Origin of the sequence: Mariniflexile ostreae, assembly GCF_042427585.1 — a bacterium.
In the GTDB taxonomy this organism is placed as follows: Bacteria; Bacteroidota; Bacteroidia; order Flavobacteriales; family Flavobacteriaceae; genus Pseudalgibacter; species Pseudalgibacter ostreae.
Genome location: NZ_JBHMFC010000023.1, coordinates 1 through 40,585 on the forward strand (window position 1 = coordinate 1; position 40,585 = coordinate 40,585).

Below are 40,585 nucleotides of genomic sequence, written 5' to 3' on the forward strand. Positions count from 1 at the left end.
ATTTCTAACTTCTGTTCTAATGTCCATTTCCTGTATTTCATATCTCAAATATATGGGTTTTCAAATTTAAAATATCACTCCGAACTATTAAGGGGCTAAACTATAGCTTATGTTAAAGATCTACGTTCACCCTGAATATGATAAGTACTTGGATTCCTACCGGTTTATGTAGGATAATATGATAAAAAAGAATAAGTTTGATGTGAATAAAATGAATATTAGATGCAACTCTTTGCGTTTATAAAATGGTATGTAAAATTAAACAGCCTGCCTATGCATGGAAAACAAGATGAATAAATCTATTCTTATGGATATCTCGTAATGAATTTTCAGAATGTTTTCAGCACTTCATTCTAAAAATCAAAAAAAACTTCAATATTTAAAATTTCAAATATGAAAAGAACATATTTAATAATTACAACAATTATCACATTGTTCTTTCTTGGTTGTGAAACAGACAATCTCAAAGACGAAATGGCAACTGATAAGGAAAACCAATTTGTATTAAATGAAACCGAAATGCTAAAAGTTGCTGGTGAAGTTCAATTTGGAAGTAAAACTAATCTAAAATCTGCTGCACACAATTCTAATACCAAATCTACAACAGTTTCGCAAAAACTATACGATTATAAAATTATTAATGAAAGTGGCAGGCCTTGTTATTATATTATTAATTATGAGGGAGGAGGTTTTATTATTTTAGCTGCCGATAAAAGAAGTGAGCCTTTGCTCGCATATTCTTATGAATCCTCTTTTCCTTTGAACGAAAAAGAAATACCTGATGGATTACTGGAATGGAAAGAAAACACTATAAAGGAAATTAAAGAATTAAGAAACCAAAAAAGGGTTAATGATTATGTCATGGAACGATGGAATAAAGCCATGAAAGATGGATGGCCAAGTATAATACCAACACCTGGAGACCCACCAAATGAACTGGAGAAGAAGTGCTAGAAAACCCTAATGATCCTGCATGTAATATCCAGACTTATAGTGTTGCTCCATTAATGACTACATTTTGGCATCAAGGTTTTGGGTTTAATAATAATGCACCCTACAAAAGTTGTTCAAATTTAAGCAACGGTAGGGCGTATGCAGGGTGTGTTGCAATTGCAGGTGCACAAGTAATTAATTATTTAGAATATCCTACAACCTATGATTATAACCTAATGTATAATACAACGGGGTCTTCTGAAGCATCTCGTTTAATTAGAGATATTGGAGATGCTGTTGATATGGATTACGGGTGTAGTAGTTCTGGAGCAAATACCGAAGTTTTGGTAGACGCTTTTAAAAACAACTTTTCTTATTCCTCAGCTAATTATGGTAGTTTTAACCCTACTACTCTTAAAAATGAGCTGAATTGGGGCTACCCGGTAATATTACGAGGGGAATCTTCTAATGCTGGACATGCATGGGTTTGTGACGGGTATGATTACTATGTTAACCCATGTGGAGCTAATTTGCTTTGGCTACATATGAATTGGGGCTGGGGTACAGGTTCTTATAATGGTAGTTATCAAGTAGGCAACTACCGAGGGTATGATAATAATAATGAAATGATTTACGGAATCCGAAAACAATAGAGCTATGAGAATTATAATATATTTATTAATTGCATTTTTATTTATGAACTGTGACGAAGAAAAAATTAGTGGTTTCCCAGGTCCTAAAGGTGTCCACTTAGTATTAATTAATAAGAATGGTGAAAACTTACTAAACTCTGGAACAGAAAATAAAATTAATTTTGAGAAAGTTAAAAACTTATATTTAATTGATGGAGAATATGTTGAGCAATATGAAGGGCATCTTGATTCGCCTAAAAAATGTAAAATTTATGACTCTCAGCAAGATATTGGAAATCTTTTTGGTATTGGATTAAGTGAATATTTTAATGCTGAAGGTTTATCTACAACAATAATAGATTGGGGTAATGGGGATAAAGATACAATTCAGGCAGATATAAACCCTGACACCAAACTTCCATATACTGAATTTTGGTATAACGGGGTTTCCATGAAAAACCTTACTATAAAAATTTTAAGTGACGGAGATGATTATCATTATGAAATTCAGAAAGATTATTAGTATAGGTAAATAACTGTACACAATAACTAAGTATTCAACTCGCCGATAGGCTAGCGCTGAATATGGTGCTGACGCATCCGGTTGATTTGCCACGCTATGGGTAAAACGATGGATGGGGAGAAGGATAATTGGGGGTCGTACTATTTTTTACTTATTGATTAAGTGTCTTATTTGCTCCATTTCAAACCACTATTTATCGTAACATGAAACATTACTAATAAAACAGCATGTGTGTTAATATCGCCGGGGCGATACTACAGATATACATTCGTTATACCCGATTAAAAAATCCGTTTAAATCCATAATTTGGGTTAAATGATTGTATCTTTGATAATATCATATGATAGTATCACGCATGGAGCCGCCTTACGAAATAACAACTGCAATTTTAAAATTAATAAGTTCAATCTCGGAAAAAATAGGAGAAGTAAATGCAAATTTACTAAACAAACCTTCACCTAAGTTGAGAAAACAGAATAGAATTAAAACGATTCATTCTTCTTTAAAAATAGAAGGAAACACACTTACCGAAGAGCAAATTACAGCTCTTTTAGAAAACAAAAGAGTTATTGGACCCAAAAAAGATGTTGTTGAAGTTTTAAATGCAATTAAAGTTTATGAAAATTTAGATGAATACAAGCCTTCTAAGGAAAAGTCCTTTTTAAAAGCCCATAAACACCTAATGGAGGGACTAATAGAAACTTCTGGAAAATATAGAAATCAAAGTGTCGGAATTGTAAAAGGTTCAAAAGTCGAGCATTTAGCACCACCTTTTAAAAATGTTCCGTATTTGATGAAAGCCCTTTTTCAATACTTGCAAAAGTCAGACGAAATTGAATTAATTAAGAGTTGCGTTTTCCATTACGAAATGGAATTTATACATCCATTTTTGGATGGAAATGGTAGAATGGGAAGATTATGGCAAACTCTAATTTTAATGGAAAAATATCCAATATTTGAGTTTTTACCTTTTGAAACTTTAATTAGTAAAGGACAAGAAGACTATTACAAGGCTCTGGCAGAAAGTGATAAATCTGGAAAGTCTACAAAATTTATTGAATATATGTTAAGCGTCATTGATGTTTCTATGCGTGAGTTGTTGAATTACAATAATCGAACATTAAATGAAAAAGACAGGTTAGAATATTTTGTTTCTTTAAATGTTACTGAATTTACGAGAAAAGATTATATGAATATTTTTAAAGATATTTCTTCAGCAACAGCAAGTAGGGATTTGAAAAAAGGTGCTGAATTAAGATTGTTTCAGAAAATAGGAGAAAAAAATAAAACAATTTATCGTTTAAAATAACTGGAAACAATAACTAAGGGTTCAACTCGCCAATATCCCAGAACTGAATAGTGTGCTGACTTGTTGAAATGTGGCATTTAAAGAAACGAAACGAATGTCTCATCCTTTGTCTATATTAATTTAACACAAGTAAAACTTGGTTTTAGCAGGTTGTTGGAAACAGCATTACAGCACCATTAAATTACAACCTCGAATATCGGAATTATCAAAACGACCAATAATTTCGAAGCTGTGATCGGCATACACACGTCCTAAATCTTGCGTGGCAATAAACGAACAGGAATTAACGTTAGCTAAATCGATTACATTAATACCACCAGCTTTGCCTGTGCTTTGTAAGCTTAGGGCATCTTCTGTATCTCGGGTTAAAACCCGCATCCAATTGGGGCATTTAAAAATGCCGTTGCCGTTAGAGTAAGCTTGGCTTAATAGTTCGGTCATGCCATATTCGCTATGGATAGCATTTAGGCCAAAGCCTTTTTTTAAGATGTGGTGAAGCTCCTCTCGAATCAATTCTTTTCTTCTGCCTTTCATACCGCCTGTTTCCATAATTATGGTATGTTTTAATTGAAACTGATGGCTTTCAATTAAGTCAAGTAAAGCAAAAGACACGCCAATAAGCAGTATTTTTTTGCCTTGAGCATCCAAACGGATCAAAGTATCTTTCAGTTCAGATAAATTATCAAGATAAAAACCACTTTTGGGATGGTGAGACATAGCAATCATATCATTCACCATATATATTAAAGAAGAGCCGTCACGATCTAAGTAAGAGGGTAATAACGCTAAAACCACGTAATCTTTTAAATTACCATAAAAACCTTGGAAGCCTTTTGTAAAACTCTCTTTGTAAATGTTTAAATCGGTTACGGCATGTTTGCTAACGGCGCTGCCCGTAGTGCCCGAACTTGTAAAAACGGTTTCGATAGGCGCAGGGCTGCTAAGAACCTCATGGGTTTTAAAAAACTGAATGGGTAAAAACGGAATATCGTTTACGGTCTTTACATCACTAGGGTGCTTGTATAGCAAGTCGCAAAACGAACGGTACACTTTATTGTTTTTAAATTGAAATTTAAAAAGGTTTAAAGCCGTTTTTTCAAAAGCTTGATCTGTTTTAATATTAAAAATGTCGCTAGTTTGTATCATAAGATTTAAAGCTGTAAAAGTAAAGAAATCATTTGAAATTTCTTTAAGGGATACCTAGTAGAATTTAGTACAGATTTTTATCAAAATAGTACATTATTAAGAATGAATACAATCGATTGTATTGTTCTTTTTTATATATTTGTAAATCATGCATGGGTGTGGCGTAGCTTGAGTAAACATAATAACGGTTTGTTCTAGGGTTTTGTTCGAAAATGCTTAGATTTAGCAGATTAAATTTGAATTTATACCGCATTTTAATCGCATCATGGTTTTGAGGGATGTTTAACGTTGAAAAATTAATTTAATATATAATGAAGTATAACCTTATTTTCTTAAGCCTTCTCTTACTGGCATGTCTCTCGTGCAAAGAAGAAGGAGGGACCAAAGTGCTGTATTTGGCACACACCTTACCGCAAACACACCCTGTACATAAAGGGATTTTAGAATTTCAAACTGCTCTGGAAAAAAAATCTGGAAGCAAATTGGTTGTCAAAATCTTTCCTGATGGTATGTTGGGCTCAGAGCGGGAGGTTTTAGAGTTGTTACAAATTGGAAGTGTTGCCATAACTAAAGTAAGTGCCGCCACATTATCCAACTTTGTCCCTGAATACCATGCCTTGGGAATTCCTTATTTATTTAGAAGTAAAGAACATCAATTTGATGTATTGGAAGGGCCTATTGGTAAATCTATATTAGAAAAGGGTGAGAAATTTTGGTTACGAGGCCTATGCTATTACGATGCTGGTAGCCGAAGCTTTTATACTTCAAAAAAAGCCATTAGAACTCCAGACGATTTAAAAGGCCTTAAAATACGGGTTATGAACAACCAGATGTCCATTAATATGGTAAATGCTATGGGGGGCTCTGCTACGCCTATGGCTTATGGTGAGCTTTATACAGCCATTCAGCAAGGTGTGGTAGATGGAGCAGAGAACAATCCGCCATCTTTTGTGTCTTCAAACCATCATGAAGTTGCTAAATATTATACCATGGATCAGCACTCCTCTATCCCCGATGTTTTGATTATAGGAACTAAATTTTGGGAAGGTTTATCTCAAGAAGAACGTGTATGGGTACAGGAGGCCGCAGATGAATCCTCTCAAGCGGAAAAGGTTTTCTGGAATGAATCTGTAGAAGAATCTATGAAAATTGCTGAAGATTTTGGTGTAGAAATCATTATTCCCGAAAAATCATTATTTGCAGAAAAAACGCAATCCGTTTTAGAAGGGTTTTTAAAAGAATACCCTGAAATGACCGAATTAGTAAACAAAATTAAAGCCGAGTAATTATGAAAACAGCAGATATTATTTTTAATAAAGTAAACCGCTTCTTAGAGGTTTTCTTAGTGCTTATTTTCGGGCTTTTGGTGCTTGATGTTTTATGGCAGGTTTTTTCAAGATATATTTTAAACACATCTTTTTCTTGGACCGAAGAATTGGCACGTTTTTCTTTAATTTGGCTTTCTATCTTAGGAGCCGCTTATTTAAATGGAAGAAGAGAACATCTTTCCATGGATTTCTTATATGGTAAGTTTTCTGACGCTAACAAAAAAAGAGTTTCTATTCTTATAGAGGTTTTGGTCTTTTTATTTGCATTGATTGTGATGTTTATTGGTGGGGCTAATTTGGTTTACACGACACTTCATTTAGAGCAACTTTCCGGAACTTTAAGAATACCGTTGGGCTATGTTTATGCTATCATGCCTTTTAGCGGATTTCTCATTATGTGCTTTTCAGTATATCACATATCAAAAATTTCAAAAAACCAAATAAACGTTTTATCATGAGCATTGAAGTTATTAGTATTATAGTATTGTTTGTTAGTTTTTTTGTCCTGCTCTTGATAAAGGTGCCCGTGGCATATTCCATTGGGATCTCCACAACACTTAGTTTGTTATTAAATATTGACAATCTTCCAGGACTTACCACTATCGCACAGCGTATGACCACGGGAATAGACAGTTTTGCGCTCTTGGCCATTCCGTTTTTTGTTTTGGCCGGTGAAATCATGAAGCGTGGTGGAATTGCAAACCGACTAATAAATTTCGCGAAATCTTTAGTAGCTAGTTTGCCTGGGGGGCTAGCGTATGTAAACGTATTGGCATCTATGCTTTTTGGAGCTATTTCGGGCTCGGCTATTGCTGCGGCATCTGCCATTGGAAGCATCATGACCGATAGAATGGAGGAGGAGGGTTACCCTAGAGAGTTTAGTGCTTCGGTAAATATCACCTCTTCTACTACGGGCTTATTGATTCCCCCGAGTAATATTTTAATTGTTTATGCCTTAGCGAGTGGTGGATCTGCTTCTGTTGCAGCCTTATTTATTGCAGGCTATTTGCCAGGGATTTTACTGGGCGTCGCTATTATGGGGTATATCGCTTATGTAGCCATTAAAAGGAAGTTTGCTAAAGGCACACGTGCACCAGTATCGGAGATATTATCTCATTTTGGAAATTCATTTTTTAGCTTATTGTTGCTTTTTGTTGTGGTAGGCGGTATTGTTGCAGGTATCTTTACAGCTACTGAAGCATCGGCCATTGCTGTGTTATATGCCGCGGTATTGGCTTTAATTTATGGTGATATAAAAGTGAAGGATTTTCCAGATATTTTACTGTCAAGTGCTAGAACCACGGGAGTAGTTATGTTTTTAATATGTACCTCTATGGCCATGTCTTGGTTGTTTTCTTTTGAAGGTATACCAGAACTTATCACAGGATTCTTATTGGAACAGTTTAGTAATAAATTTGTTATTTTTCTGGTTATTAATATTATTTTGTTGATTGTAGGAACCTTTATGGATATTACGCCAGCTGTTTTAATATTTACACCTATATTCTTGCCTGTAGTGGTAGCCTTGGGTATGGACCCTGTTCATTTTGGAATTATATTAGTATTAAACTTATGTGTTGGTCTCTGTACGCCGCCGGTTGGAACGATTCTCTTCGTAGGAAGTGGTGTGGCCAATGTCTCCGTAACGAAAGTTATAAAGCCCTTGTTGCCCTTTTTGTTAATTATGATTATCGTTTTGATGATTATTAGTTATGTTCCACAAATCACTATGTTCTTACCAGAATTATTTGGTTTATAAAAATTGAGGCCTCTATAACAGAGCATTAGATAAAAAAATGATATTGCATTAAAATTTGCAATATCATTTTTTTTATTATATTTGTTAAGCAGAACAGTACAGAATAGAATGCTAAATAATGAAAACACCGCTTCATTTTGATATAAACCACGAAAGTGATATTCCAAAGTATCAACAATTAGTTAATGGTATAAATGATGCCATTGCCAATAATGAGCTTTCCATAGGCGATCCGTTACCTTCTGTAAACCATATTCGAAAAACATCTAAGCTTTCCAGAGATACCGTTTTTAAAGCGTACTCTATATTAAAAGACCACGAGGTTGTGGATTCGGTTCCTAATAAAGGCTATTACGTTGCTAGTAAGATTAGTCGGGTACTTTTGGTTCTAGATACTTTTAAGGCCTATAAAGAGGTGCTGTACCATGCCTTTATCGATAATTTGCCTAAAAATATCATCACAGATGTGCAATTTCATCATTATAATATAGAGAACTTTAAAACCATCTTAAATAACAGTAAGGGAAAATATTTTAAATATGTGGTCATGAATTTTGATCACCAAGATGTTCCGTCCGTGATTTCTGAAATTGATGATGATAAGCTGTTATTAATTGATTGGAACGTTCATTCGGGAAATAAAAACAACTTTGTTTGTCAAGATTTTGGCGAGTCTGTTTATCAGGTCTTGTCGGATGCTAAGGCCCTGTTTAAAAAATATAAAGCATTTTATTTTTTATATCCCACATTTACCAATCACCCTAAGGAAACGCTTCATGCTTTTAAGAAGTTTTGTAAAAAGTACCATTTAGAATTTAAAATCATTACCGATATGAGCGATTTTAAAGTCGAAAAAAACATAGCCTATTTTAGTGTAAGCGATAGGGTTTTAGGTCAGTTTTTAGAACAATGTAGAGCTTTAGATTTTGAACCGGGTGTAGATGTTGGTTTTCTGTCTTACAACGAAACACCTATGAAACAGTTTATTTATAAAGGTATATCTGTTATTTCAACAGATTTTAAAGCTTTAGGCACTAAAGCTGCGGCGTTCATTACTAACGATAAGCCTGTGCAGAGCTATATTCCAACGGAGTTAATATTAAGAAATTCATTATAAGTATGTATTATTTAGGATTAGATATTGGCAGTTCTTCCATTAAAGCAGCATTGGTGGAAATTGCTACAGGTAAAAGTTTAGGGGTTGTTCAAGAACCTAAGGAAGAAATGGGCATGTTTGCAGAGAAAAACGGCTGGGCAGAACAAAAGCTCGAAGACTGGTGGCAGCATATCTGTAATGCGATTGCAAGTTTAAAAAAACAATATCGTGTAAGCAGAACCGATATAAAAGGAATTGGAATATCTTACCAAATGCACGGTTTGGTCTTGGTAGATAAGGCTGGAAAACCACTGCGAAAAAGCATTATATGGTGCGATAGTAGAGCTGTAGATATTGGTCACCAAGCATTTAACGAATTGGGAGAGGAGGTTTGCAGTTCGCAATTGCTAAATTCACCAGCAAATTTTACAGCTTCAAAATTAAAATGGGTAAAAGAGAATGAGCCTGATATCTATAAAAATATCCACAAGTTTATGCTTCCTGGCGATTATGTGGCTTATAGGTTTTCAAATACAATAAATACGACTATTTCTGGGTTGTCTGAAGGCATTTTTTGGAACTTTAAATCCGACCAAGTGGCCGATGTGCTTTTGGAATATTATGGTATCGATAAAGCTTTGGTACCCGACATTGTGGATACGTTTGGAATACAGTCTATAGTAGATGCAAAAGGAGAGCAAGAAAGTGGTATTGCCGCAGGAACCCCTATTTATTATCGCGCTGGCGACCAACCGAACAACGCGCTTTCGCTTAACGTGTTTAACCCTGGGGAAGTTGCTGCTACAGGAGGAACATCTGGTGTGGTATATGCCGTAACCGATAACCTTTCGGGAAAGGAGAGTACACGCGTAAATAATTTTGCGCACGTTAATTACACAAAGTCAAACCCTAGAATAGGTAAACTGTTAAACATTAATGGTGCAGGTATACAATATCGCTGGTTATTAAACAATCTGGCGGTAAGCTCGTACGAGGACATGAATAACCTGGCCTCGGAAATACCGGTAGGCTCAGATGGTGTTTGTATGCTGCCTTTTGGAAACGGAGCAGAACGCATGCTTAATAATAAGGATATAGGAACCCGGTTGGTTAATGTTAATTTGAACAATCATGGCAAAGGCCATTTGTGCAGAGCAGCTTTAGAAGGGATTGCTTTTTCATTTTTATATGGCATGGAAATATTGAAATCTGATGGCATAAAGCCAAAGGTGATCCGTGCTGGTAACGATAACTTGTTTCGTTCGGAAATTTTCGCAAATACTGTGGCGACCCTAATCGAACAGGAAATAGAAATTTATAATACTACGGGCGCCATAGGAGCGGCGCGTGCGGCGCATTTACATAAAGGTGATTTTAAAGGTTTTGGAAAAAGCATCATGAATAATGATCACGTGATGACCTTTATGCCCTTTAAAGATAAAGAACCGTATTTGAAGGCTTATAACAATTGGAAAAAAGAATTAGAACTCGTATTACATAAAAATAACAATAAAAAATAAAAATCATGGCAATTTTAGGAGACAAAGAGTATTTTAAAGGTATCGGAGATATCAAATTTGAGGGAAAGGAATCTGATAACCCTTTGGCGTTTAAATATTACAATCCAGATCAAGTGGTGGCCGGAAAAACCATGAGAGATCATTTCAAGTTCTCGATAGCGTACTGGCATACCTTCTGTGGTCAAGGAGGTGATCCTTTTGGTCCTGGTACCCAGAACTTTGCTTGGGATACGGCCACAGATGCGATTCAGGCTGCAAAAGATAAGGCAGATGCCGCATTTGAGTTTATTACCAAGATGGGCTTTGGGTATTACTGTTTTCACGATGTGGATTTAGTAAGGGAAGGGGCTTCTTTTGGCGAGCTGGAAAGCAGATTGGCAACGATTACCGAGTACTTAAAAGAGAAGCAAGCGGCCTCGAACGTAAAATTATTATGGGGTACAGCGAATTGTTTTTCAAATCCAAGATATATGAACGGTGCTGCTACCAATCCAGATTTTAATGTGGTAGCAAGAGCAGGTGGGCAGATTAAACTGGCCTTAGATGCCACCATAGCTTTAAATGGAGAAAACTATGTGTTTTGGGGCGGCCGTGAAGGATATATGAGCCTACTAAATACCGATATGGGTAGAGAATTGGACCATATGGGGCAGTTTTTAAGAATGGCTAGAGACTATGCCCGTGCACAAGGCTTTAAAGGGAATTTCTTTATTGAACCGAAACCGATGGAGCCTATGAAACATCAATATGATTTTGATACAGCAACGGCTATCGGGTTTTTACGTGAGCAAGGATTGGACCAGGATTTTAAAATAAATATAGAAGTTAACCATGCTACCTTGGCACAACATACCTTTCAACATGAAATTGAAACAGCCGCTAAGGCAAACATGTTAGGGAGTTTAGATGCGAACAGGGGCGATTATCAAAATGGATGGGATACCGATCAGTTCCCGAACAATATCCAAGAAACCACCGAAGCCATGTTAGTATTCTTAAAAGCTGGTGGGCTGCAAGGCGGCGGTGTAAATTTTGATGCAAAAATCAGAAGAAACTCAACAGATATGGAGGATGTGTTCCATGCGCATATTGGAGGTGCCGATACGTTTGCAAGAGCTTTATTAACAGCAGATAAAATCATAACATCTTCATCTTATGATAAATTAAGAAAAGAACGTTATAGTTCATTTGATTCTGGTAAGGGAAAAGAATTTGAGAACGGCAAATTAAACTTGACCGATTTGTACAAAATAGCCCAAGAAAATGGGGAGCTTAAATTGCAAAGCGGTAAGCAAGAGCTGTTCGAGAACATTATTAACCAGTACATATAATGGATAATCACAATAAAGCACTAATATATGTCGTCACACTTGTGGCGACATTAGGAGGCCTGTTATTTGGATATGATACCGCTGTAATATCGGGTGCAGAAAAATCTATCCAGGCGTATTTAATAGACAGTCAAGGCTTAAGCTCCTTTTTACATGGTATTACAGTATCGTCTGCATTGGTGGGGTGTATAATAGGAGGTGCTTTGTCTGGTGTAATCTCTTCGGCGTATGGCCGTAGGATAGCGTTAATAATTGCAGGTGTTTTATTCTTGCTTTCTGCGTTAGGCTCTGGAAATCCTGAGTTTTTATTTTTTGAAAGAGGCACACCTTCTATGGGGTTATTGTGGACGTTTAATTTTTACCGCGTTGTAGGGGGTATTGGTGTGGGTCTTGCATCGGCAGTATGCCCCATGTATATTGGTGAAATTGCACCGGCAAATATTCGCGGCAGGCTTGTTTCTTTAAATCAATTTGCTATTATTTTCGGTATGCTGGTGGTTTACTTTGTAAACTGGGGTATTGCAGAAGGACAGACCATTGAGTGGATTAATGAAATAGGTTGGAGAAGAATGTTTTTATCGGAAGCAATTCCTGCATCTATATTTGTTCTATTAATGCTTTTTATGCCTGAAACCCCTAGGTATCTGGCCTTGAGGAATAAAGATGTAGAAGCCTTGTCCATTCTTACGCGCTTTAATGGTGTTGAAAAGGCAAAAGAAATTCTTGTTGATATAAAAAAATCGGTTGAGAAATCATCAAAAGGAAAGCTGTTTTCTTACGGTAAACTGGTTATTATTATTGGTATTTTACTTTCTGTGTTCCAACAATTCGTAGGTATTAACGTGGCGTTGTATTATGCTCCACGAATATTTGAAAGCATGGGAGCGGCCAAAAATGCGTCTATGGTACAAACCATTATAATGGGACTTGTAAATGTGGTGTTTACCATTATTGCAATTTTAACTGTCGATAAATGGGGAAGAAAACCATTATTAATAACAGGGTCTATAGGCATGGCTATCGGGATGATCGCTATTTCGGTGTTAGCGTTCCAAGATATTATAGGTATGGCTACGTTAGTGTTTATTGTTATTTATACGGCCTCTTTCATGATGAGTTGGGGTCCTATTTGCTGGGTGCTTATTTCAGAGATATTTCCAAATAAAATTAGAAGCCAGGCCATTGCTATTGCTGTTGCAGTACAGTGGGCAGCCAATTTCTTTATTTCATCTACCTATCCACCGTTAATGGAGTTTAGTAGCGGCGGAACGTATTTGTTTTATGGTGTAATGAGTATCCTTTCTGCAATTTTCGTTTGGAAGATGGTGCCAGAAACAAAAGGAAAAACTTTAGAAGAAATGGAAGCGCTTTGGGAGAATAAAAACGCATAGTTTTATTAGAAACTCCGCTTTTATAGTGTTTTTTTAATTATTAAAAACCCCCGATATAATTTTACATCGGGGGGTTTAATTTGTAGAAATCTATAGCGTTACTAAGCTACATTATCACTAATTTTCTAGATTCGCTGGTGTTGTTTTCTGTTACTTTTAAAATATAGACACCTGACTTTAATCCCGAAATACTTAATTCTTTACCCGAAATTGAGGTGGAGAAAACGTGTTTTCCGAGAACATTATAAATATCAACCTTTTTAACCCAGTTGTTTTTTGATGTGATGTAAATAAAGGCTTTACCGTCTTGTACAGGATTTGGATAAATGGAAAGCCCTTCTATTGTGCTGTTACCAGGCACACCATTCCCCTGATCTTGCGAAAACCCTTGAAAGGATATCGTAAATGTTAAAAGCAAAAGAAGAACTAAAAAGTATTTTTGTACCATAAGATAATTTTAATATCAGTAAAATTACTGATTTCATGTCAAATTACGTGCCATGCGATTGTTAAAGGTTTGTTAGTTTTGTCGAAAAGTTACCTTAGCGTCACCCCTACGTTACCATAGTGTTATTTGTTTGGATTTGCATATTTTCTATGTGTTAATAGTTTTATCTTTACTTCATCAAAAAAAAACAATGCCTTAGCATGAATAAAAAAGATATAAAAATACTTTTAGTAGATGATGAGCCGGATATTTTAGAGATTATAAGTTACAATTTATCCAATGAAGGCTATCAGGTTATTACCGCTGAAAACGGTTTGGAAGCTGTTAAAAAAGCGAAGCAAACTTTGCCCCATTTAATTATTTTAGATGTGATGATGCCTGAAATGGATGGTATTGAAGCTTGTGAGAATATTCGTAAAAATCCCGACCTAAAAGATACTATTATTACTTTTTTAACAGCAAGAGGAGAAGATTATTCGCAGCTTGCAGGATTTGATGCAGGTGCAGACGATTATATTACGAAGCCTATTAAACCCAAAGTGTTAATTGGAAAAGTGAAAGCGCTTTTACGTCGCTTTAAAGAGGATGATATTAGTAATACGGTTAAAATAGGGAATTTAATTATCGATAGGGACGAATACAAAATTATACTGGACGGTACCGAAATAGTCTTACCAAGAAAAGAGTTTGAACTATTGTCCTTATTAGCTTCAAAACCAGGGAAGGTGTTTAAGCGAGATGAAATTCTGGATAACGTGTGGGGTAATGAAGTTGTGGTTGGCGGCAGAACCATTGATGTTCATATACGTAAATTAAGAGAAAAGCTCGGAGACGATTCTTTTAAAACCATAAAAGGTGTAGGATATAAGTTTGTTGATTAATAATGCAGGCAAAATTTAAAAAATCATATCGTTTTGCGTTAAAAACATCTTTGTTTTTGTCATTTTTGATAACGCTTTTAATGAGTCTCTTCTTATACGTATTCTATACTTTTAATATATGGGTAGTGCTTGCTTTTGCTTTTAGTTGTTGTTTTTTTTCCTTTTTGGTCATTCAATTTAGAGCAGAACGCTTAATATACAGACGCGTTAAAAAAATATATGATGATTTAACACTTTTGGAGTCTGCTAGTTTACATAATGGTCCCATTACTACAGATATGAATACCTTAACGCAAGAAATAGATAAGTTTGCAAGGGATAAAAAACTAGAAATAGAAACTTTAAAAATACGTGAGCAATATCGGAAAGAGTTTTTTGGAAATGTTTCACATGAATTAAAAACCCCCTTGTTTACTGTGCAAGGCTATATTCTCACCTTGCTTGATGGGGCGATGGATAATGAGGCTTTAAGAGAGAAGTATTTAATAAGAGCTAGTAAGGGTGTAGAGCGGCTTACTTATATTGTGAAAGATTTGGATATGATTACCAAGTTAGAAGTTGGGGATTTAAGTCTTAAAATAGAGGTTTTTGATATTGTGGAGCTAATTAAAGGTGTATTTGATATGCTTGAAATGAAAGCGCACAAGAAAAAAATTTCATTAATCTTTGATACCAATTATTCCAAACCAATTTTTGTAAATGCCGATAAAGAACGTATCCAACAAGTTGTGGTTAATCTTATTGTTAACTCTATAAAATATGGACGTGAGCGTGGCACTACCGAAGTTAGTATCGAGAATCTAATAAAAAACAAGGTTATTGTACGGGTAACAGATAATGGAGAAGGGATTAATAAAGTGCACATTCCCCGTTTATTTGAGAGATTTTTTAGAGTAGACAAAAGTGGCTCTAGAAAGGAAGGGGGCTCTGGTTTAGGGCTCGCTATTGTAAAGCACATTATTGAAGCGCACGACGAAAAAATATATATTGAAAGTGATTTTAATGTAGGCAGTGAATTTTCGTTTACGCTAGAAAAGACGAAATAAGGATTTAAAATCTTGCTCGAAGTTAAAAGGGGGTAGCGCTTTAAAAGCATTTGCTTTTTCTAATTTATGAAGATCGAAATCATCTTGATGGCAACTGTAGGCTAAATTTAAGTCTTGAAGCCTTTTTGCTAGATATTCTTGTTCATATTGCCCTGGAGTTGGAATAAAAAAGGCTTTTTTATTTAATTTGGCTAAATCCATAATACTGGTATAGCCAGATCGGGAAATTACCAATGCGCTATTGTTAATGGTTTGTTCCAATAAAACAGAAGTCATATAATTGTAAATTATTAAATTCCCCAATGTTTCTATAGTTTGTTTTTTTTCCATGGTCCCTTTTACAAAAACAACCTGTTGGGGGTAGTTTTTAAATGCAGAAAAAAGTTTGGTTTCAAGCAATGTGCGTTGTGGTTCAGGACCTGAAAGCAGCACTAAAATCGGATTTGTTTTTTTTGAAGAGCTCGGTTTAAACCGACTTAAAGGCCCTATATATGTAGTAGGGATTATAAAGTTATATGTATGGCCTAACTTCCCACTTAAACTCGGTTCGTCTTTAACATCTGGAACCCAACATGCATCAAATTTTTTTATAATATTTTGATGAAGTTTGGTGCTAAACCATGTGGTGCTGCCACTTAAAACATTAAGTTGGTGCGTGATATACACGGAAGGCACTTTTTTACAGCGCACACCCAATCTGTTGTCTGAAATAACACCTATAATATCATGGTCCTTTACGATGTGTTTTATAGCCTTGTTTTCTGCGCGTATGGCTTTTAAAATCTTAGGGATGTTTTTTAATAGTTTTAGTTTAAAATGGCTGGCTTTTTTAGCGTATTGAATGCCGTAACTGGGAAGTTCGATAGCTAAAAGCTTAGGGAACTCTTTTTGTAAAAGCGTTAATGCTGCACCATCGCTGGCCAAAACAGGTTCGAATCCATGAGCCAATAACGCCTGGATTATGGGAATACAGCGTGTGGCATGTCCAAGCCCCCAATTTAGCGGTGCTACTAAAACTTTTTTTCTCATTTTTGATCCATATAGGGTGTTTCTTTCGGTAACTGTGGCAGTTTTATTTGTCTTTTTTGTCAAATTCAAAGATAAGCATATAAACGCTTGAGTATATTTCCTTAATTTTGCAGTATTCAATAACCGTACTAAGAAATAGCTATTAAGCCCGTGGGAAGCAAGAATAAACTCCGAAGATTTAAAGAAAACGAAACTTTTTCAAATGTGGTTCAGCCAACACGAGAAGCCCTTGTGGATCATCAATTCGAATTGAAAGGGCAATGGAACGCCTCTTTTTTTAAGAAAGAACAGCCCTTGGTTTTAGAGTTGGGCTGTGGAAAAGGGGAGTACTCCGTAGCATTGGCAAAAAAATATCCGAATAAAAATTTTATAGGTGTCGATATCAAAGGCGCTCGTTTTTGGCGAGGTGCAAAAACGGCTCTCGAAGAAAATATCCCTAATGTTGGGTTTCTCCGTACTCAAATTGAATTAATAGACCATGCTTTTGCAGCCCATGAAGTGGCTGAAATCTGGATTACCTTTCCGGATCCACAAATAAAATATAAACGGACCAAACACCGTATGACCAATGCCGCATTTTTAGAACGCTATAAAACTATTTTAAAACCAGACGGTGTAGTAAATCTAAAAACCGATAGCGAATTTATGCACGGATACACTTTAGGTTTATTGCACGGTGCTGGGCACGAGGTGCTATATGCCAATCACAATGTATATAAACAGGAGGGGAGTCCAGAAGAAGTAACTAGCATTCAAACATTTTACGAGTCGCAATATTTAGAACAAAACAAACCAATTACGTATATTCGGTTTAAAATAAAATAGCATTGGATATCACATTTATCTTTCTTTTAGGCTTGTTTTTTGCGTTTATTGGAGTGGCACCTCCCGGACTCTTAAACATGACTGCGGCTAAAATAAGCTTAAAAGAAGGGCATGTACGAGGGATTGTGTTTTCTATTGGGGTTTGTGTTATTGTGTTGGTACAAACATATTTGGCTTCTGTTTTTGCTGGGTACTTAAGTAAGCACCCCGAGGTTGTTGAGATTTTGCAACGTGTTGCCTTTGTTTTGTTTGTTTTAATCACCATTTATTTCTTGTTCATATCTAAAACAAAGCCACGCCAAGAGTTGAAACCTAAAATACGAAGCAAACACAGTCGTTTTTTTCAGGGTGTTTTGCTGTCTGCCATCAATGTGTTTCCAATACCATATCAAGCTTTTATGACCATAACGTTGGCATCATATGGATGGATGGCTTTTGATCAAACCAGTATTATTTCTTATGTAGCGGGTGCTGCTACGGGAACATTCGTAATGTTATACATGTATATTTTCTTTTTTGATAGAATAAAGAGTAAAACCATTACCTCACAAAAAAACATGAATCGGATTATTGGAGGAATTACAGGGGTTATTTCCATTGTCACTTTAATTAATATTATAAAGGATATGTAATGTTATGCAAGCCCAGACCTTAAATTTCTTCGATAAAGTTTACGAAGTCGCCAAGCAAATCCCCTACGGAAAAGTAACCAGCTACGGCGCTATTGCCACCTATTTAGGAGCCGCCAAAAGTGCCCGCATGGTGGGGTATGCCATGAATGGTTCTCATGATAAAGATGTGCCTGCACATCGCGTGGTAAATCGAAAAGGGCTTTTAACAGGTAAACATCATTTTGAGGGTACGAATTTAATGCAGCAGCTCCTAGAAAGTGAAGGTATTAAGGTGGTCGATAATCAGATTCAGAATTTTGATAACGTGTTTTGGGAGCCTTCTAAAATGCTATAAAAAATACAGCCTTTTCTTGCTTTTTTTTTGAACATAATAATCGGGCATAGTTACGAGAATAAAAAACGGTTTTAGAAGTGGAAAACCTGTTTTTTATGGAAACGAAACAGCGATTTGGTTTCAATTTTAATTACCTTTCATGGGTTATTCATAATTTTAATTAAAACACGATGTTAGCAAATTATTTTAAAGAGTTTCCTAATCAAGAAGGTTTTTTTAACGAGTATGGTGGTGCTTTTATACCGCCACAGTTAGAAAGTGAAATGAGAAAAATAAATGACGCTTATTTTGCCATTAGCAAATCGCATAAATTTATTTCAGAATTAAGAGATATACGAAAACATTTTCAAGGAAGGCCTACGCCTGTTTATCATTGTAACCGGCTATCACAAAAATATGGAGGTCAGATTTACCTAAAGCGCGAAGACTTAAATCATACCGGGGCCCATAAATTAAACCATTGTATGGGCGAAGCGTTGTTGGCCAAATATATGGGGAAAAAGAAACTGATTGCAGAAACTGGTGCTGGCCAACACGGTGTAGCATTGGCTACTGCAGCAGCCTATTTCGGACTAGAATGTGAAATTCATATGGGTGAGGTGGATATGAAAAAAGAATATCCTAATGTGCAAAGAATGAAAATATTAGGGGCTACGGTTGTTCCTGTGTCGCATGGTTTAAAAACCTTAAAGGAAGCCGTTGATAGTGCTTTTGAGGCGTATTTGGAAGATCCTATAAACACTATTTATTGTATTGGGTCTGTTGTTGGACCACACCCTTTTCCTATGATGGTGCGCGACTTCCAGCGTATTGTAGGCATCGAGGCAAAAGATCAATTTTTTGATATGACAGGAGAGTTGCCCGACAACATTGTGGCATGTGTGGGTGGAGGAAGTAATGCCATGGGTATTTTCTCTGCTTTTTTAAATGATGCTGCATGTCGATTATACGGGATCGAACCCGCAGGAAAATCCTTGAGCACTATTGGGGATCATGCAGCAACCATGACGCATGGCAAGCCGGGAATTATCCACGGATTTAAATGTTATTTGTTGCAAGACGAGAATGGCGAACCCGCAGCGGTTCACTCTGTTGCTAGTGGTTTGGATTATCCAGGTATTGGACCAGAGCATAGCATGCTAAGAGATTTAAATAAAGTGACTTACGAAAGCATAAGCGATAAAGAATGTATCGATGCTTTTTTTGAACTAAGTCGTCTTGAAGGCATTATTCCTGCACTAGAAAGTTCGCACGCCGTTGCTTTTGCCATGAAATTGGCTAAAGAAAACCCTAAGCAGTCTATTCTTGTAAATTTAAGTGGAAGAGGAGATAAAGATTTAGATTATGTTATCGAAAATTTTGGTTTGCCTCAATGAGATATGCACCCCTTATTAAACTTTTAAAATGAAGAAAATCTTATATATAACAGCTTCCATCTTCCATCTTTAATAGTTATATTTGCACTTTAGAATGATTCTTAATTATTGGAAATAAAGGGATTATAGTTTGTAGTCTATCCTTTGAAATTTAAAAAATATGAAACTTAACAAACAAGATATACTTAAGGCTCTGGAGCATATTACAGTTCCAGGTGAAGGCCAGAATATGGTTGAAAGTGGTGCCGTAAAAAACGTGATTACTTTTGGAGACGAAGTTATAGTGGATATTACCATAAAAAACCCAAGCTTACAAGCTAAAAAACGAACGGAAGTGGATATTTTAAAAATCATCCATGAACGTGTTTATGAGAAAGCTAAAATTACTGTAAATGTAAAAGTTGAGGCACCCGAAACGCCAAAGGCAAATGTGATTAAAGGTAAGGCTATTCCAGGGATTCAAAATATTGTAGCCATTGCTTCGGGAAAAGGTGGTGTAGGTAAATCTACAGTAACCGCAAACTTAGGTGTTACCTTATCTAAAATGGGTTTTAAAGTAGGTATTTTAGATGCTGATATTTATGGGCCGTCTATCCCCATTATGTTTGATGTAGAGGTTGAAAAACCTTTAGCTGTTAACATTGATGGAAAATCAAAAATGAAACCCGTTGAAAATTACGGAGTAAAAATATTATCCATCGGCTTTTTTACTCAGCCCGACCAAGCGGTAGTGTGGCGGGGCCCTATGGCAGCAAAAGCCTTGAATCAAATGATTTTTGATGCGCATTGGGGTGAGCTTGATTTTCTATTGCTGGATTTACCCCCAGGAACAGGCGATATTCATTTAAGTATAATGCAATCGCTTCCTATTACAGGTGCCGTAGTGGTTAGTACGCCGCAGAAAGTGGCTTTGGCCGATGCTAAAAAAGGTGTGGCAATGTTCCAACAAGACAGTATAAATGTACCTGTATTGGGCATTGTTGAAAATATGGCATATTTTGTTCCTGAAGAGCTTCCAGACAATAAATATTACATTTTTGGCAAAGAAGGTGCTAAACACTTAGCTGAAGACTTAAAAGTACCATTTTTAGGACAGATACCTTTAGTGCAAAGCATTCGAGAAGCAGGAGATGTTGGACGGCCAGCAGCTATGCAAACGGCTACTCCGTTAGAAGCGGCATTTGAAAAGTTAACACAAAATGTAGTACAGGAAGTGGTAAGGCGAAACGACGATTTGCCTCCTACAGAGGCTATAAAAATAACCACAATGGCTGGATGTTCAGCAGTTAAGAAATAAATAAACATCTTTCTTCTTCTGCTTTATGGTAGAAGAAGAAAGGTAAAATAGGAATTATGAGCTCAGAAGAAATTAAATTAAATGTAGAAAAAGCCTTAGAGGAAATACGTCCGTTTCTTCAAAGTGATGGCGGTGATATTTCGTTGTTGTCTATTGAAGATGATAAATTGGTTAAGGTGCAGTTGCAAGGCGCTTGCGTGGGCTGTACGGTTAACCAAATGACCCTTAAGTCTGGAGTAGAAATGACGATTAAGAAATATGCACCACAAATTGAGCAGGTTATAAATATCCAAGCTTAAAAAAGGGATTTCTTTTCATTTTTAAATACCAAAGCCATAATTAATAGTACTTTTGCATAGTTTTTTGGCAAACGCATGTAACATGCCTATAGTAAAAGTAAAGAATACCATGGAAGATATTACAATAAAAATAACAGATAGAGATGGTGTAACGCATGAGGTCGTTGCGCCAACAGATATGGCCATGAACCTTATGGAGGTCGTGAGGTCTTACGAACTGGCCCCAGAAGGCACTATTGGGGTGTGTGGCGGTATGGCCATGTGTGCTTCATGCCAATGTTATGTAACGAGTGATACCAAATTACCAGAAATGAGCGATGATGAAGAGGCTATGCTATCTGAGGCTTTTGATGTTAAAGACAATAGTCGTTTAGGCTGCCAAATACAAATTACACCAGATATGAATGGCCTAGAGGTGGAATTAGCTCCTGAGAGTTAACACTTTTGCCAGCATAATGCAACTTGTTTTCTAGATATTTTATGTGGACTAAATTTGCTCATGGGCATTATTAAATCCAATAAAATATTTTACAATCCCTTTTAGGGCATGTTGTAAATCTTTTGAAGAATACTATTTACCACCAAACCAAAAACATCTTAACCAATGTTCCGTTTTTGGCCTTCATCCAACATAGAGGTGAAAATTGACGATTAAGATACGCTTGCGCAACAGGTTTAAACGTTTCAAAAGTCATCCAGTTTACATCATAATGAGGGGCTATTAACCAATCTTTTTTTGATGGCACATAAAATTTATGGTCATTAAGCGTGTTTAATTCTTCTTTATTGATATATAGCCCTACTATAGCTTCCGGATTTAGGGTTTTAAGGTGTACCGCCGTATTGCGGTAAGGCACAAATAACTGCGCTTTAAAATAGACTTCTTGTGTTATGTCTTCACTTTTCAACCCCAATTGATCCAAATATTTTTTACAGTCGGCTGTATGTAAAAGCGGAAGCTGTTTGTCTTTTAATTTTATCAGCTTTTCCAGTAGGGTGTCTTTTCTATTTGGTCCAATAAAATGCTCTATTTCTTGTGTTCCAACAGAAGTGTCGTAGAGGTAGAATTTATAGATGATTTCTAAATGTACCGGGCGGTTGTTTTTAATATATAAACAATCCAATTCGCCAACGGTTGTCTTACCCTTTTGAATCTGTATATTTTCAGCTAAAATAGAAATAGTAGTGTGCTGTTTGAGTTCAAAAACAACCAAACGTTCCACATACTTACCCAACCGAAGTTTCTCTTGTATAGCAATATCGATTGTAGTAAATAAAGGAACAATATCCAATTGTTTTAAGCCTAAAAGCGTATCATTTTTCCAGAGACAAGCTGTTTTTAAAAATCCTTCGTACCTTTTTTGAATCATGCGTGGTTTTAAATTTTATAAGTATTGTGGAAAAGAGAAGGTATCCCACATGCTTTCGTAAAAGATATGGCTTTCGTTTAGGTTTAAAATAGATGCTTAGCCAAATTATAAATTTTGTGTTCTTTTTGTTTAAAAAATCAGATTTTAGATTTTATCCTACTCAAAGTCTCTTGTGATATATTAATATAAGATGCAACTATTTTGTTTGGCAGACGTTTAACGATATTGGGATTTATTTTAAATAATTGTTTATATCGTTCTGATGCATCTAGAGTAGTAAATGAGATTAATCTTTTTGAATTATTCACATACGCTTTTTCTAGATAGATGCTATAAAAATCTTTCCATTTAGGAATAATCGTCATCAGATATCTAAAGTCATCGTGCGTGATGTATAAAAGCTCACTATTTTCAATAACTTGAATGGTTTCTTGTGCAGGTTCGTGTGTTATTAAACTAACAAGTTCTGTTGCAAATTGATTTTCAAATGCAATATAACGGGTAATGTCTTTCCCTTCTTCATCTATATAAAATAGCCTTAAGCATCCTTTTTTTACAAAATAACTAACCTGGCTGTTTTTTCCATTTGATAGTAAAATGTCATTTTTGTTTTTTTTTATAGTTTTAAAATAAGATAACACGATGTTTAAATCTTCATCTTCAATGTGAATGTTTTTTTTATAAAATTGGTAAGTTCAATACAATTTGCCATTTATTTATAGTCTCTTACAAATTTACGATAATGAATAATATCCTGTATGGAAAGGACCATTAAATTATGCGTATGCGCAAATGGTATGATCGTATCCATTTTTGCCATTGTACCATCATCGTTCATTAATTCGCAGAGAACGGCTTCTGGTTTTAAGCCGGCTAATTTCATTAAATCTATACTGCCTTCCGTATGGCCATTTCTTTCAAGAACACCATTATTTTTAGCCATTAAAGGAAAAATATGGCCAGGCTTAGCTAAATCGTTGTTTTTGGCATTATCGCTGCAAGCCACCTGGATGGTTGTTAATCTGTCTTTTGCCGAAACCCCTGTAGTTACGCCTTCTTTTGCTTCTAAAGAAACGGTAAAGGGGGTTTGGAAACTACTTGTGTTTTCTTTCACCACATAGGGTAACTTAAGTAAGTCGGCTTTTTCATTTGTTAAACAAAGGCAAACAATGCCGCTGCACGCTTTAATCATAAGCGCCATATCCTTAACCGTCATATGGTGGGCAGAGAATATTAGGTCACCTTCGTTTTCTCGGTCTTTATCGTCCATTAAGATAATACCATTTCCATTTTGAAGGTGTATTAATGCTTTTTCTAACCGTTCTCGACTGTTGTATCCAAAGGCTTGTAATGTCTCTAATTCTGTAAGTGTTATTTTAAAATCTTATTAATATTGCAATGGCAAAACTAGTGTTGTATTAAGTTAAACTACTTGATGTAAGTCAATAAATTAATGTGTTAAAAACTCCTGTCAGTGCTGTTCTTAAATTTACATTATCAATACGAAGGGCATGGGTTTGCGTAATGTATTTTAAAGGAAGTAAATAACAACAACTTTAAATCATTTTTTAGCTAAAAACCGCAAGTATTTTTATTATGGCCATTAGAATATCAGATTTTTATTTTAAGCTATTATAGACATGGAGTAGCCTTTCGAACGGATAAGGGTTAGTTTCATGTTAAGAGCGACTGGAAAATGGATTGTAAGCCATGCGTATGTTTACAATAAAAAAAGCCGTTAAAGGCTTTATACGAAGCGACCTCGTAAAGCTAATGTGTGTGCTGTGATGTGAAGGGGTTAGGTCATCATTTGATGGCGGATTCATTTACTCGATTATATTTTGAAATTACCCATCAGATTCAGTTGTAAGTAACCGTTTAAAAGCTTGTTAAGAGGCTTCCTTTGATATGGATTCGCCTCAATTACTTTTTTTTTTACGTTTAGCTTGTGTTTATATCCTTCCTCATAGTTAAAGCCTTCAATTTTTAATAGGTGTTATTTAAGAATTACGCAAATAAATTAAATAGTATGCAGTGCTCATTAACTTTCTAGGAACATACTCAATTAGTGAATAGGTTTGTTTAATGTTTTGTACACGTTATTATTGGCGGTAGTGTTTATTCTCATTTCTTATATTTTCTTGCCAATTATTTTTCTTCTATGTTCCATACCCCATTCAGCAATTGTACTAGTCAAACTTTTAAGTGTTGAGCCGTATTCCGTTATTTCGTATTCTACAGTTACAGGTTGAGTGTTTAATACGTTTCTTGTAATCAGTTGATTCATCTCTAATTCCTTTAATTCTCGACTCAACATTCTGCCCGATATTCCTTTTACCTCTCGTAATAATTCAGAATAGCGCATTTTTTTATAGCAAAGGCACGCGATAATAGATATTTTCCATTTGCCATTAAGGATATCCATTACATCATGAATTGCTAAAATGGTATGGCTACATTCTTTTATTGGTTCTATTTCTTGTTCCATAATAAGTCACTTGGTTACTCGAATGTTACTATTACTTTTTGGCAGTAAGTTACAAAAAGTAACCTTATAAGATTACTTTTGAATAATAATTTTAAAATAAAATAGTAATGAAATTAATAGATGATTTGAACTGGCGGTATGCGACAAAGAAATTCAACTCCAAAAGAGTGGAAGACGAAGATTTGGAAAAAATAGTAGAAGCGATTAATCTTTCTGCATCTTCAGTAGGAATTCAACCATATCGACTTACAGTTATAGACGATCCGGTTTTGAAAAAAGATTTGGCTAAGGATTCATTTAATTCTCAAATAGCCGAAGCCTCACACCTTTTAGTGTTCTCTGCATTTAAATCCATAAGACAGGAACATATAAATCAATATATCGAGTTAATTGCTAATGTAAGAGAAACACGGGTTGAAGAATTAGCTGATTTTAAAAATTCCATAAGCACTTATCTTTTAGCACAAACTGACACTGATAATTTTAATTGGTCAGCAAAACAAGCATACATAGGCTTGGGGACTGGGCTGATTGCAGCAGCAACATTAAAAATCGACTCTACTCCAATGGAAGGTTTTGATGCAGAAAAATTTGATGAATTATTAGGTTTGAAAGAAAAAAACCTCAAAAGTGTTGTTGTTTTAGCATTAGGATATCGAGATGAAGAGAATGATTATTTAGCCAATCTGAAAAAAGTTAGACTGCCAATAGAGGCTTTTTCAACAAAGCTGGGTTAATCATAAATAAGGGATAAGCTATTTGAACAAAATCAGGTAGCTTTTTATTTTTACTTGCGGGATGATTTGCGTAATAATTTTCAGGTGAAACACTATTTGAAAAGGTTTCCGAATCTGTATCTTTTGCCTATTAATTCGTCAATGTCAATCCACTTTTTAAAGATAATTAAAATCCATTTTCTATTTCTTGAGTAAAGTTGATATTTATCAGGAAAAAAGAGAATATAAAAGTTAAGAATGGTTTTTTGTATGGAATAAAAAAATGCTTCCCAAACCTTGGAAAGCATTTTTATAAAATTAATTGATAGCGTTTATTTTCTAAATAAAGGGTCTACACCAATGGTGCCAACTAAACTGTTTAGATAGTCTTCCGTTTTTACGTAATCCAATGTATCTTTAACAGATTTTAAGCGGTCTTTAATATTCATTTCAGAAACTAAAATAGTGTTGTTTGGGTTGGCCATAAATGCTTTTAAATAGGCTAATTGAGATTCGTAAAAACGAATATCTTTTTGCTGTTTTAAAACCAATCGTTCTTTGTACCAATCGCTATTTAGAACATAATCCCTTTCGAAATACTTTCTAAATTCAGGATTGCTCATGTCTTTTCCTTCGTAATGGCCATATGCCATGATGTGCAATAAAATTTTCAATGGCGGAATGGTAGCCTCTATACTGCCTTCTTCAAAGTACCTAAGCGCTACTTTTTGTTGGGCTTCTACAATATTATTTATACCATCCACATAATCTTCTAATCCTTGCAGTTCTGGTTTTAACATTTTCTCATTAAAAACAGCTGTAGGCTCATCAAAAATACGGTTTAAGCATCTTAACGAGAATGTTTTGGTGATGCGATAGCCTAATCGACTTGCTAAAACTTTTTTTCCTTGGTACTCAAAATCTTCTATTTTTTCTAATGAGCCATTCTCAATTAATTTTTTAGGATCTTGTTCTTCTGGGATCATACGTGCCCAGATTTCAGGAATCAATAAACTAATATCATGATCTACTTTATTCTCTGCACCTACATATCCTGCCGCCGTACTAAACCCGTGGGATTCTGTTAAGATGTGGGATAATAGCGCATTATTCAAATCTGTAGTAGGCGTTAGCATATTAAAAGGGCTTTTTGTTAAAGCACCTTCGGAGCCTGCCCCTGTGGTAGAAGGCGACTTGCCTGTTAAGCTACAAATAAAGTCCATAAACAACTCTGGGGCCTCTTGGTAGTGAATTGGGTTATAAACCGCTAAAGGACGAATGCCTGCTTCTTTGTCTACAGGATTGTTTCTTCTACCTGGTAATACCGCATTTACAACGTGAATTACAGGGTCTTCGGCTTTTATCTTTCTAATTAAACGCACCCCTACATCTGCCAAATAACTTGCTTCAGTTTCCTTTACATTTAAATTAGGCTCTAGGTAGCGTGGGTTTTTGGTAGGCTCGCCATCTACAATTCGGGTATGTGAAGGCAATACGAAGTACTCTTCTTCATTTTTGCTATTCACGATACTGGTTATAAAATCCTTTACAGGCTGCGTATACTTATCAAAATGAATGGTGTCTTCATAAATGGCTATAGCATCTTTTTTAAACAACAATTCATAATTAGTTAAAAAACGACCGTTGGTTACAATGTCTAATTCTGCATTTTTATCATAGCCCCTAACAACTGCTTCGTCTGGTCTTTGGAATAAATGCGCTTCGCAATTATCAACAATTTTAACACTTTTATTGGTGTATTCCGGATTTAGTTTTTTAAACCTATTGCGAGGTAATGTAATGGATGCCGAAATATCATCTTCCGTTTGGATTTTTTCACTTGGTGAAAAATCAGAACGCAGTTTGTTTAACATCCAGTTGCCTTTCTGGTTAAACCCAATACGTACATAACTACCCACTACAGGTGTGTTATTGTGCATTAGGCCTGTACCGTTTTTACCATTAATGATTTCTACAGACATGTAATCTTTCCAGTTTAAAACGCCATGAGCTTGTCTGTACAGTCGTTTTACAAATAACACTAACGAGCGGATGTGTACCGGTATTTTTTCTAGAAACTCGTTAAATTCATCTGAATTCTCTTCAGAAGGTGTAAGCAGCTTTACCGCAGAACCTAAAGTTCTTTGTTCGCTTAAAAAGGATCTGGATTTTGGTCTGTTTGGGTCTTTTACTTTCCATCTTGTAGAGTAATCAAACTCTATAATTTCATCTGCTTTTTTAAAGTCCTCATCAATATTCTGGATGTTGAAAGTATTATAGGTAATCGCATTTTGCATGGATTTTGAAATCTCAGATTTCCCACCACCTGATACGGTACATGGTTTGTGGCAAAAAACGCCTTCTGCAAATGTATCTATAATACGCCATAAGTTAATGGAGTTGTGTTTTTCCAGTTTTAACTTATTGCCCGTAGGGTGCACATATGTTTTATGTGGAGAGAGCGTTAATTTTTGCTCTTTATTGTTATGGGTCCAAGTAACACTATTGGTATTCGTATTAAAATAAGCCAGTTCTGGAACATATATGATATTAGGATACTTCTTATCTATAGCATAGTTCTCTGGTTTTACCTCTATTTTATCGCCTAATAATTGCTTTACATCTTCAAAATTATAGCGATATTCATGAAATTCTGAGAAATCGCGACCATCTACAGTGTCTCCCATAACACGTCTAGCAAATGCTATGGCACCACCAGCATGTTCTTCTTCCACTAAACCTAATAAGTTGGCAGAATAACTAATTTGTGTTTTAATTTCTTTTTTAGAATACCCATAGTAGTTGTCGGCAATTAAGGTAACCACGACACCTCTGTCGTCTCTACAGCTAATTTTAAACGCACCACCATCATTATATAGTTCATTTTCATCCTTCCAGCACATCCCGTCTTTTTTCTGACGTTCTGTAGCATCATCGAAATGAGGTAATCCTAAATCTTTCTTTTTTAAGGTTTTTAGTTGCGGTGCTAAAATAACACAACCGGTATGGCCAGTCCAATGTTCGGTGTCTAGCGCGGCATCATTTTGCGCTAAAATAGGGTTGCCGGCATTACCGAAGATAGACTCAACAAAGTCTAGGTTACTAACTAAGCTTCCTGGAGCAAAAAAGCGAACCTCTAAAGTTTTCTTTGAAATGATACCTTTTACCTCTGGGCAAACCATAGGCCGAAGGAGCATAGAAACCATAACTTTGGCTTGTTCCTCTTGGTTTGACGTGAAAGGCAGTATTTTTAATTCATCAGAAGGATTAATAGCAGCATGCAATAAATGGGCGAATGCGATTTTTGGCACCTCTTTTTTGTCGAAAGGGACAGGAAGATCGCCTTCAACAATATGAAAAGTCCCTTTTGTTGTTCTTTTATCGTTAACAGGGTTGTTTAAAATGCCTTGTTTAACCCGATAAGTCTGAACGTTTTCACTTTTAAAAGAATCGCCATTTGGTGGTAAGCTCACTTCCCTTGCATGACCTTTCCTTGATAATATTAATGTATTGTTAGGCAACACATAAGGCTTGTCTATGGAAACATCTTTTAAATAATCGTTTAAGAAATTTTGAATTCTCGAATCTACAGGAGAATGATAATCTGCTAATAGTCTAGATTTTTCTCGAGAACTTTTGATAAGCCCCCTTGTTAATTTTTCGAATTTTGGATCGCAAAATTTATGTAAACTATCTTCTTGATCTCTGTATGTAGGCTGCCCTAATGAAGCCAACTTTAAATTGATATACTGAACAATGTCCTTTCTTGATTCTTGCATGATAAAATGTTTAAACTTCTAAATTGATAAATATAGGGTTGTTTCTTACTAAAAAACAAAAATACTAACTGAAAAATTTATAAAACCTGTCAAAAGTCATCTATTGATAAATTTTTATATAAAACATAAAGAACTTGGCAATCACAGAACTGACGAAAATCTAAAAACATAAAGGTAAAGGTTGTTTATGCTGTTAGATTTGGTCTCTGCTATTGGTGAATAACTCTGGAATGTGCCATTATATTTACTGCCCCATTATAAATTTGGCGCATAATGTTTAATCCTACAGTGTAAAGATAGTAAAGATATATTCAGGGTTTGTCTAAAGACTTGAAGTGGGTATCTGTGTATGGAATATATTTGTTTAATTTTAAATAGAGTTAAGTAAAAGTATTACATTTTTAAATAGAAACCTTGGGTAAGATTGATATAGGCTTCTGTGTATTGGTGTCTCGCGGTTTCAATAATCAATTGTTCTGTTAAGACTTCTTTTTGGGCAATATCGGAATTTTGAAAAGTAAATTCGATTAAACTTCGTTTTACTTCAGAGCTAGGGGTGCCTTTTACATGAAGGATTCTGCAGGGCGATAAACGATATGTTGAAGCTAAAGTTATAAAATGAGATGTTTCTTTAAACGGTATGATAACGGAAAAGAGACCCTGTTCTGAAAGTAGCTTTGAAACACTTTCAAGTAAGTCTACAAAAGGCATAGCATCAGAGAAACGTGCCAAGTTCCGTTGCTTATTATTGGTTTTGTAGTGTTCTGAATAGAAAGGGGGATTGCATATTATAAGGTCGTAAGTATCATCCAACTCATCCACGAACTCTTCAAGGGCAGCATGGTAGCAGAACAGGCGGTCGGCCCAAGGGGATTGTTCAAAGTTCTCTACGCATTGTTCGTAAGCGCTATCGTCAATTTCTAAAGCGTCTATTAATGTGGCATCACTGCGTTGTGCTAGCATGAGAGAAAGGATGCCAGTGCCAGCACCGATATCTAAAACAGAACAAGGACGGTTTTTAATAGAAGTCCATGCGCCTAAAAGCACGGCGTCTGTGCCTATTTTCATGGCACATTCATGTTGCTGTACATTGAATTTTTTAAACACAAACGGCTTTTGGGGCATGGTTTAAGGGGATTACAAGTATAAATCGATCAAACCTTCTGGAGTGTTTACCAAAACTGTTTTTTTATTTCGATCCACCTTAACTATAAATTCATCATTCATGGGGATTAAGACCTCTATCCCATTGCTGTCAATTTCAAAGAGGGCTTGCGAGGTCGAATCATTTATGGACATAATCGTTCCCACGATGCCAAAATTAACGTCTTCAACCGTAAAGCCTATAACTTCGTGGAAATAAAACTTGTTGCCTTCCAGTTTTGGCAAGAGGTCTAAAGGCAGGTACAGGTCAGATTTCATTATGGCATCTGCATCGGCTTCTGTATCTACGTCTTCAAATTTTATACGCAACAATTCAGATTTGTGCAATTGTGAGTCTTCAATAAAAAAAGGGATAAGGTTGTTTTTAAGGTCTAAAAAAATAGCATCTAAATTTTCGTATATCTCGGGTTGGTCTGTATCTAATTTCGCTAGAATTTCACCTTTAAAGCTATATTTCTTTACAATTTTTCCTAAGTAAAAACAATCTTCTTTTTTCATGGAAATGCAGTTTATGTTTTTCTCGATACGTCTCGAGATGCTATGTTATAGGTTGAGGTCCTTGTTGTTAAGGGATTCAATATTAATTTGTACAAAAAACTCCGATAGGTTGTATCGGAGTTTAAAAGTATAAAAAATTATTGTTTTTTTATTCTTCTTTTTTTGCTTCTGGAGCATCCTCTGTTGCAGCCTCTTCGGTTGCAGCTTCTGGAGCGTCTTCAGCAGCGGTTTCTTCTTCAGCAACAACTTCTTCAGCAGGAGCGGCAGCAGCAATACGCGCTTCATTAGCGGCTTTCTCAGCTTCTAATGCTTTTGCTTTTGCTTCGGCTTGTTCTTTTGCTAAACCTTCTGATTTAGAACCAATTTTGTTTGACTTTTCTTCTACCCAAGCAGTAAACTTAGCTTCGGCTTGTTCTTCTGTTAAAGCACCTTTTCTAACACCACCTGCAAGGTGATTTTTTAATAAAGCGCCTTTGTAAGATAGAATAGCTTTAGCGGTATCTGTTGGTTGAGCACCGTTTTGTAACCATTTCACAGCATTGTCAAGATTTAACTCTATAGTTGCTGGATTTGTGTTTGGATTGTAAGCGCCTAATTTTTCTAGGTATTTACCATCTCTTTTTGAACGTGCATCAGCTGCGACGATCCAGTAGTAAGGTTTTCCTTTTTTACCGTGTCTTTGTAATCTAATTTTTACTGCCATAATAATTAATTATTTGAGGTTCTCGACCTCTGTTATTAATGAGGGCGCAAAGATACTATATTTTTTTATTCAAGAAACATGTTTTTTTAAAATAAAAGACAAACGGGTGATGGAAGGTGGGTTGTATTTAAAAACGACAGTTTTCCGGTTTTTTGATCCACTTTAAAAACAGAGATGTTATGGCTTCTTTGATTGGCTACCAGCATAAACGTGCCAGTAGGATCTAAAGTGAAATTTCTTGGCCAATCTCCATGAACAGAGCTATTTTGAATGTTTTCTAAAGTGCCGTTTTCAAGGTTTCTTTTAAACACCACTATAGAATTTTCGCCTCTATTGGATCCGTATAAAAACCGTTCGTCTTGGGATAGATGGATGTCTGCACAAAAACTTTCTCCGTTAAAACTTGGGGCTAAGGTTGTGTATTCTGAAAAACTCTCAAAACCATGCTCTGTTTTCTTTAGGGCTGTAATGGAGTTGGCATATTCATTGATTACGTAAATTTGTTTTTTGTTTTCCGTCATCGTGAAATGTCTAGGCCCAGGGTTGCCTTTCATTTCTGTTATTGCGGTCGATTTAATTTTATATATTGAATCTTCTAAAACATAATGATAAAGTGCGTTTCTTCCTAAATCGGCTACAAATAAATTATTTTGATCAAATTGCGCCGAATGCACATGGGATTTTTCATTTTCAATATTATGGTCAAAAACTTGTGAGGCTTCATTTAAGCTGCCGTTTTCGTTAATGGTATATATGGAAACGGTTCCGCCGCCATAATTGGATACCACGGCTTTGTTGCCAGCAGCATTTATGGCGACGTGGCAAGGGCCTTTGCCGTTGCTGCTTACTTGATTTATGAGTTCTAAAAGGCCGTCCTTTCTTAATTTAAAAGCGGTTACCGCGCTAGAACTTCCTTCTCCAACGGCGTATATGAATTTTTTATTTGGAGAAAAACTAATAAAAGAGGGGTTTTCTACACGAGCAGCTAGTGTTTTATTGCTAAGCTCGCCTGTTGCGGCATTAAATTCCAATCGGTAAATGCCTTCACTTTCACCGTCTGTATAAGTGCCTACATATAATGCAGTGGTTTGCGATTTACAATTGAAGAGACTCAATGAGGCAAGTAGTAACGTTATACCTTTTAATTTCATAATCCTGGAATTTTATTTTGAGTTACATTTGGTATTGAATTTAACATTTTAAGAAAACGAAATCTTAAAATATAAAATAATAAGGGGGCGCTTGTAATAGCTTTTGTCCTTAAATTGAAAGCATAATTCATTATTTAGCACTTGAAAAGCTCTTTTTTTTTTGAAATTTTAAGCTAATTTATCATAAAATAAGAACATGAGTGTTAAGGACTCTTAATTTCTTCACAAACTCTGTTAAATAGCTTGACCAAAGCGCTAACGCATCATATATTTGCAGTGTACAAAGTGATGGAGATTACTTTAAAAAACAGAAATTCTTATCTTTTAAAAAAAAAGATAAATATATATAGAGTTAGTTTAGTAAATATAGTTAGTTTGGTTAGTTAAGACACAGCCCTTTCGATAATTCGAGAGGGCTGTTCTTTTTTATTCAAAAAATCTTTAGCATTTCATTTTAAAAGAGCATATATTCTATGTAATTTTATAAGCGAAGTCGGTTCGTTCTAAACGGCTTAATACCAAACATTTAATTTTCGATAATGTACTTAATTTTTGATACAGAAACTACAGGGTTACCAAAACGTTGGGATGCTCCTATTACAGATACAGATAATTGGCCAAGGTGTATACAAATTGCATGGCAATTGCATGATGCTATGGGGAATTGTATCGAACATCAAGATTATTTGGTGCAGCCCGATGGCTTTAATATTCCTTATGATGCCGAGAAAATCCATGGTATTTCAACCGAATTAGCCCAAGAACAGGGCCTACCTTTAGCCGAGGTTTTGGAGAGGTTTAACGAGGCTTTAGGGAAAACTAAGTTTGTCGTGGGGCAAAACGTGAAGTTCGATTTAAACATTATGGGTGCAGAGTTTGTTAGGGGGGCGGTTGAAAATCCGCTTCAGGAGCTTCCTGTTTTAGATACTTGTACTGAGCATACCGCCAGTTTATGTCAAATTGCTGGTGGTCGCTATGGTAAGTTTAAATTGCCTACATTAACAGAACTCCATGAGCATCTCTTTGGGCAGCCCTTTGCAGAAGCCCATAACGCGACTGCCGATGTGGAAGCGACCACGCGTTGTTTTTTCGAACTGTTGCGTTTAGGGGAGTACACCAAAGAGGAGTTGGATGTTGAGCCAGAATATTTTCAGGATTTTATAAAAGAAAATCCCACTACGATTAAGCTTGTCGGTTTAAAGCATATCAACCTTAAGCAGGAGAGTTCAAAAATACTTGAACGGATAAAAAAATCGAAAACAACCGTGGTTTCTTCAGAAGAAATCAAACAAAACATTTCCGATTTAGAAAATGTGGAATTTGTACACTTGCACAACCATTCCCAGTTTTCAGTTTTACAATCCACTATGGGGGTTGCCGATATTGTTTCTGCTGCGGCACAATATAATATGCCTGCTGTTGCGCTTACCGATCATGCCAATATGATGGGGGCTTTCCATTTTGTAAATGCTGTAAATAGACATAATAGCAACGTAAAGGCTAAGGTTAAAGCGGCAGAAGAAACGGGGAGCACGGTATCAGACAAAGAAATGAAGCCCATTGTGGGATGTGAATTTTTTGTTTGTGAGGATCATACCGATAAATCCAGAAAGGACAACGGCTACCAAATTGTAATGTTAGCAAAAAATAAAAATGGCTATCATAATTTGGCGAAATTATCGTCGCATGCTTTTGTGAATGGGTTTTACTATTTGCCTCGTATTGATAAAAAGCTCATTCAGCAATACAAAGAAGACCTGATTGTGTTAACAGGGAACTTATATGGTGAAGTGCCAAGTAAAGTATTGAATATTGGCGAAAATCAAGCCGAAGAGGCTTTGGTTTGGTGGAAAAACGAATTTGGTGACGACTTGTATGTAGAGCTTATGCGCCACAACCAAGAAGATGAAAACCGTGTTAATCCCACTTTAATCAAGCTTGCCCAAAAGCATGATGTTAAATTGGTCGCCACAAATAATACGTATTATAGAAAGAAAGAAGATGCTAATGCCCACGATATTTTATTATGTGTTAAAGATGGAGAAAAGCAGGCTACACCTATAGGTAGGGGGAGAGGGTATCGATACGGGATGCCTAATCAAGAATACTATTTTAAGTCGCCCGATGCGATGAAAGAGTTGTTTAAAGATATTCCCGAAGCCATTTCAAATGTGCAAGAGGTGGTTAATAAAGTGGAGTCTTATCAATTGGCACGTGATGTGTTATTGCCTGCTTTCGGGATTCCAGATGCGTTTAAGCATGCGGAAGACTTGAATGATGGGGGGAAACGTGGTGAAAACGCATATTTAAAACATCTTACTTTTGAAGGTGCTAAGAAGCGGTATGGAGAATCGCTTTCCGAGGAAGTTACAGAGCGTCTTAATTTTGAATTAAGCGTTATAGAAAATACAGGTTACCCGGGCTACTTCTTAATTGTAGAGGATTTTATAAGAGAAGCCCGAAATATGGATGTGTCTGTGGGGCCTGGTCGTGGCTCCGCAGCGGGATCGGTGGTTGCTTATTGTTTGTGGATTACTAATATAGATCCGCTTAAGTACGATTTGCTTTTTGAGCGTTTCTTAAATCCAGACCGTATCAGTATGCCCGATATTGATATTGATTTTGATGACGAAGGCCGAGGGCGTGTAATGGACTATGTTATTAAAAAATATGGTGCCAATCAAGTTGCCCAAATTATTACTTACGGTACTATGGCAGCAAAATCGTCTATTAGGGATACCGCCCGTGTGCTCGATTTACCTTTATTTGATGCCGATAGGATCGCAAAGCTAATTCCTACCATGTCTAAATTAAGCAAGATCTTCGGGTTGAGTGAAAAAGAGTTGGGGAAAAAGTTTAGAGCGGAAGATTTAGAGAAGGTCAACGAGCTTTTAAATATTGCAGACGGACGGGATTTACAGGCGGAAACCGTTAATCTGGCTAGAATTTTAGAAGGATCTGTGCGTAATACCGGAATACATGCATGTGGTGTTATTATTACCCCTGATGATATAACCAAATTCGTTCCAGTATCTATAGCAAAAGACTCCGATTTGTATGTTACACAGTTTGATAACTCCGTGGTTGAAGATGCTGGGTTACTTAAAATGGATTTCTTGGGGTTGAAAACGCTGACTTTAATTAAAGACACCGTTAAAATTGTAAAAGCAAAACATAATATTTTGCTGGATCCTGATACCTTTCCTTTAGATGATGATAAAACATACGAGCTTTTCCAAAGAGGTGAAACCGTAGGGGTGTTTCAATATGAATCGCCTGGAATGCAAAAACACCTTAAAGAGCTAAAGCCAACGGTTTTTGAAGACTTAATCGCTATGAACGCTTTGTACCGCCCAGGACCAATGGAGTATATCCCGAGTTTTACTAGGCGTAAACATGGTGACGAGCCTATTGAGTACGATTTGCCCGCCATGGAAGAATACCTTAAGGAAACCTATGGTATTACAGTATATCAAGAGCAAGTGATGCTTCTTTCTCAAAAACTAGCTAGTTTTACTAAAGGTGAGGCCGATGTATTGCGTAAGGCTATGGGAAAGAAACAAATAGCGGTGCTGGATAAAATGAAGCCTAAGTTTGTGCAACAAGCGAGCGATAATGGGCACGATGCTAAAATATTGGAAAAGGTATGGAAAGACTGGGAGGCTTTTGCGAGTTATGCCTTTAATAAATCGCATTCTACATGTTATGCATGGATCGCTTATCAAACGGCTTATTTAAAAGCGCATTATCCTGCAGAATATATGGCAGCTGTTTTGTCAAATAATATGAACGATATTAAGCAGGTAACCTTCTTTATGGAAGAGTGTAAGCGTATGAAGTTACCGGTGCTTGGGCCCGATGTAAATGAATCGTATTATAAGTTTTCGGTAAATAAAGATAATGCTGTGCGTTTTGGTATGGGAGCGATAAAAGGCGTTGGTCATGGTGCGGTTATGACTATCGTTGAGAATAGGGAGAAGGACGGGCATTATAAGTCTATTTTTGATTTTGCAAAACGGATAGATTTACGGGCAGCCAATAAAAAAGCATTTGAAAACCTCGCTTTAGCTGGTGGGTTTGATAGCTTAAGCAATACGCATCGTGCGCAATTTTTTCATGATGATGGCGATGGTATAACCTTTTTAGAAAAAGCTATTAAATATGGTGCAAAACATCAAGAAAACGAAAACTCCGCACAGGTGAGTTTGTTTGGGGAGGCTAGTGATGTGCAAATTGAAGAACCGCAAGTGCCGCCATGTGAAGAGTGGGGCACCATGGAGAAGCTAAGTAAAGAGCGCGAGGTGGTAGGTATTTATATTTCTGGTCACCCGTTGGATGATTTTAAAATAGAAATGAAGACCTTTTGTAACGGTACGGTAGGTATGTTTGTAGATTTGGCACCGTATGTAAATCGGGAAATTGTTTTTGGTGGCGTGGTTACCGATGTGCAGCATCGGGTAAGCAAACAAGGTAAAGGGTGGGCGATGTTTACTATTGAAGATTATACCGATAGTTTCGAGTTTCGTATTTTTGGTGAGGAATACTTAAAATTTAGGCACTTTTTAATGCAAAACAGCTTTGTGTTTGTCAAAACTTTTGTGCGGGAAGGTTGGGTGAATAAAGATACAGGGAAACGCAGCGACCCTCGGTTACAGTTCAATAGTTTTCAGTTGTTGCATGATATTATGGGGAATTATGCGAAAAAATTATCCATTCAATTAGATATTAAAGATTTAAACGAACAAAAAGTTATAGCATTAAAGGAATTGATTCATATGTACCCTGGCGATCAAATGCTTAATTTTTTAGTATATGATATTAAGGACAAAGTGAAATTGACAATGCCTAGTCGGAAACAAAAAGTTAAGGTTTGCCAAGAGTTATTGAGTGAGCTGGAGGCCCAGAACGTACGGTTTAAGTTGAATTAATGTTTGCTGGTTGAATATTAAAAAAACGAATGAGCCTCTTAAGATGAGGTTCTTAAAGCCGTTTTGTAAGTTTTATTCTATCTATTAACCACGTGAGTGATAGCGCTTAGCAATATGGTTATAAATAAATTAAATTGAGCTTTGTAAGCTTTCGAGCTTTTTTTGACTAATTTTGTATATATAACAGAAGTAGAACATATTTAAATTAAAAATAAGTATTATGGCACTAGAGATAACAGATGCAACATTTGAGGAAACCGTTTTAAAAAGTGATAAACCAGTATTGGTAGATTTTTGGGCTGCTTGGTGTGGACCTTGTCGAATGGTTGGCCCTATTATTGAACAAATAAGTGAGGAGTACGATGGTAAAGCTGTTGTTGGTAAGGTAGATGTAGATGCCAATCAAGAGTTTGCTGCAAAGTATGGGGTACGAAATATACCTACTGTTTTGGTGTTCCAAAATGGAGAGGTTGTAGGTCGTCAAGTAGGTGTAGCGCCTAAAAATGCCTATACTGAAGCTATCGATGCGCTTTTATAGTATTTAAACAAAAGAATGTTGAAAAGGTTTGCCGTTATGGCAAACCTTTTTTTATTTTAGATGAAAAATTAGAACAACACATTATGAGTAAACAAATAAAAGTACAAGATGCTATTGATAGTAAGCTTATCGAAGCTCGAAAAGTTTTTTTATGGGGTCAAGTAGATGATAAATCGGCAAAACATGTTATTGATAGACTGCTCTATTTAGACGCGTTGGAAACAAAGGATATTCATTTATATATTAATAGCCCTGGTGGTTACGTTACTTCTGGCTTTGCTATTTATGATTGTATGAAATCTTTAAAAAGCGATGTGTCTACCATTTGTACCGGTTTTGCAGCCTCTATGGGCTCTATTATTTTGTCGGCAGGAGAAAAAGGAAAACGGTTTATCCAACCTCATGCCCGTGTCATGATCCATCAGCCAAGTGGGGGGGCTCGAGGACAGGCAAGTGATATAGAGATTACGGCAAAAGAGATTGTAATTACAAAAGAATTAAGTGCAAAAATCTTAGCAGACAACTGTGGGCAAACGGTTGAAAAAGTGATGAAAGATTTTAATAGAGATCATTGGATGGGCGCTGAAGAATCTGTGGAATACGGTATCGTAGACACTGTTCTTTAGTGTTGTAGAAGTGCGTTTAAGAGATAGTTGAAATAGAAATGTTTTAAAGCCTTATATTTTAAGTGTCTCTTTTTTGTGTTTGAATATGGAAGCGAAACGGCTTTATTTATTTTTAAATGAATTTACAAAACGAACTTAATAAAGCAGAAGGTTTTAAAAACTTAGCGCTACTGGCTAAACAAGTGGTGGAGGGGTTTGTTGCTGGTATGCATAAAAGTCCGTTTCATGGGTTTTCGGCAGAATTCGCAGAGCATAAAATCTACAATCAAGGTGAAAGCACACGCCATATTGACTGGAAGTTATTTGCCAAAACAGATAAGCTCTATACCAAGCGCTATGATGATGAAACCAATTTACGCTGCCATATTATTTTAGATAACAGCAGTTCCATGCATTATCCGGATAGAAGCTCTTTTTCTATTGGTAATTTAAATAAAATAGGGTTTTCGGCATTGGCAGCAGCCGCTTTAATGCAGCTTTTAAAAAAACAGAGAGATGCTGTTGGGTTAAGTATATATAATGATGTGTACGAGTATTACGCTCCGGAAAAGGGTAGTGAGCGCCACCATCAGATGCTGCTAAGCCACTTGAATCATGCGGTAGTTTCAAAACCTATGCAAAAACAAACCGAAACGTATAAATACCTGCATGAAATAGCTGAAAAAATTCATAGACGTTCTTTAATTTTCTTATTTACAGATATGTTACAAACAGGAGAAAGCGAAAACAAGTTGTTTGAAGCTTTACGCCATTTAAAACACAATAAGCATGAAGTGGTTTTATTTCATGTTTTTGATAAGGCCAAAGAATTGGGTTTTGATTTTGATAATAAGCCAAAGCGTTTTATTGATATGGAGACAGGGGCGCATATTAACGTTTATGCAGACACTATAAAAGAGAATTATACTAAAGCTGTTGAAGCTTATTTTGCCGCATTGCGTTTAAAATGTTCTCAATATAAAATTAAATATGTTGAGGCCGATATTAATAAAGATTTTAATAACGTATTGACAGCCTATATGATAGCGCGCGGAAATTTTGCGTGATAAAAAAAAATAAAAAAAACGCATCAAAATGTTTGGGAAATCGGAAAAGGCGTGTATCTTTGCAACCGCATTAGAGCAACGGTCTGGTAGTTCAGTTGGTTAGAATGTCGCCCTGTCACGGCGAAGGTCGCGGGTTCGAGTCCCGTCCAGACCGCCAAAATGCTAAAAGCCCTAAGAGATTAGGGCTTTTTTTATAGCATGTAAGACGTTGTGTTGTCCCAGTAAAATGGGGTGGTTTACGTAGTTGAACCGATGGAAAGCTTTCCTTTTTTCTTTACAGAAGATTGGGATGCTTTTTTGTTTTGATTAAAAATGAAAATCAAACCATAAAAAAAATAGGATCAAGTCATAAAGTTGTGGGATTTTAAGATTATGCATAAATTGTTGTAAGTCTATATAGGAAGAACTCTACGTTTCTAACCCCTCTGAACTGCGCTCTAAA

Annotated in this window: 38 protein-coding genes and 1 tRNA gene; 26 read left to right on the plus strand and 13 right to left on the minus strand. The window is 36.0% G+C overall.

The annotated features are described in order from the left end of the window. Nucleotides 1-393 precede the first annotated feature (393 nt). From ACFFU9_RS07565 to ACFFU9_RS07580, 4 genes are all read left to right on the plus strand, one after another. Nucleotides 394-954: a Spi family protease inhibitor gene (locus tag ACFFU9_RS07565; RefSeq protein ID WP_379860791.1), complete on the plus strand. Its 561-nt coding sequence runs from the start codon at nucleotides 394-396 to the stop codon at nucleotides 952-954. Next, complete coding sequence (locus tag ACFFU9_RS07570; RefSeq protein WP_379860792.1) at nucleotides 948-1,586, plus strand: C10 family peptidase; 639 nt, start codon at nucleotides 948-950, stop codon at nucleotides 1,584-1,586. The genes ACFFU9_RS07565 and ACFFU9_RS07570 overlap by 7 nt, the downstream gene beginning before the upstream one ends. Before the next feature lie 4 nt (nucleotides 1,587-1,590). Beyond that, nucleotides 1,591-2,088 carry a hypothetical protein gene (locus ACFFU9_RS07575; RefSeq protein ID WP_379860793.1) on the plus strand — a complete coding sequence of 166 codons (498 nt, stop codon included), beginning with the start codon at nucleotides 1,591-1,593 and terminating at the stop codon, nucleotides 2,086-2,088. A 356-nt stretch (nucleotides 2,089-2,444) separates the two neighbouring features. Further along, on the plus strand, nucleotides 2,445-3,398 hold the full coding sequence (locus tag ACFFU9_RS07580) for a Fic family protein (protein WP_379860828.1): 954 nt from the start codon (nucleotides 2,445-2,447) through the stop codon (nucleotides 3,396-3,398). 165 nt (nucleotides 3,399-3,563) lie between these two features. On the opposite strand, the gene ACFFU9_RS07585 is transcribed toward ACFFU9_RS07580, so the two are convergent. After that, complete coding sequence (locus ACFFU9_RS07585) at nucleotides 3,564-4,544, minus strand: LuxE/PaaK family acyltransferase (RefSeq protein WP_379860794.1); 981 nt, start codon at nucleotides 4,542-4,544, stop codon at nucleotides 3,564-3,566. Between the two features lie 311 nt (nucleotides 4,545-4,855). On the opposite strand from ACFFU9_RS07585, the gene ACFFU9_RS07590 reads away from it, so the two are divergent. The 7 genes from ACFFU9_RS07590 to xylE all read left to right on the plus strand — a co-directional run bounded on the left by ACFFU9_RS07590 (nucleotide 4,856) and on the right by xylE (nucleotide 12,969). Beyond that, nucleotides 4,856-5,830, plus strand: a complete 975-nt coding sequence (locus ACFFU9_RS07590; protein ID WP_379860795.1) for a TRAP transporter substrate-binding protein — start codon at nucleotides 4,856-4,858, stop codon at nucleotides 5,828-5,830. A 2-nt stretch (nucleotides 5,831-5,832) separates the two neighbouring features. Continuing rightward, on the plus strand, nucleotides 5,833-6,330 hold the full coding sequence (locus tag ACFFU9_RS07595) for a TRAP transporter small permease (RefSeq protein WP_379860796.1): 498 nt from the start codon (nucleotides 5,833-5,835) through the stop codon (nucleotides 6,328-6,330). After that, nucleotides 6,327-7,631 (plus strand): TRAP transporter large permease, encoded by a 1,305-nt coding sequence (locus ACFFU9_RS07600; RefSeq protein ID WP_379860797.1) that lies wholly within the window; start codon nucleotides 6,327-6,329, stop codon nucleotides 7,629-7,631. Before ACFFU9_RS07595 ends, ACFFU9_RS07600 begins: the two co-directional genes overlap by 4 nt. A 118-nt stretch (nucleotides 7,632-7,749) precedes the next feature. Continuing rightward, complete coding sequence (locus tag ACFFU9_RS07605) at nucleotides 7,750-8,748, plus strand: GntR family transcriptional regulator (RefSeq protein WP_379860798.1); 999 nt, start codon at nucleotides 7,750-7,752, stop codon at nucleotides 8,746-8,748. 2 nt (nucleotides 8,749-8,750) lie between these two features. After that, nucleotides 8,751-10,247 carry a xylulokinase gene (locus ACFFU9_RS07610; RefSeq protein ID WP_379860799.1) on the plus strand — a complete coding sequence of 499 codons (1,497 nt, stop codon included), beginning with the start codon at nucleotides 8,751-8,753 and terminating at the stop codon, nucleotides 10,245-10,247. A 5-nt stretch (nucleotides 10,248-10,252) separates the two neighbouring features. Further along, the gene (gene xylA / locus ACFFU9_RS07615) at nucleotides 10,253-11,578 is read left to right on the plus strand and encodes a xylose isomerase (RefSeq protein ID WP_379860800.1); all 1,326 of its coding nucleotides are present in this window, start codon (nucleotides 10,253-10,255) and stop codon (nucleotides 11,576-11,578) included. Next, nucleotides 11,578-12,969, plus strand: coding sequence for a D-xylose transporter XylE (gene xylE, locus ACFFU9_RS07620; RefSeq protein WP_379860801.1), 1,392 nt, complete (start codon nucleotides 11,578-11,580; stop codon nucleotides 12,967-12,969). Before xylA ends, xylE begins: the two co-directional genes overlap by 1 nt. 106 nt (nucleotides 12,970-13,075) lie before the next feature. Here the strand turns inward: xylE and ACFFU9_RS07625 are convergent, their stop codons facing one another. Then, the gene (locus ACFFU9_RS07625) at nucleotides 13,076-13,417 is read right to left on the minus strand and encodes a T9SS type A sorting domain-containing protein (protein WP_379860802.1); all 342 of its coding nucleotides are present in this window, start codon (nucleotides 13,415-13,417) and stop codon (nucleotides 13,076-13,078) included. 200 nt (nucleotides 13,418-13,617) lie between these two features. On the opposite strand from ACFFU9_RS07625, the gene ACFFU9_RS07630 reads away from it, so the two are divergent. Both ACFFU9_RS07630 and ACFFU9_RS07635 read left to right on the plus strand, forming a co-directional pair. Beyond that, nucleotides 13,618-14,298 carry a response regulator transcription factor gene (locus tag ACFFU9_RS07630; protein ID WP_379860803.1) on the plus strand — a complete coding sequence of 227 codons (681 nt, stop codon included), beginning with the start codon at nucleotides 13,618-13,620 and terminating at the stop codon, nucleotides 14,296-14,298. A gap of 2 nt (nucleotides 14,299-14,300) precedes the next feature. Continuing rightward, nucleotides 14,301-15,344 carry a sensor histidine kinase gene (locus tag ACFFU9_RS07635; protein WP_379860804.1) on the plus strand — a complete coding sequence of 348 codons (1,044 nt, stop codon included), beginning with the start codon at nucleotides 14,301-14,303 and terminating at the stop codon, nucleotides 15,342-15,344. Here ACFFU9_RS07635 and ACFFU9_RS07640 read toward each other — a convergent pair. Then, entirely contained in the window at nucleotides 15,327-16,373 is a 1,047-nt protein-coding gene (locus ACFFU9_RS07640) for a glycosyltransferase (RefSeq protein WP_379860805.1), read from the minus strand. The genes ACFFU9_RS07635 and ACFFU9_RS07640 overlap by 18 nt on opposite strands. Nucleotides 16,374-16,523: 150 nt before the next feature. Between ACFFU9_RS07640 and trmB the strand changes: the two genes are divergently transcribed. The 7 genes from trmB (at nucleotide 16,524) to ACFFU9_RS07675 (ending at nucleotide 21,575) form a co-directional block, all read left to right on the plus strand. Then, the gene (trmB, locus tag ACFFU9_RS07645) at nucleotides 16,524-17,198 is read left to right on the plus strand and encodes a tRNA (guanosine(46)-N7)-methyltransferase TrmB (protein WP_379860806.1); all 675 of its coding nucleotides are present in this window, start codon (nucleotides 16,524-16,526) and stop codon (nucleotides 17,196-17,198) included. Nucleotides 17,199-17,200: 2 nt separating this feature from the next. Beyond that, on the plus strand, nucleotides 17,201-17,830 hold the full coding sequence (locus tag ACFFU9_RS07650; protein ID WP_379860807.1) for a LysE family translocator: 630 nt from the start codon (nucleotides 17,201-17,203) through the stop codon (nucleotides 17,828-17,830). A 4-nt stretch (nucleotides 17,831-17,834) separates the two neighbouring features. Then, complete coding sequence (locus tag ACFFU9_RS07655; RefSeq protein WP_379860808.1) at nucleotides 17,835-18,164, plus strand: MGMT family protein; 330 nt, start codon at nucleotides 17,835-17,837, stop codon at nucleotides 18,162-18,164. 170 nt (nucleotides 18,165-18,334) lie between these two features. Beyond that, the gene (trpB, locus tag ACFFU9_RS07660) at nucleotides 18,335-19,540 is read left to right on the plus strand and encodes a tryptophan synthase subunit beta (protein WP_379860809.1); all 1,206 of its coding nucleotides are present in this window, start codon (nucleotides 18,335-18,337) and stop codon (nucleotides 19,538-19,540) included. Nucleotides 19,541-19,700: 160 nt separating this feature from the next. Further along, entirely contained in the window at nucleotides 19,701-20,837 is a 1,137-nt protein-coding gene (locus tag ACFFU9_RS07665) for an Mrp/NBP35 family ATP-binding protein (RefSeq protein WP_379860810.1), read from the plus strand. 56 nt (nucleotides 20,838-20,893) lie between these two features. Continuing rightward, on the plus strand, nucleotides 20,894-21,136 hold the full coding sequence (locus ACFFU9_RS07670) for a NifU family protein (RefSeq protein WP_379860811.1): 243 nt from the start codon (nucleotides 20,894-20,896) through the stop codon (nucleotides 21,134-21,136). A 109-nt stretch (nucleotides 21,137-21,245) separates the two neighbouring features. Continuing rightward, nucleotides 21,246-21,575 (plus strand): 2Fe-2S iron-sulfur cluster-binding family protein, encoded by a 330-nt coding sequence (locus tag ACFFU9_RS07675; RefSeq protein ID WP_379860829.1) that lies wholly within the window; start codon nucleotides 21,246-21,248, stop codon nucleotides 21,573-21,575. A 136-nt stretch (nucleotides 21,576-21,711) separates the two neighbouring features. Here ACFFU9_RS07675 and ACFFU9_RS07680 read toward each other — a convergent pair whose 3' ends face one another. The 5 genes from ACFFU9_RS07680 to ACFFU9_RS07700 form a co-directional block, all read right to left on the minus strand. Then, a complete protein-coding gene (locus ACFFU9_RS07680; protein WP_379860812.1) occupies nucleotides 21,712-22,506 on the minus strand; it encodes a DUF1853 family protein in 795 nt (264 codons plus the stop codon). A 137-nt stretch (nucleotides 22,507-22,643) separates the two neighbouring features. Then, on the minus strand, nucleotides 22,644-23,147 hold the full coding sequence (locus tag ACFFU9_RS07685; protein ID WP_379860814.1) for a Crp/Fnr family transcriptional regulator: 504 nt from the start codon (nucleotides 23,145-23,147) through the stop codon (nucleotides 22,644-22,646). A gap of 71 nt (nucleotides 23,148-23,218) precedes the next feature. Further along, entirely contained in the window at nucleotides 23,219-23,881 is a 663-nt protein-coding gene (ribB, locus tag ACFFU9_RS07690) for a 3,4-dihydroxy-2-butanone-4-phosphate synthase (RefSeq protein ID WP_379860830.1), read from the minus strand. Between the two features lie 459 nt (nucleotides 23,882-24,340). Next, the gene (locus ACFFU9_RS07695; RefSeq protein ID WP_379860831.1) at nucleotides 24,341-24,490 is read right to left on the minus strand and encodes a hypothetical protein; all 150 of its coding nucleotides are present in this window, start codon (nucleotides 24,488-24,490) and stop codon (nucleotides 24,341-24,343) included. A gap of 147 nt (nucleotides 24,491-24,637) precedes the next feature. Continuing rightward, nucleotides 24,638-24,994: a winged helix-turn-helix transcriptional regulator gene (locus ACFFU9_RS07700; RefSeq protein WP_379860815.1), complete on the minus strand. Its 357-nt coding sequence runs from the start codon at nucleotides 24,992-24,994 to the stop codon at nucleotides 24,638-24,640. 107 nt (nucleotides 24,995-25,101) lie between these two features. Between ACFFU9_RS07700 and ACFFU9_RS07705 the strand changes: the two genes are divergently transcribed. Continuing rightward, entirely contained in the window at nucleotides 25,102-25,731 is a 630-nt protein-coding gene (locus ACFFU9_RS07705; RefSeq protein ID WP_379860816.1) for an NAD(P)H-dependent oxidoreductase, read from the plus strand. A gap of 311 nt (nucleotides 25,732-26,042) precedes the next feature. Here the strand turns inward: ACFFU9_RS07705 and ACFFU9_RS07710 are convergent, their stop codons facing one another. From ACFFU9_RS07710 to ACFFU9_RS07730, 5 genes are all read right to left on the minus strand, one after another. Further along, nucleotides 26,043-29,489, minus strand: a complete 3,447-nt coding sequence (locus ACFFU9_RS07710) for a PPi-type phosphoenolpyruvate carboxykinase family protein (protein ID WP_379860818.1) — start codon at nucleotides 29,487-29,489, stop codon at nucleotides 26,043-26,045. 393 nt (nucleotides 29,490-29,882) lie between these two features. Then, the gene (locus ACFFU9_RS07715) at nucleotides 29,883-30,614 is read right to left on the minus strand and encodes a tRNA1(Val) (adenine(37)-N6)-methyltransferase (RefSeq protein ID WP_379860819.1); all 732 of its coding nucleotides are present in this window, start codon (nucleotides 30,612-30,614) and stop codon (nucleotides 29,883-29,885) included. A 12-nt stretch (nucleotides 30,615-30,626) separates the two neighbouring features. Then, nucleotides 30,627-31,151 (minus strand): ribosome maturation factor RimM, encoded by a 525-nt coding sequence (rimM, locus tag ACFFU9_RS07720; protein ID WP_379860821.1) that lies wholly within the window; start codon nucleotides 31,149-31,151, stop codon nucleotides 30,627-30,629. Nucleotides 31,152-31,299: 148 nt separating this feature from the next. Then, on the minus strand, nucleotides 31,300-31,854 hold the full coding sequence (locus ACFFU9_RS07725; RefSeq protein ID WP_379860822.1) for a 30S ribosomal protein S16: 555 nt from the start codon (nucleotides 31,852-31,854) through the stop codon (nucleotides 31,300-31,302). Nucleotides 31,855-31,940: 86 nt separating this feature from the next. Beyond that, nucleotides 31,941-33,005, minus strand: coding sequence for a lactonase family protein (locus ACFFU9_RS07730; protein ID WP_379860823.1), 1,065 nt, complete (start codon nucleotides 33,003-33,005; stop codon nucleotides 31,941-31,943). Between the two features lie 539 nt (nucleotides 33,006-33,544). Between ACFFU9_RS07730 and dnaE the strand changes: the two genes are divergently transcribed. From dnaE to ACFFU9_RS07755, 5 genes are all read left to right on the plus strand, one after another. Continuing rightward, nucleotides 33,545-37,933 carry a DNA polymerase III subunit alpha gene (gene dnaE, locus ACFFU9_RS07735; RefSeq protein ID WP_379860824.1) on the plus strand — a complete coding sequence of 1,463 codons (4,389 nt, stop codon included), beginning with the start codon at nucleotides 33,545-33,547 and terminating at the stop codon, nucleotides 37,931-37,933. Nucleotides 37,934-38,153: 220 nt separating this feature from the next. Then, nucleotides 38,154-38,471 (plus strand): thioredoxin, encoded by a 318-nt coding sequence (gene trxA, locus ACFFU9_RS07740; protein WP_379860825.1) that lies wholly within the window; start codon nucleotides 38,154-38,156, stop codon nucleotides 38,469-38,471. Between the two features lie 83 nt (nucleotides 38,472-38,554). Next, nucleotides 38,555-39,097: a ClpP family protease gene (locus tag ACFFU9_RS07745; protein ID WP_379860826.1), complete on the plus strand. Its 543-nt coding sequence runs from the start codon at nucleotides 38,555-38,557 to the stop codon at nucleotides 39,095-39,097. A gap of 116 nt (nucleotides 39,098-39,213) precedes the next feature. Next, nucleotides 39,214-40,143, plus strand: a complete 930-nt coding sequence (locus ACFFU9_RS07750; RefSeq protein WP_379860827.1) for a DUF58 domain-containing protein — start codon at nucleotides 39,214-39,216, stop codon at nucleotides 40,141-40,143. Between the two features lie 80 nt (nucleotides 40,144-40,223). Further along, nucleotides 40,224-40,300, plus strand: a tRNA-Asp gene (locus ACFFU9_RS07755). Nucleotides 40,301-40,585 lie beyond the last annotated feature (285 nt).

What these genes read in the sequence shown, in the direction of transcription:
- ACFFU9_RS07565 (WP_379860791.1), top strand. Translation starts at nt 394, where the DNA reads ATGAAAAGAACATATTTAATAATTACAACAATTATCACATTGTTCTTT.
- ACFFU9_RS07575 (WP_379860793.1), top strand. Translation starts at nt 1,591, where the DNA reads ATGAGAATTATAATATATTTATTAATTGCATTTTTATTTATGAACTGT.
- ACFFU9_RS07580 (WP_379860828.1), top strand. Translation starts at nt 2,445, where the DNA reads ATGGAGCCGCCTTACGAAATAACAACTGCAATTTTAAAATTAATAAGT.
- ACFFU9_RS07585 (WP_379860794.1), bottom strand. Translation starts at nt 4,544, where the DNA reads ATGATACAAACTAGCGACATTTTTAATATTAAAACAGATCAAGCTTTT.
- ACFFU9_RS07590 (WP_379860795.1), top strand. Translation starts at nt 4,856, where the DNA reads ATGAAGTATAACCTTATTTTCTTAAGCCTTCTCTTACTGGCATGTCTC.
- ACFFU9_RS07595 (WP_379860796.1), top strand. Translation starts at nt 5,833, where the DNA reads ATGAAAACAGCAGATATTATTTTTAATAAAGTAAACCGCTTCTTAGAG.
- ACFFU9_RS07600 (WP_379860797.1), top strand. Translation starts at nt 6,327, where the DNA reads ATGAGCATTGAAGTTATTAGTATTATAGTATTGTTTGTTAGTTTTTTT.
- ACFFU9_RS07605 (WP_379860798.1), top strand. Translation starts at nt 7,750, where the DNA reads ATGAAAACACCGCTTCATTTTGATATAAACCACGAAAGTGATATTCCA.
- ACFFU9_RS07610 (WP_379860799.1), top strand. Translation starts at nt 8,751, where the DNA reads ATGTATTATTTAGGATTAGATATTGGCAGTTCTTCCATTAAAGCAGCA.
- xylA (WP_379860800.1), top strand. Translation starts at nt 10,253, where the DNA reads ATGGCAATTTTAGGAGACAAAGAGTATTTTAAAGGTATCGGAGATATC.
- xylE (WP_379860801.1), top strand. Translation starts at nt 11,578, where the DNA reads ATGGATAATCACAATAAAGCACTAATATATGTCGTCACACTTGTGGCG.
- ACFFU9_RS07625 (WP_379860802.1), bottom strand. Translation starts at nt 13,417, where the DNA reads ATGGTACAAAAATACTTTTTAGTTCTTCTTTTGCTTTTAACATTTACG.
- ACFFU9_RS07630 (WP_379860803.1), top strand. Translation starts at nt 13,618, where the DNA reads ATGAATAAAAAAGATATAAAAATACTTTTAGTAGATGATGAGCCGGAT.
- ACFFU9_RS07635 (WP_379860804.1), top strand. Translation starts at nt 14,301, where the DNA reads ATGCAGGCAAAATTTAAAAAATCATATCGTTTTGCGTTAAAAACATCT.
- ACFFU9_RS07640 (WP_379860805.1), bottom strand. Translation starts at nt 16,373, where the DNA reads ATGAGAAAAAAAGTTTTAGTAGCACCGCTAAATTGGGGGCTTGGACAT.
- ACFFU9_RS07655 (WP_379860808.1), top strand. Translation starts at nt 17,835, where the DNA reads ATGCAAGCCCAGACCTTAAATTTCTTCGATAAAGTTTACGAAGTCGCC.
- trpB (WP_379860809.1), top strand. Translation starts at nt 18,335, where the DNA reads ATGTTAGCAAATTATTTTAAAGAGTTTCCTAATCAAGAAGGTTTTTTT.
- ACFFU9_RS07665 (WP_379860810.1), top strand. Translation starts at nt 19,701, where the DNA reads ATGAAACTTAACAAACAAGATATACTTAAGGCTCTGGAGCATATTACA.
- ACFFU9_RS07670 (WP_379860811.1), top strand. Translation starts at nt 20,894, where the DNA reads ATGAGCTCAGAAGAAATTAAATTAAATGTAGAAAAAGCCTTAGAGGAA.
- ACFFU9_RS07675 (WP_379860829.1), top strand. Translation starts at nt 21,246, where the DNA reads ATGGAAGATATTACAATAAAAATAACAGATAGAGATGGTGTAACGCAT.
- ACFFU9_RS07680 (WP_379860812.1), bottom strand. Translation starts at nt 22,506, where the DNA reads ATGATTCAAAAAAGGTACGAAGGATTTTTAAAAACAGCTTGTCTCTGG.
- ACFFU9_RS07700 (WP_379860815.1), bottom strand. Translation starts at nt 24,994, where the DNA reads ATGGAACAAGAAATAGAACCAATAAAAGAATGTAGCCATACCATTTTA.
- ACFFU9_RS07705 (WP_379860816.1), top strand. Translation starts at nt 25,102, where the DNA reads ATGAAATTAATAGATGATTTGAACTGGCGGTATGCGACAAAGAAATTC.
- ACFFU9_RS07710 (WP_379860818.1), bottom strand. Translation starts at nt 29,489, where the DNA reads ATGCAAGAATCAAGAAAGGACATTGTTCAGTATATCAATTTAAAGTTG.
- ACFFU9_RS07715 (WP_379860819.1), bottom strand. Translation starts at nt 30,614, where the DNA reads ATGCCCCAAAAGCCGTTTGTGTTTAAAAAATTCAATGTACAGCAACAT.
- rimM (WP_379860821.1), bottom strand. Translation starts at nt 31,151, where the DNA reads ATGAAAAAAGAAGATTGTTTTTACTTAGGAAAAATTGTAAAGAAATAT.
- ACFFU9_RS07725 (WP_379860822.1), bottom strand. Translation starts at nt 31,854, where the DNA reads ATGGCAGTAAAAATTAGATTACAAAGACACGGTAAAAAAGGAAAACCT.
- ACFFU9_RS07730 (WP_379860823.1), bottom strand. Translation starts at nt 33,005, where the DNA reads ATGAAATTAAAAGGTATAACGTTACTACTTGCCTCATTGAGTCTCTTC.
- dnaE (WP_379860824.1), top strand. Translation starts at nt 33,545, where the DNA reads ATGTACTTAATTTTTGATACAGAAACTACAGGGTTACCAAAACGTTGG.
- trxA (WP_379860825.1), top strand. Translation starts at nt 38,154, where the DNA reads ATGGCACTAGAGATAACAGATGCAACATTTGAGGAAACCGTTTTAAAA.
- ACFFU9_RS07745 (WP_379860826.1), top strand. Translation starts at nt 38,555, where the DNA reads ATGAGTAAACAAATAAAAGTACAAGATGCTATTGATAGTAAGCTTATC.
- ACFFU9_RS07750 (WP_379860827.1), top strand. Translation starts at nt 39,214, where the DNA reads ATGAATTTACAAAACGAACTTAATAAAGCAGAAGGTTTTAAAAACTTA.